General features: G+C 73.0%; 46 protein-coding genes (2 of these 46 cut by a window edge). 27 read left to right on the top strand and 19 right to left on the bottom strand.

Annotated elements, in window-relative coordinates; genetic code table 11:
- The 4 genes from treS to AB0O01_RS11600 form a co-directional block, all read left to right on the top strand.
- Positions 1-234: the 3' portion of a maltose alpha-D-glucosyltransferase gene (gene treS, locus AB0O01_RS11615; protein WP_365312403.1), read on the top strand. It extends 1,485 nt beyond the left edge of the window; only the last 234 of its 1,719 coding nucleotides appear in the window; its start codon lies beyond the left edge, outside the window; the stop codon is at positions 232-234.
- 28 nt (positions 235-262) lie between these two features.
- Positions 263-1,663: a maltokinase gene (locus AB0O01_RS11610; RefSeq protein WP_365312402.1), complete on the top strand. Its 1,401-nt coding sequence runs from the start codon at positions 263-265 to the stop codon at positions 1,661-1,663.
- 76 nt (positions 1,664-1,739) lie between these two features.
- Complete coding sequence (gene glgB, locus AB0O01_RS11605) at positions 1,740-4,193, top strand: 1,4-alpha-glucan branching enzyme (protein WP_365312475.1); 2,454 nt, start codon at positions 1,740-1,742, stop codon at positions 4,191-4,193.
- Positions 4,194-4,348: 155 nt separating this feature from the next.
- Positions 4,349-6,253, top strand: a complete 1,905-nt coding sequence (locus AB0O01_RS11600) for an AMP-dependent synthetase/ligase (RefSeq protein WP_365312400.1) — start codon at positions 4,349-4,351, stop codon at positions 6,251-6,253.
- Between the two features lie 15 nt (positions 6,254-6,268).
- On the opposite strand, the gene AB0O01_RS11595 is transcribed toward AB0O01_RS11600, so the two are convergent.
- Positions 6,269-6,985, bottom strand: coding sequence for a fibronectin type III domain-containing protein (locus AB0O01_RS11595; protein WP_365312398.1), 717 nt, complete (start codon positions 6,983-6,985; stop codon positions 6,269-6,271).
- Between the two features lie 8 nt (positions 6,986-6,993).
- On the bottom strand, positions 6,994-7,605 hold the full coding sequence (locus AB0O01_RS11590; protein WP_365312396.1) for a hypothetical protein: 612 nt from the start codon (positions 7,603-7,605) through the stop codon (positions 6,994-6,996).
- A 373-nt stretch (positions 7,606-7,978) separates the two neighbouring features.
- Here AB0O01_RS11590 and AB0O01_RS11585 point away from each other — a divergent pair, with 373 nt between their 5' ends.
- The gene (locus tag AB0O01_RS11585) at positions 7,979-9,391 is read left to right on the top strand and encodes an FAD-dependent oxidoreductase (RefSeq protein WP_365312394.1); all 1,413 of its coding nucleotides are present in this window, start codon (positions 7,979-7,981) and stop codon (positions 9,389-9,391) included.
- A 275-nt stretch (positions 9,392-9,666) separates the two neighbouring features.
- Positions 9,667-10,119, top strand: coding sequence for a cyclic nucleotide-binding domain-containing protein (locus AB0O01_RS11580; protein WP_365312392.1), 453 nt, complete (start codon positions 9,667-9,669; stop codon positions 10,117-10,119).
- A gap of 153 nt (positions 10,120-10,272) precedes the next feature.
- On the opposite strand, the gene AB0O01_RS11575 is transcribed toward AB0O01_RS11580, so the two are convergent.
- The gene (locus tag AB0O01_RS11575) at positions 10,273-11,568 is read right to left on the bottom strand and encodes an MFS transporter (RefSeq protein WP_365312391.1); all 1,296 of its coding nucleotides are present in this window, start codon (positions 11,566-11,568) and stop codon (positions 10,273-10,275) included.
- Positions 11,569-11,672: 104 nt separating this feature from the next.
- Positions 11,673-12,299 (bottom strand): LysE/ArgO family amino acid transporter, encoded by a 627-nt coding sequence (locus AB0O01_RS11570; protein WP_365312389.1) that lies wholly within the window; start codon positions 12,297-12,299, stop codon positions 11,673-11,675.
- 96 nt (positions 12,300-12,395) lie between these two features.
- On the opposite strand from AB0O01_RS11570, the gene AB0O01_RS11565 reads away from it, so the two are divergent.
- Together AB0O01_RS11565 and AB0O01_RS11560 are read left to right on the top strand one after the other, a co-directional pair.
- On the top strand, positions 12,396-13,370 hold the full coding sequence (locus tag AB0O01_RS11565; RefSeq protein ID WP_365312387.1) for a LysR family transcriptional regulator ArgP: 975 nt from the start codon (positions 12,396-12,398) through the stop codon (positions 13,368-13,370).
- A 160-nt stretch (positions 13,371-13,530) separates the two neighbouring features.
- Positions 13,531-13,881, top strand: a complete 351-nt coding sequence (locus AB0O01_RS11560; RefSeq protein WP_365312385.1) for a DUF488 family protein — start codon at positions 13,531-13,533, stop codon at positions 13,879-13,881.
- A 24-nt stretch (positions 13,882-13,905) separates the two neighbouring features.
- Here AB0O01_RS11560 and AB0O01_RS11555 read toward each other — a convergent pair whose 3' ends face one another.
- Together AB0O01_RS11555 and AB0O01_RS11550 are read right to left on the bottom strand one after the other, a co-directional pair.
- A complete protein-coding gene (locus AB0O01_RS11555) occupies positions 13,906-15,597 on the bottom strand; it encodes an FAD-binding dehydrogenase (protein ID WP_365312383.1) in 1,692 nt (563 codons plus the stop codon).
- Between the two features lie 14 nt (positions 15,598-15,611).
- Positions 15,612-16,331 (bottom strand): TetR/AcrR family transcriptional regulator, encoded by a 720-nt coding sequence (locus AB0O01_RS11550; RefSeq protein ID WP_365312381.1) that lies wholly within the window; start codon positions 16,329-16,331, stop codon positions 15,612-15,614.
- Between the two features lie 173 nt (positions 16,332-16,504).
- Between AB0O01_RS11550 and AB0O01_RS11545 the strand changes: the two genes are divergently transcribed.
- The 4 genes from AB0O01_RS11545 to AB0O01_RS11530 all read left to right on the top strand — a co-directional run bounded on the left by AB0O01_RS11545 (position 16,505) and on the right by AB0O01_RS11530 (position 20,581).
- Entirely contained in the window at positions 16,505-17,131 is a 627-nt protein-coding gene (locus AB0O01_RS11545; RefSeq protein ID WP_365312380.1) for an alpha-ketoglutarate-dependent dioxygenase AlkB, read from the top strand.
- A gap of 73 nt (positions 17,132-17,204) precedes the next feature.
- Positions 17,205-18,371: an acyltransferase gene (locus AB0O01_RS11540; protein WP_365312379.1), complete on the top strand. Its 1,167-nt coding sequence runs from the start codon at positions 17,205-17,207 to the stop codon at positions 18,369-18,371.
- 63 nt (positions 18,372-18,434) lie between these two features.
- A complete protein-coding gene (locus AB0O01_RS11535) occupies positions 18,435-19,181 on the top strand; it encodes an MBL fold metallo-hydrolase (protein WP_365312473.1) in 747 nt (248 codons plus the stop codon).
- Positions 19,182-19,342: 161 nt separating this feature from the next.
- Positions 19,343-20,581 carry a DUF4032 domain-containing protein gene (locus tag AB0O01_RS11530; RefSeq protein ID WP_365312378.1) on the top strand — a complete coding sequence of 413 codons (1,239 nt, stop codon included), beginning with the start codon at positions 19,343-19,345 and terminating at the stop codon, positions 20,579-20,581.
- 34 nt (positions 20,582-20,615) lie between these two features.
- Here the strand turns inward: AB0O01_RS11530 and AB0O01_RS11525 are convergent, their stop codons facing one another.
- Positions 20,616-21,485: a universal stress protein gene (locus tag AB0O01_RS11525; RefSeq protein ID WP_365312377.1), complete on the bottom strand. Its 870-nt coding sequence runs from the start codon at positions 21,483-21,485 to the stop codon at positions 20,616-20,618.
- 370 nt (positions 21,486-21,855) lie between these two features.
- Between AB0O01_RS11525 and AB0O01_RS11520 the strand changes: the two genes are divergently transcribed.
- From AB0O01_RS11520 to AB0O01_RS11500, 5 genes are all read left to right on the top strand, one after another.
- Positions 21,856-23,532, top strand: coding sequence for an FAD-dependent oxidoreductase (locus AB0O01_RS11520; protein WP_365312376.1), 1,677 nt, complete (start codon positions 21,856-21,858; stop codon positions 23,530-23,532).
- A 34-nt stretch (positions 23,533-23,566) separates the two neighbouring features.
- A complete protein-coding gene (locus AB0O01_RS11515; protein ID WP_365312374.1) occupies positions 23,567-25,102 on the top strand; it encodes an ATP-binding protein in 1,536 nt (511 codons plus the stop codon).
- Positions 25,099-25,455 (top strand): UBP-type zinc finger domain-containing protein, encoded by a 357-nt coding sequence (locus AB0O01_RS11510; RefSeq protein ID WP_365312372.1) that lies wholly within the window; start codon positions 25,099-25,101, stop codon positions 25,453-25,455. Before AB0O01_RS11515 ends, AB0O01_RS11510 begins: the two co-directional genes overlap by 4 nt.
- Positions 25,456-25,597: 142 nt before the next feature.
- Positions 25,598-26,140: a hypothetical protein gene (locus AB0O01_RS11505; RefSeq protein ID WP_365312471.1), complete on the top strand. Its 543-nt coding sequence runs from the start codon at positions 25,598-25,600 to the stop codon at positions 26,138-26,140.
- Between the two features lie 870 nt (positions 26,141-27,010).
- Positions 27,011-29,998 carry an AAA family ATPase gene (locus AB0O01_RS11500; protein ID WP_365312371.1) on the top strand — a complete coding sequence of 996 codons (2,988 nt, stop codon included), beginning with the start codon at positions 27,011-27,013 and terminating at the stop codon, positions 29,996-29,998.
- 15 nt (positions 29,999-30,013) lie between these two features.
- On the opposite strand, the gene AB0O01_RS11495 is transcribed toward AB0O01_RS11500, so the two are convergent.
- The 7 genes from AB0O01_RS11495 to AB0O01_RS11465 form a co-directional block, all read right to left on the bottom strand.
- On the bottom strand, positions 30,014-31,285 hold the full coding sequence (locus tag AB0O01_RS11495) for an SGNH/GDSL hydrolase family protein (RefSeq protein ID WP_365312369.1): 1,272 nt from the start codon (positions 31,283-31,285) through the stop codon (positions 30,014-30,016).
- Positions 31,282-33,660, bottom strand: coding sequence for a glycoside hydrolase N-terminal domain-containing protein (locus tag AB0O01_RS11490; RefSeq protein WP_365312368.1), 2,379 nt, complete (start codon positions 33,658-33,660; stop codon positions 31,282-31,284). The genes AB0O01_RS11495 and AB0O01_RS11490 overlap by 4 nt, the downstream gene beginning before the upstream one ends.
- Positions 33,661-33,788: 128 nt before the next feature.
- Positions 33,789-35,630 carry a CBM35 domain-containing protein gene (locus tag AB0O01_RS11485; RefSeq protein WP_365312366.1) on the bottom strand — a complete coding sequence of 614 codons (1,842 nt, stop codon included), beginning with the start codon at positions 35,628-35,630 and terminating at the stop codon, positions 33,789-33,791.
- Positions 35,631-35,687: 57 nt separating this feature from the next.
- Positions 35,688-36,614, bottom strand: a complete 927-nt coding sequence (locus AB0O01_RS11480) for a carbohydrate ABC transporter permease (protein WP_365312364.1) — start codon at positions 36,612-36,614, stop codon at positions 35,688-35,690.
- On the bottom strand, positions 36,611-37,522 hold the full coding sequence (locus AB0O01_RS11475) for a sugar ABC transporter permease (protein ID WP_365312362.1): 912 nt from the start codon (positions 37,520-37,522) through the stop codon (positions 36,611-36,613). The genes AB0O01_RS11480 and AB0O01_RS11475 overlap by 4 nt, the downstream gene beginning before the upstream one ends.
- 22 nt (positions 37,523-37,544) lie before the next feature.
- Positions 37,545-38,858 (bottom strand): ABC transporter substrate-binding protein, encoded by a 1,314-nt coding sequence (locus tag AB0O01_RS11470; RefSeq protein WP_365312361.1) that lies wholly within the window; start codon positions 38,856-38,858, stop codon positions 37,545-37,547.
- A gap of 15 nt (positions 38,859-38,873) precedes the next feature.
- Complete coding sequence (locus AB0O01_RS11465; protein WP_365312359.1) at positions 38,874-40,265, bottom strand: ROK family transcriptional regulator; 1,392 nt, start codon at positions 40,263-40,265, stop codon at positions 38,874-38,876.
- A 178-nt stretch (positions 40,266-40,443) separates the two neighbouring features.
- On the opposite strand from AB0O01_RS11465, the gene AB0O01_RS11460 reads away from it, so the two are divergent.
- The 6 genes from AB0O01_RS11460 (at position 40,444) to AB0O01_RS11435 (ending at position 48,933) form a co-directional block, all read left to right on the top strand.
- Positions 40,444-42,564, top strand: a complete 2,121-nt coding sequence (locus AB0O01_RS11460) for an alpha-galactosidase (protein WP_365312357.1) — start codon at positions 40,444-40,446, stop codon at positions 42,562-42,564.
- A gap of 296 nt (positions 42,565-42,860) precedes the next feature.
- Entirely contained in the window at positions 42,861-44,198 is a 1,338-nt protein-coding gene (locus tag AB0O01_RS11455) for a CAP domain-containing protein (protein ID WP_365312355.1), read from the top strand.
- A gap of 61 nt (positions 44,199-44,259) precedes the next feature.
- Positions 44,260-44,940 (top strand): AIM24 family protein, encoded by a 681-nt coding sequence (locus tag AB0O01_RS11450; protein ID WP_365312353.1) that lies wholly within the window; start codon positions 44,260-44,262, stop codon positions 44,938-44,940.
- A gap of 32 nt (positions 44,941-44,972) precedes the next feature.
- Positions 44,973-45,932 (top strand): threonine/serine dehydratase, encoded by a 960-nt coding sequence (locus tag AB0O01_RS11445; protein ID WP_365312469.1) that lies wholly within the window; start codon positions 44,973-44,975, stop codon positions 45,930-45,932.
- A 207-nt stretch (positions 45,933-46,139) separates the two neighbouring features.
- A complete protein-coding gene (locus tag AB0O01_RS11440) occupies positions 46,140-47,714 on the top strand; it encodes a serine/threonine-protein kinase (RefSeq protein ID WP_365312351.1) in 1,575 nt (524 codons plus the stop codon).
- A 130-nt stretch (positions 47,715-47,844) separates the two neighbouring features.
- Positions 47,845-48,933, top strand: a complete 1,089-nt coding sequence (locus AB0O01_RS11435; protein ID WP_365312349.1) for a hypothetical protein — start codon at positions 47,845-47,847, stop codon at positions 48,931-48,933.
- Between the two features lie 32 nt (positions 48,934-48,965).
- On the opposite strand, the gene AB0O01_RS11430 is transcribed toward AB0O01_RS11435, so the two are convergent.
- The 3 genes from AB0O01_RS11430 to AB0O01_RS11420 all read right to left on the bottom strand — a co-directional run bounded on the left by AB0O01_RS11430 (position 48,966) and on the right by AB0O01_RS11420 (position 51,857).
- Positions 48,966-50,177, bottom strand: a complete 1,212-nt coding sequence (locus AB0O01_RS11430; RefSeq protein WP_365312348.1) for an FAD-dependent monooxygenase — start codon at positions 50,175-50,177, stop codon at positions 48,966-48,968.
- Positions 50,178-50,301: 124 nt separating this feature from the next.
- Positions 50,302-50,982, bottom strand: a complete 681-nt coding sequence (locus AB0O01_RS11425) for a ribonuclease H (protein ID WP_365312347.1) — start codon at positions 50,980-50,982, stop codon at positions 50,302-50,304.
- Positions 50,983-51,056: 74 nt separating this feature from the next.
- Positions 51,057-51,857 carry a VOC family protein gene (locus AB0O01_RS11420; RefSeq protein WP_365312345.1) on the bottom strand — a complete coding sequence of 267 codons (801 nt, stop codon included), beginning with the start codon at positions 51,855-51,857 and terminating at the stop codon, positions 51,057-51,059.
- A gap of 158 nt (positions 51,858-52,015) precedes the next feature.
- Between AB0O01_RS11420 and AB0O01_RS11415 the strand changes: the two genes are divergently transcribed.
- Entirely contained in the window at positions 52,016-53,017 is a 1,002-nt protein-coding gene (locus tag AB0O01_RS11415; protein ID WP_365312467.1) for a zinc-binding alcohol dehydrogenase family protein, read from the top strand.
- A gap of 59 nt (positions 53,018-53,076) precedes the next feature.
- Here the strand turns inward: AB0O01_RS11415 and AB0O01_RS11410 are convergent, their stop codons facing one another.
- On the bottom strand, positions 53,077-54,276 hold the full coding sequence (locus AB0O01_RS11410) for an esterase-like activity of phytase family protein (RefSeq protein WP_365312344.1): 1,200 nt from the start codon (positions 54,274-54,276) through the stop codon (positions 53,077-53,079).
- 250 nt (positions 54,277-54,526) lie between these two features.
- On the opposite strand from AB0O01_RS11410, the gene AB0O01_RS11405 reads away from it, so the two are divergent.
- Positions 54,527-55,471: an SGNH/GDSL hydrolase family protein gene (locus AB0O01_RS11405; RefSeq protein ID WP_365312343.1), complete on the top strand. Its 945-nt coding sequence runs from the start codon at positions 54,527-54,529 to the stop codon at positions 55,469-55,471.
- A 56-nt stretch (positions 55,472-55,527) separates the two neighbouring features.
- Here AB0O01_RS11405 and AB0O01_RS11400 read toward each other — a convergent pair whose 3' ends face one another.
- A complete protein-coding gene (locus AB0O01_RS11400; protein ID WP_365312342.1) occupies positions 55,528-56,010 on the bottom strand; it encodes a VOC family protein in 483 nt (160 codons plus the stop codon).
- A gap of 191 nt (positions 56,011-56,201) precedes the next feature.
- Between AB0O01_RS11400 and AB0O01_RS11395 the strand changes: the two genes are divergently transcribed.
- The gene (locus AB0O01_RS11395) at positions 56,202-56,855 is read left to right on the top strand and encodes an ATP-dependent Clp protease proteolytic subunit (protein ID WP_365312465.1); all 654 of its coding nucleotides are present in this window, start codon (positions 56,202-56,204) and stop codon (positions 56,853-56,855) included.
- 2 nt (positions 56,856-56,857) lie between these two features.
- A protein-coding gene (locus AB0O01_RS11390; RefSeq protein ID WP_365312463.1) for an ATP-dependent Clp protease proteolytic subunit crosses the window boundary here: on the top strand, positions 56,858-57,245 show its 5' portion. It continues 215 nt past the right edge of the window; only the first 388 of its 603 coding nucleotides appear in the window; its start codon is at positions 56,858-56,860; its stop codon lies off the right edge, out of view.

Genomic DNA, 57,245 nt, shown 5'->3' with positions numbered 1-57,245 from the left:
TTCCTGCGGGAGTACGAGGACGACCTGGTGCTGTGCGTGCACAACTTCTCCCGGTTCGCCCAGCCCACCGAGCTGGATCTGCGGGAGTTCGACGGACGCCATCCGGTGGAACTCTTCGGCGGGGTGCGCTTCCCGGCCATCGGTGAGCTGCCGTATCTGCTCACCCTGGGGGGTCATGGCTTCTACTGGTTCCGGCTCACCCGGGTGGCACCGGGTATCGGCCGTCGCGTGTGAGCGTGCCCCGGCGAAAGGACGCGTCACCATGGCGAAGACCGCTTTTCCGCACACCACGGCGAGCGGGCTCGCCGGGCCCATGGCCTCGCTCGACGGGCTGCTGCGCGACTGGCTGCCGCGCCAGCGCTGGTTCGCGGGCAAGGACCGGCCCGTCACCGAGCTGCGCCTGCTGTCGCTGACCGAGCTGTTCCCGGGCTGTCTGCATCTGCTGGTGCACGCCGGTCACGCGGGCGGCGGCCACGGCGCCGGACACGCCGGGGTGCCCTCGCCCGGCGGCACCCCGCCGCCCGGCGACTGCTACCAGGTGCTGCTCGGCGTCCAGGAGCAGCTCTCGCCCCGGCTGGGCCGGGCCCTGATCGGCCGGACCCGGACCGGCCCGCTGGCCGGGCTCGTGGTGTACGACGCCCTCCAGGACCCGCGTTCGGCGCATCTGCTGCAGGAGCGGCTGCGGCAGCCGGGCACCGCCGGTCCGCTGCGGTTCGAGGCGGACCCGGCGGTGCGGATCCCGCCCGCGCTGCCGCCCCGGCTGCTGGACGCCGAGCAGTCCAACACCTCGGTGGTGTACGGGGACGCGTTCATCCTCAAGGTGTTCCGGCGGATCCAGCCGGGGGTCAACCCCGATCTGGAGGTGTCCGGCGCACTGGCCCGGCAGGGCTGCCGCCGGGTACCGGCACCGGCGGCGTGGTTCCGTACCGTCCAGCCGTTCGGGGCCACCCTCGGTGTGGTGCAGCCGTATCTGCGGGACGCCTCCGACGGCTGGACCCTCGCCCTGGACGCGCTCGCGGGCGGGCAGGACTTCGCCGGCCGGGCCGGGGAACTGGGCCGGGCGATGGCGGAGGTGCATCTGGCGCTGGCGGCGGCCTTCCCGGCGGACGGGGCCGACGCGGCGGCGGGCGAGGGCGGCCATACGGCGGCGGCGATGGCCGAGCGGCTGGACGCCGCCGCGCGCAGTGTGCCCGCGCTGCGGCCCCATGTGCCGGGGCTGCGGTCCGCGTTCGCCGCGCTGGCCGGCGGTGCCGCCGGGCCGCCCGTCCAGCGGATCCACGGTGATCTGCATCTGGGGCAGGTGCTGCGGGCGGGCCGGGAGTGGTTCGTCATCGACTTCGAGGGTGAGCCGTCCCGGCCGCTGGCCGAGCGGCGCAGCCCGCACTCCCCCGTCCGGGACATCGCGGGCATGCTGCGGTCGTTCGACTACGCGGCCCGTCAGCGCCGTCCGTGGCGACCGGAGTGGGCCCGCCGCTGCCGGGAGGCGTTCTGCGCGGGGTATGCCTCCGGGTCCGGCTGGGACCCTCGTCACCAGCACGCGCTGCTGCGTGCCTATGAGACCGACCGTGCTGTGTACGAAGTGCTGTACGAGGCCCGGCACCGCCCGGACTGGCTGGCCGTGCCGATGGCGGCCATCGAGCGGCTCGCCGTGAGAGGAGACTGAGAGCGTGGCATTGCGTGACACGTCCCTGCCGGAGCCGTCCGGCCCGGCCGATCCGACCGGGACGCGCAAGGAGGCCGTGCCGACGACCGGGACGCCCAAGCCGACCGGGACGGCGACCGGGACGGCGAAGCCGGCCAAGGCGCCCAAGGCGGCGCGGGCAGGCAAGGCAGCGAAGGCGGGCAAGGCAGCGCCCGAGGCAGGCGGGGCGGCGAAGGCCCCGAAGGCGGCCGGGGAATCCACGGCGGCCACTGCGGGCACTGGGGCCCCGGCGGGCACGGGATCTCCGGCGGCCCTGAAGCCCCCGGGGCCCGCGCCCTCCCCGGGGGTCCCCGCCGCCGCCCCCGCCCCCACCCCCGTCCCGGCCCCCGCCACCCCCGTCCGCGCCGCCCCCGCGCTCTCCCCCGGGGACCGGGAGCGGCTGCTGTCCGGCGCGCATCACGACCCGCACGCGCTGCTGGGCGCGCATCCGGTGCCGGGCGGAGTGGTGTTCCGGGCGCTGCGCCCGTTCGCCCGTGCGGTGAGCGTGCGGATCGGGGAGCGGCGGTACGCGCTGGCGTCGGAGGGCGAGGGGCTGTTCTCGGGGGTCGTGCCGCTGCCCCAGGCCCCGGCGTACACGCTGGTGGTGGCGTACGACGGGGAGGAGCGGGAGTGCCATGACCCGTACCGGTTCCTGCCCGCGCTCGGGGAGCTGGATCTGCATCTGATCCGCGAGGGACGGCACGAGCAGCTCTGGAAGGCGCTCGGCGCGGAACCGATGACCCACCAGGGCGTCACCGGCACCCGCTTCACCGTCTGGGCGCCCCACGCGCGGGGTGTGCGGGTGGCCGGGGACTTCTGCTTCTGGGACGGCACGGCCCATCCGATGCGCTCGCTGGGGGCGTCCGGGGTGTGGGAGCTGTTCCTGCCCGGCATCGGGGAGGGCGCGCGCTACAAGTTCGAGATCACCGCGCGGTCCGGGGACCGGTTCCTCAAGGCCGACCCGATGGCCCGCCGCTGCGAGGTGCCGCCGGACACGGCGTCGATCGTGCACACCTCGCACTACACGTGGGGCGACGAGGACTGGCTCGCCCACCGGGACGACCTGCCGGTGCACGAGGCGCCGTTCTCGGTGTACGAGGTGCATCTGCCGTCCTGGCGCCCGGGGCTGACCTACCGCGAGCTGGCCGAGCAACTCCCGGCTTATGTAAGGGACTTGGGGTTCACCCATGTCGAGCTGATGCCGATCGCCGAGCATCCCTTCGGCGGCTCCTGGGGCTATCAGGTCACCGGCTGCTACGCGCCGACCTCGCGGCTGGGCACACCGGACGACTTCAAGTTCCTGGTCGACGCGCTGCACCGGGCCGGGATCGGGGTGATCCTGGACTGGGTTCCGGCGCACTTCCCCAAGGACGACTGGGCACTGGCCCGCTTCGACGGGGAGCCGCTGTACGAGCCGGGGGACGCCCGGCGGGCGGAGCACCCGGACTGGGGGACGCTGGAGTTCGACTTCGGCCGGGTGGAGGTGCGCAACTTCCTGGTGGCCAACGCCGTGTACTGGTGCGAGGAGTTCCATCTCGACGGGCTGCGGGTGGACGCCGTCGCCTCGATGCTCTACCTGGACTACTCGCGGGACTCGGGTCAGTGGACGCCGAATGTGTTCGGCGGCCGGGAGGATCTGGACGCGGTGGCGTTCCTCCAGGAGATGAACGCGACGGTGTACCGGCGGGTGCCCGGGGTGGTCACCATCGCGGAGGAGTCGACGGCCTGGGACGGGGTCACCCGGCCCACGGACAGCGGCGGGCTGGGCTTCGGGCTGAAGTGGAACATGGGCTGGATGCACGACTCGCTCCAGTACATGGCCCATGAGCCGGTCCACCGCACCTACCACCACCACGAGATGACGTTCTCGATGGTGTACGCGTACAGCGAGAACTACGTCCTGCCGATCTCGCACGACGAGGTGGTGCACGGCAAGCGGTCGCTGGTGTCGAAGATGCCCGGCGACTGGTGGCAGCAGCGGGCCAGCCATCGGGCCTATCTGGCGTTCATGTGGGCCCACCCGGGCAAGCAACTCCTCTTCATGGGGCAGGAGTTCGCCCAGGGCGCCGAGTGGTCGGAGGCCACCGGCCCGGACTGGTGGCTGCTGGAGCGGGGGTACGGGGCCGAGGCCGATCACCGGGGGGTGCGGGATCTGGTGCGGGATCTCAACTCCGTGTACCGGTCGGCGCCGTCGCTGTGGGAGCGGGACACCGATCCGGCCGGGTTCGAGTGGCTGCTGGGGGACGCGGCCGAGGACAATGTCTTCGCGTTCGTCCGCCGGGCGGCCGACGGCACCCCGCTGATCTCGGTCAGCAACTTCTCCCCGGTGGTGCGGCACGGCTACCGGCTGCCGGTGCGGGACGGCGTGGCCGCGTGGACGGAGGCACTCAACACCGACGCCGCCCGATACGGCGGTGGCGCGGTGGTCAACGCGGGGCCGCTGACGACGGAAGGGGGTGGCCTCACCCTGACCCTTCCGCCGCTGGCGACGGTGTGGCTGCGGCCGGTCTGAGGGGCGCCCGGGGGCCGCCGGGTACGGGCAGATCACAACCGACTCTCAGTTGGGACATCCACTCACGCTCCGGTCGGGAAACGGCTAGATTCCGACCACCGGTGCTCACCGAGCCCGTCGGCGCCGTCACCCCCCGTACACCTCTGGAGCAGCGCATGCGCGACAGGGCCCTCGCTCCGTCGGCCGGACCGCCCCTCACCGCCGGCCTCGCCGACAGCGTCTTCCTCGCCGCCGACCGGCACCCCGGCCTCCCGGTCCTCGCCCGCCGTCCCGACCCGGCGGTGCAGATCTGGGAGGAGGTGACGGCGGGGGAGCTGCGCGATCAGGTGCTGGCGCTGGCGAAGGGGCTGGTGGCCTGCGGGATCACCCCGGGACAGCGGGTCGCGGTGATGTCCCGCAACCGCTATGAGTGGACGGTGTTCTGCTATGCCCTGTGGTCGGTGGGCGCCGAGATCGTGCCGGTCCATCCGGCGTCCTCGCGCGACCAGATCGAGTGGATCCTGCGGGACGCGCTCTGCTCGGCGGTGCTGGTGGAGGACGAGCACGGGGTGATGACGATCGGCTCGGTGTGCGCGGCGCTGCCGGGGCTGCGGCATGTGTGGCAGATGGACGCGGGCGCGCTGGAGCAGATCGTGGAGCGGGGCGCGCTGATACCGGTCACCACCGTGGACTCGCTGCGCCGGATCGTGCACCCGGACTCCACCGCCGTCATCGCCTACACCTCGGGCACCAGCGGCCGTCCGCTGGGGTGCGCGGTCAGCCACCGGGGTCTGGCCCACCCCTGCGACGCGCTGCTCGACGGCTGGGGCGCCTCGGGGGCGCTGCCCGGTGAGCAGGCCCGGGTGCTGGCGTTCCTGCCGTTCTCCCATGTCTACGGGCTGATGGTGCAGTGTCTGTGTGTCCGGGGCGGGGTGCTGATGGGGCATGAGCCGGAGCTGACCCAGGCGGCGCTGTCCGCGGCGCTGCGGTCGTTCCGGCCGACCTATCTGTATCTGGTGCCGTCGGTGCTGGAGAAGATCTACAAGGGTTTTCTGCGGGTGGCCCAGGAGGCGGGGCGGGGCGCGCTGTTCGAGCGGGCGGCGGAGACGGCCCGTGCGTTCGCGGCGGCGGCCGAGCGGCAGCGGCTGGGCCGGGGGTCGGGTCCGGGGCTGGATCTGCGGCTCCAGCACGCTTTGTACGAGCGGACGGTGTACCGGCGGCTGCGGGCGGCGCTCGGCGGGCGGGTGCTGCGGGGCGGCTCGGGCGGCAGTCCCCTCAACCGTGATCTCGCCCTGTTCTACGAGGGGATCGGGATCTATCTGGCCGACGCCTACGGGCTGAGCGAGACCAGCGGCGGGGTCACCATGCAGCCGCTGGGCCGGGAGAAGTCGGGCACGGTCGGCCGGGCGCTGCCGGGGGTGGAGCTGGCGGTGGCGGCGGACGGGGAGATCCTGGTGCGCGGCCCGTCGGTGTTCCACGGGTATGTCAACGACGAGGCGGCGACCCGGGCGGTGCTGCGCGGCGGCTGGCTGGCGACCGGGGATCTGGGGCTGCTGGACTCCGACGGCTATCTGACGATCACCGGCCGCAAGAAGGACGTCCTCATCACCAGCGGTGGGACGAGTGTGTCGCCGTCGGCGCTGGAGCACCGGATGCGGGTGCATCCGCTGATCCATCAGGCGGTGGTGGTCGGCGACGGACGGCCCTGCGTGGGCGCGCTGATCACCCTGGACCCGGACTTCCTGGCGCACTGGCGCTCCGCGCTGCTGTGGCGGGGCGCCGGGCCGGGGCAGGAGGACCGGGAGGAGAACGCGCTGCGCGAGGAGGTGGGCCGGGCGGTGGCGGCGGCCAACAGCGCGGTGTCGCGGGCGGAGTCGATCCGGGTGTTCCGGGTGCTGCCGCGGCCGTTCGCGGTGGAGGACGGGCTGCTGACCCCGTCGATGAAGCTGCGCCGGGACGCGATCGTGCGGCACTACGCCGCGGAGATCGAGGCGATGTACCTGGCCCGCTCGCGCCCGCCGCGGACGGTGTCCCGGGAGGACCCGCTGGCCTGGGACGACACGGACAACGTGTTCCGCTGACACTTCCTTCGCGGGTCACTCCCCCGTCGTCAGCCGTACGGTGTCCGAGCGTTCGCCCAGGACGAAGGCGCGGACGCGGTAGTCGGCGTGCTGCTCGCCGGGCAGGGTGATGAGTCCGGTGGCGTCGGTGTCCGGGTCCAGTACGGCGACGGGTTCGAAGGCGGCGTCGGGGGTGCGGCGGATCTCCAGCAGGAAGCCGTCCTCGTCGCGGGAGTTGTCGGTCCAGGTGAAGGCGATGCCGCCGGCGTCCCGGGGGGTGCCGGTGAGGGCGGTGGGGGCCGTGCCGTCCTCGCCGTCGCGCAGGGAGCGCTGATGGCCCGCTCCGGCGTCCGGGCGGTCGCGGGGGGTGAGCCACTCCTGCCCGGAGACGTCCTGCGCCGTGTCCCGGTCGGGGAGGTCGACGGTGACCGGGCGGGAGGCGGGGCCCCGGTAGCTGACCAGCCGGTAGTGGAAGGTGGTGCGGGGCATGAGGTCGGGGTGGCGGTAGCGGGTCGTCCGGGGGGAGAGATAGCCGAGGGCGGTGTAGGGGCCGCCGGGTTCGGTGGCGAACTCCAGGACATGGCCCGCGACCGAGGGCCGGTCGTCGCGCCAGCTCAGGTCGATGTCGGTGGGCGTGGTGAGGGTGGCCCGCAGCGGCCCCCGGGCGTCGGTCGCGGGCCCGGGGGACGCGGTGCAGGCCGGCAGCGCGAGGAGCAGCGCCACCGGCACCGCGGCGATCGTCGTGGGGCGCACGGGCGGGGTTACTTCCGCCAGAAGCGGATGCCGCTCCACTCGACGGTGGCGGGGCCGTTGCCGCTGTTGGTGCGGTAGGCGCCGAACTTGTCGTAGAAGCTGCCGCCGGGGCTGGCGTAGGTGTGCTGGAGGGAGCCGTTGATGTAGGTGCGGTGCTGGCTGCCGACGACATGGACGGTGTTGACGCGGACCTGGGCGCCGACCGTACCGGCGTTGGAGAGGGTGGCGCCGCCGTGCACGGCGTAGAGCCGGCCGCCGCGTTCGGCGGCGAGCATGAAGAAGGGGCCGGCGGCGGACTCGTTGAACGTCTGCTTGAGGCTGATGCGGGTTCCGCTGAGGCTCGTGATGCGGAAGTAGCCCTCGAACTGACGGGTGCCGCCGGTGTAGGTGGCGTAGCGGCGTTCAGCCCGCTGGTCGCCACTCGCGGTGGAGCAGGTGAGCCGGAAGGTGAGGCCGTCGATCTGGCCGCAGCCGCGTTCCTGTTCGGTGAAGGTGGGTGACACCGAGGTCCAGCCGCCGGGTTCGACCTCGGCCGCCGCCGGGGGCGCGACCAGCAGGGACGAGCCGCCGATCGCGCCGATCGCGGCGGCCACCGCGAGCATCCGGGTCCGTGGGGGCATTCTGTCTCCTTGAGGCGTGGGGGGTGGCCGTCGTACACCGGCGCCGCCGAGAGCGGCTGTTCAGATCAGTGAACGACAGCCCCAAGGGTGAACATGTGATCGGACCATAGGACCGGACCAAGTCGCCGTCAAGACAGTGCGCACACCCCCGTCCCGGGCGGCGGGCGGCCCGCGCGCGCCCCTCAGTTGCGCCGCGCCCGGCGCACAACGCCCCTTGTACGTGCATGCTGGTCGGTGAACACCAAGAACACGAAAAACAAGACACGAAAGACAAGACACCGAAGACAAGAGCAGGAAAGACAAGAAGCAAGAAAGAAGAACAGGAAGAAGCAACAGAAGGAGTCCCCCTGTACCCGCGGAAGGGAAGGACACCGTGACACGACCCAGGATCCTGGTCGTCGGCGCAGGCTTCGCCGGTGTCGGCTGTGTACGCCGGCTGGAGCGCCGGCTCCGGCCCGACGAGGCCGACCTCACCCTGGTGACCCCGTTCTCCTACCAGCTCTATCTGCCGCTGCTGCCCCAGGTCGCCTCCGGGGTGCTCACCCCGCAGTCGATCGCGGTGTCGCTGCGGCGCTCCAGCAAGTACCGGACCCGCATCATCCCGGGCGGCGCCATCGGGGTGGATCTGCGCTCCAAGGTGTGTGTGATCCGTACGATCACCGACCGGATCGTGGACGAGTCGTACGACTACATCGTGCTGGCCCCCGGCAGTGTCACCCGCACCTTCGACATCCCGGGGCTGGTGGACAACGCCTTCGGGATGAAGACGCTCGCCGAGGCGGCCTACATCCGCGACCATGTGATCGCCCAGCTCGATCTGGCCGACGCCAGCCAGGACCCCGACGAGCGGGCCTCGCGGCTCCAGTTCGTGGTGGTGGGCGGCGGTTACGCGGGAACCGAGACGGCGGCCTGTCTCCAGTTGCTGACCAGCAACGCCGTCAAGCGCTACCCCCGGCTCGACCCGAAGCTGATCAAGTGGCATCTGATCGACATCGCGCCGCGGCTGATGCCGGAGCTGGGCGACAAGCTGGGCCGCAGCGCGCAGGAGATGCTGCGGCGGCGCGGGGTGGAGATCTCGCTCGGGGTCTCCATCGCGAAGGCCGGTCCCCGGGAGGTCGTCTTCACCGACGGCCGGGTGGTGCCCACCCGCACCCTGATCTGGACGGCCGGGGTGGTGGCCAGCCCGCTGATCGCGACCCTGGACGCGGAGACCGTGCGCGGCCGGCTCGCGGTGAACGCCGGGATGGATCTGCCGGGGCACGACGGGGTGTTCGCGCTCGGGGACGCGGCGGCGGTGCCGGACCTGGTCAACGGCGGGGACGCGGTGTGCCCGCCGAGCGCGCAGCACGCCATGCGGCAGGGCCGTACGGTCGCCGACAATGTGATCGCCGCCCTGCGCGGTGAGCCGCAGCGGGTGTACCGGCACCGGGATCTGGGGCTGGTGGTGGATCTCGGGGGGCGGGACGCGGTGTCCAAGCCGCTCGGCGTGGAGCTGCACGGCATCGCCGCGCAGACGGTGGCCCGGGGCTATCACTGGTCGGCGCTGCGCACCAATGTGGCCAAGACCCGGGTGCTGACCAACTGGATGCTCAACGCGGTCGCGGGCGACGATTTCGTGCGCACCGGGTTCCAGAGCCGCAAACCGGCCAAGCTCAGCGACTTCGAGTACGTGCACGCGTACCTCACTCCGGAGCAGGTACGGGAGCGGGTGGAGGAGCGGGGAGAGGAGGCCGCCGTCGACACCGGGGACGGCGGGGGCACCGGGGAGGGCGGGGGGCCTGGATGAGTCCGGGTGAGTCCGGGTGAGTCCGGTCACCTCGGGGGTGCCCGCGTTGCGTGAAGCTCAGGGGGATGGTTTATCGTTCACGCATACGTGGTCTCGGGGTCGACCGGAACCGTCCCCCCTGTGCCGCGAAGGACTGCCCTGGCTGGCTTCCCCCGTCCAGCCAGGGCTTTCTGCTGCCCGCCGACGGGCGTCGAGGTGCCCCGGGCGCCGGGAGCGGCTGAAATGGGCATAGGGAAAGCACCCGAACCGATCGCCCCGGCGAGGAGCCCCGCGCCATGACCAAAGCGACGAAGCTGCTGACCGCCCTCCCCCCGCCCCAGCGCACCCGGCTGATGGACCTCGCGCACGAGGTGTCCTTCGCCGAGGACACCCGGATCTTCGAGGCGGGCGGCAACGCCGACCGCTTCTGGGTGCTGCGCTCGGGTGCCGTCTCGCTCACCCAGCAGGTGACCTCCCACCAGCGGGTGACCGTCGCCAGTCTGGGCGCCGGTGATCTGCTCGGCTGGTCCTGGCTCTTCCCGCCGTACCGGTGGGACTTCGGCGCGGAGGCCTTCAGCCCGGTCCGGGCGTACGAGTTCGAGGCCGGGGCGGTGCTGGTGCTGTGCGAGGAGGACCCGGAACTCGGGATGACCCTGATCCGCAATGTCGCCGAGATCCTCGCCCACCGGCTGGAGCTGACCCGGGGGCGCCTGATGGAGGCGTACGCGCTGCATCGGCGCACCTACTGACCGGGTCCGGACGGGGACGCGATCTCCTTCACCGGCCGGAGCCGCCCACGCCGCCGCAGGGGTGACTCCCGGAAAGGGGCGGGACGGAACAGGGCGGAACGGGGCGGTGGTGCTGCCCGGAGGGCCTCCCCGGCCGGTGCGGGGTGCCCGCCTTCAGATGCGATAGCGCCGCAGTGCCGGTACCGCTGCCGCCAGGGCCAGCATCGCCGCCACCACCAGCAGCCCGCCCCCCACCACCGCCGTCCGGGGGCCGAAAGCGGAACCCGCCGTGCCGTGCAGGACGTCGGCGAGGCGGGGGCCGCCCGCGACGACCACCGTGAAGACGCCCTGCATCCGGCCGCGCATCTCGTCGGTCGCCGCCGACAGCAGGATCGCGCCCCGGAACACCATGGACACCATGTCGGCGACCCCGGCGACGACCAGGAACGCCACGGCGACCCAGAGACTGGCGCTCAGCCCGAACCCCGCGATGGCCAGCCCCCACGCCACCACCGCCCCGATCACCATCCAGCCGTGCCGCCGGGCCCGGGAGAACGTGCCCGAGAACAGCCCCCCGGCCACCGCCCCGACCGGGATCGCCGCGAACAGCAGCCCCAGGGCGAGTCCCTCGCCGTAGGAGCCGTAGGTCTCGGCGGCGAGTTGCGGGAACAGGGCGCGGGGCATGCCCAGCACCATGGCGATGACATCGGCGAGGAAGGACAGCAGCAGCACCTTGTGCAGGGCGATGTACCGGAACCCCTCGGCGATCTCCCGTACGCCCGCGCGCCGCTTGGCGGCCCCGGTCAGCGGGGGCAGCGACGGCAGCCGCACGACGGCCCAGACGGCGACGCACAGGGCGACGGCGTCGAGAAGATACAGCTCGGCCAGCCCGATCACCGGGATCAGCGCCCCGGCCATCAGGGGCCCGGCGACCAGACCGATCTGCATCACCGTCGAGCCCAGGGCGTTGGCGGCGGCGAGCTCGTGCTCGGGGACCAGCCGGGCGATGGAGGCGTTGCGGGCGGGCGCGTTGAGCCCGAAGAACGCCTGCTGGACGGCGAGCAGCACCATCAGCACGGCGACCGAGTCCAGCCCGGCGAACGCCTGGACCCAGAACAGCACCGACGTGACCGCTATCCCGGCGTTGGTGACCAGGAGCAGGGTGCGGCGGTCGACGGCGTCGGCGATGGCACCGCCCCACAGCGCGAACACCACCATGGGCAGCAGCCCCGCGATACTGGCATAGCCGACCCAGGCGGAGGACCCGGTGAGGTCGTAGACCTGCTTGGGTACGGCGACGGCGGTGAGCTGGCTGCCGACGGCCGTGACGATGGTGGACGCCCAGAGCCTGCGGAAGGCGGGGCGGCGCAGCGGGCGGGTGTCCATCGCCCAGCGGCGCCGGGGTCGGGACGGCTGCCCCTCACCGGGGTCGGCCGCCGGTTCCTCCGTACTGCGTTCGCTGCTGTCCACACGCGTCCCGGTCGCTCGTTGCCTGTTACATCGTTCGAACCAGGGGTCACTATCGCAGCCGTCGGCGGGGCGCGGCGGGCCGTCTCGTTCTGCGGTGGGGCGGCTCACGCTCCGGTGATCAGGAGCACGCCCAGGGTGATCATCGTCGCGGCGACGAAACCGTCCAGGATCCGCCAGGCGGCGGGCCGGGTGAGCCAGCGGCCGAGCAGCCGGGCGCCGAAGCCGAGCGCGGCGAACCAGACCAGGCTGGCGACGACCGCGCCGAGACCGAAGACCCAGCGCTGCGGGCCCCGGTCGGCGGCGACCGAGCCGAGCAGGAAGACCGTGTCGAGGTAGACATGGGGGTTGAGCCAGGTCAGGGCCAGACAGGTGAGGACGGCCCGGCGGCGTGACCCGCCCGCCGCCGCTCCGCCGTCCTCGGTGCGCAGGGCGTCCCCGGCGGGCCGGAGCACCCGGCGGGCGGCGAGCGCCCCGTAGCCGAGGAGGAAGGCGCCGCCGATCCAGGCGACGACGGTGAGCGCCTGCGGCCAGGCCACGACGACCGCGCCGACCCCGGCGACCCCGAGCGCGATGAGCAGGGCGTCGGACAGGGCGCAGATGCCGACCACCGCGAGAACCGCGTCCCGCCGGACGCCCTGGCGCAGGACGAAGGCGTTCTGGGCGCCGATGGCGACGATCAGGGACAGGCCGGTACCGAAGCCGGCCGCGGCGGCGGCGAGTGCGGGGGTCATACCGGGCACGCTACGGAGACGATCAGTTCAGGTACAGCTAAAGATTCTTACGTATCCTTAGCGCGAGTAATGGAGGGGGAGGAGAGGTGGTCGCGGATGGTGCGGGACGCCGGGCTGTCGGATCTGCCGCTGGACCAGGTGCGGACGCTGCTCGCGGTGGTGGACGAGGGCACCTTCGACGCGGCGGCGCTGGCGCTGCATGTGACGCCGTCGGCGGTCAGCCAGCGGGTGAAGGCGCTGGAGCAGCGGACCGGGCGGGTGCTGCTGATGCGGACCAAGCCGGTGCGGCCCACCGAGTCCGGTGAGGTGCTGGTGCGGATGGCCCGGCAGATGGCCCGGCTGGAGCGGGACGCGTTCGCCGAGCTGGGGCTGACGGCGGACGGCGCACCGGCCCGGGTGTCGGTCGCGGTGAACGCGGACTCGCTGGCCACCTGGTTCCTGGACGCGCTGACCCAACTGCCGCGGGAGTCGGGGCCCGCGCTGGAGCTGCGCCGCGAGGACGAGGACCATACGGCGGCCCTGCTGCGGGAGGGCGTGGTGATGGCGGCGGTGACCTCGTCCCCGGACGCGGTGCCGGGCTGCTCGGTCCGGCCGCTGGGCCGGATGCGGTACCTCCCGGTGGCCGCCCCGGAGTTCGTCGTCCGGTATCTGCGCGGGCGCGAGCTGCGGGAGGCGCTGGCCGAGGCCCCGGTGATCGCCTTCGACCGGCGCGACGACTTCCAGGACGACTTCGTACGGCAGTTGGGCGGTGGTCCTGCCGGGGCGGGCGGTCCCGGCGGGGCGAGCGGTCCCGGCGGGGCGAGCGGTCCCGGCGGGGCGAGCGCGCGGCGTCACTTCGTGCCGGCGAGTGAGGGGTTCCTCGGCTGTGTCCTGGCCGGGCTGGGGTGGGGGCTGGTGCCGGAGGCGCAGGCGGAGCCGCTGGTGCGGGCCGGGCAACTGGAGCATCTGGCGGCGGCGGGACGGCCGGTCGACATGCCGCTGTACTGGCAGCAGTGGAAGCTGGACTCCCCCGCGCTGTCCGCGGTCGCGGGGGCGGTGCTGAAGGCCGCGGCGAAGAGCCTGCGTCCCTGACGACCGACCCGGCGATCGGCCCGGCGATCGGCCTGGCGAGCAGCCTCACGACCGACCTGACGATCGGCCTGCATGACCGCCCGGTGACCGACCCGGTGACCGACCTGACGACCGACCCGGTGACCACCCGGTCACCGACCTGATGACCGAAGGGGCCTCCATGAGTGTCCGTGTCCGCCGTGTCTACGAGGCCGCCGAACCCGGTGACGGCCTGCGCGTCCTAGTCGACCGGCTGTGGCCGCGCGGCCTGTCCAAGGAGGCGGCGAAGGTGGACGAGTGGCCCAGGGCCCTCACCCCCTCGGCCGAACTGCGCCGCTGGTACCACTCCGGGGCGGGCTCCTACGAGGAGTTCGGGCGCCGCTACGAAGCCGAGCTGACCGCGCCCGGAGCGGCACAGTCGCTGGCCGGGCTGCGGGCGTGGGCGGACGCGGGCCCGGTGACCCTGCTGACGGCGGCGAAGGAGCCGGAGCACAGCCACACGGCCGTACTGCTCCGGCTCCTCGGCGCGTAGGGCGGCGCACCGGCGCCCTCGCGCTCAGCCGACCTGCCCCGCCGCCGCCCGCCCCGCCGCGCGCCCCGAGAACAGACAGCCGCCGAGGAACGTCCCCTCCAGCGCGTTGTACCCGTGCACCCCGCCGCCGCCGAACCCGGCGACCTCGCCCGCCGCGTAGAGCCCCTCGATGGGGGTGCCGTCGGCGCCGAGGGCGCGGGAGTCCAGGTCGGTCTGGATGCCGCCGAGGGTCTTGCGGGTCAGGATGTGCAGCTTGACGCCGACCAGCGGACCGGCCCCCGGGTCCAGCAGCCGGTGCGGGGTGGCGACCCGGCCGAGACGGTCGCCGATGTAGCGGCGGGCGTTGCGGATGCCCTGCACCTGGGCGTCCTTGCTGTACGGGTTGGCGAACTGGCGGTCGCGGGCCTCGATCTGGCGGCGCAGCACGGCGGCGTCCAGGAGCGGTGTGTCCGTGAGGCCGTTCATCCGGTCGGCCAACTGCTCCAGGGTGGGCGCGGTGACGAAGTCGGCGCCGCTGCGCAGGAACGCCTGGACCGGGCCGGGCGCGCCCTTGCCGAGGAGCCGGTCGCGCAGCACGGCCCCCCGGTCCTTGGCGGTGATGTCGGGGTTCTGCTCGGAGCCGGAGAGGGCGAACTCCTTCTCGATGATCTTCCGGGTGAGGATGAACCAGGAGTGGTCGTGGGCGGCGAGGTCCTCGGTGGTGCGCAGATGGCGCAGGGTGGAGAGGGTGTCGTAGCCGGGCAGGCAGGGCTCGGGGAGGCGGCGGCCGAGGGCGTCGAACCACATCGAGGAGGGGCCGGGCAGGATGCGGATGCCGTGGCCGGGCCAGATGGGGTCCCAGTTGCGGACGCCCTCGGTGTAGTGCCACATTCGGTCGCGGTTGACCAGGCGGACTCCGGCCTCGGCGCTGATGTCGAGCATCCGGCCGTCGACGTAGGCGGGGACACCGGTGATCATCCGGGCGGGCGGGGTGCCGAGCCGGGCGGGCCAGTGGCGGCGGACGATGTCGTGGTCGGCGCCGATGCCGCCGGAGGTGACGATGACGGCCTGGGCGGTGAACGCGAACTCGCCGGCCGTCTCGCGGCCGGAGGGGACCCCGCGCGGGGCGTCGTCCGGGGCGAGGAGGGTGCCGCGCACCCCGCGCGCGGTGCCGTTCTCGGTGATCAGGGCGTCGACGCGGTGGCGGTGGTGGAAGGTGAGCAGTCCGTCGGCGGCGGCCTGCCGGGCGTACGCGACGAAGGGTTCGACGACTCCGGTGCCGGTGCCCCAGGCGATGTGGAAGCGGGGTACGGAGTTGCCGTGGCCGTCGGCGCGCAGGTCGCCGCGCTCGGCCCAGCCGACGGTGGGCAGCAGTTTGATGCCGTGGCCGTCGAGCCAGGAGCGCTTCTCGCCCGCCGCGAACTCGACGTAGGCGCGGGCCCAGCGCACCGCCCAGGAGTCCTCGTCGTCCTGCCGGTCGAACTGCGCGCTGCCCTGCCAGTCGGTCCAGGCCAGGTCGAAGGAGTCCCTGATCTTCAGCCTGCGCTGCTCGGGCGAGTCGACCAGGAAGAGCCCCCCGAAGGACCAGAACGCCTGGCCGCCGAGGTTGGCGGCGTTCTCCTGGTCGAGCAGGGCGACCCGGCGGCCCCGGCTGGTGAGTTCGTGCGCGGCGACCAGGCCCGCGAGGCCCGCTCCGACGACGATGACGTCCGCGACATCCGCGGTCTCCGCGTTCATGGGTGGCGTTCCCTTCATCCGGGGTGTTCGGCGGGCTGTGGGTGTTCCGAGGGCTCGGTGTGCTGGGAGGGCTCGGTGTGTTCGGGGGGCTCGGGGGTGGTGGCGTCCGTGAGCAGCGCGGTGAGCAGTTGCTTCAGCCAGGCGCGGGCGGCGGTGAGGTCCTGGTCGAGGAGGAGCTGCACGGTGACGCCGTCGTAGGCGGCGACGACCGCGCGGGCGGCCCCGTCGGTGTCGCCGAGGACGGCGGGCAGGGCGGTGTGGCCCCGGGCGCGGCGCAGCCGGTCGGCGATGGCGGCGCGCAGCTTGGCCCGGTGGGCGAGGAGAGTGGCGGCGACGGCGGGGGCGCGGGCGGCGTGCACCAGGAAGTCGGTCTTCACCAGCAGCCAGTCGCGGTCCAGGAGCAGTACCCCGGTGACCCGGTCGACGGCGGCCGGTACGTCCAGCGCGGGCCCGCCGTCCCGGGCGAGGGCGTCGGCGACCTGCCCGGCGATCAGTTCGGCGCGGTCCCGGTAGAGGGCGAAGAACAGTTCGTCCAGGCTGGCGAAGTTGGAGTAGAAGGCGCCCCGGCTGAATCCGGCGGCCTCGCACACCTCCTCGATGGAGACCCGGCCGAACCCCTTCGCGGCGAACACGGTGAACGCGGCGTCGAGCAGCCGGGCCCGGGTCCGCTCCCGGCGCCTGGTCACCCGGCCGCCCGCCGCGCCCGTCCCGTCCCTGTCCACCGTCGCCGCCATCCCGTCGCCTCCGTCCGATACGCGAATGTATCGGATACGCAAATGTATTGGATACATGAATGTATCGGGTACAGCAATGCATCGGGTACAGGAATGTATCCACAGCCCTCCGACACCCCTCATGAATCGAACACTCGATCGATTCTGAAGCGATTCCGGAGTACCCTGACCCCATGACCACGCACCTCCAGGGCTCCCTCTTCGACCAGAGCGACCGGGTGCGGCTGGGCCCGCTCGACGGGATCCGCCGGACGGCGCTCGCCGCAGGTGCCTGGATCGACGTCCTGCCCGGCTGGCTGACCGGCGCCGACACCCTCTTCGAGCGGCTGGCGCACGAGGTCCCCTGGCGGGCCGAGCGCCGGGCGATGTACGACCAGGTGGTGGACGTACCGCGGCTGCTGGCGTTCTACCGGCGGGGCGAGGCGCTGCCCGACCCAGTGCTGGCCGAGGCCCGGGACGCGCTGTCCGCGCACTACGCGGGCGAGCTGCGGGAGCCGTTCACGACGGCGGGGCTGTGTCTGTACCGGGACGGCCGGGACAGTGTGGCCTGGCACGGCGACCGGATCGGGCGGGGTGCCCGGGAGGACACCATGGTCGCCATCCTGTCCGTGGGCGCCCCTCGCGATCTGCTGTTGCGCCCGGTGCGCGGCGGCGACTCGGTACGGCGTCCGCTGGGGCACGGCGATCTGATCGTGATGGGCGGTTCGTGCCAGCGGACCTGGGAGCACTGCGTACCGAAGAGCACCCGGGCGGCGGGGCCGCGGATCAGTGTGCAGTTCCGGCCGGAGGGCGTGCGGTAGCCACCGGCGCCGGAAGCCTGTCGTCCGTCCGCCCCCGTCCCCCACACTGGGCGCACTTCGGGAGGGGGGCGGGATGGGCACGGGCACGGAACGGCGTACGGAACTGGACACCCTGCGCGTCGCCGTGGTCCTCGGCCTGGTCTTCTTCCACGCCGCCCTGGTCTTCTCCCCCGACGACGACTTCTACGTCAAGAACGGGCGGACCACCGAGGCCGTGACCGTGCTGTCCGGTCTCGGGGTGGTCTGGGCGATGCCGGTGCTGTTCCTGGCGGCCGGGCTCGGTGCCCGGCACTCGCTGCGGCGGCGCGGCGCGGGCGGCTTCGCGCGCGAGCGGCTGCTGCGGCTGGGTGTCCCGCTGGTGGCGGCGACGCTGCTGCTGCTCCCGCTCCCCCAGTGGCTGCGGCTGCGCGCGGCCGACCCCGGCTATCACGAGTCGTACCCGGCCTTCTGGCCGCGCTTCCTGACCGTGCGCCCGGAGCCGTCGGACTTCCCCTTCGTGCTCGACGGGGAGTACTTCGAGACCGGGCATCTGTGGTTCGTGGTGCTGCTGCTGACGTTCGGTCTGCTGCTCGCGCCGGTCGCGGCACCGCTCGCCCGCGCCGCCGGGCCCCTGGCCCACGCCGTGGCCCGGCACCCCGCGCTGCTGTTCCTGCCCGCCCTCCCGCTCGCCGCGCTCAACGCGCTGCTGCTGATGGAGGAGGGCTTCGCGGGCTGGAACCGGTGGGCCTACCTGGTGTTCTTCCTGCACGGGTACGCCCTCGCCGACGACGAGCGGGTGCGGGCGGCGACCCGGCGCCTGGCGTGGCCGGCCGCGGTCCTGGGCGTGGCGCTGTTCACGGCGACGGCACCGGGGTTCATGTCCCTGGACGACCCGTTCACCGACCGGTCGGGGTTCGCGGTGCTGACCCGGGCGCTGTTCGGGGCGGCCGGGTGGTGCTGGGTCCTGGCGATCGTGGGGCTGCTGGACCGGCCCCGCGCGCGCCCGGTCCGGGGTGCCCGGGTGCGGGCGTATCTGGCGGGCGCCGCGCTCCCCGTGTACGTCCTCCATCAGCCGGTCGTCGTGGCCTTCGCCTACGGGGTGGTGGGCTGGGCGGCGCCCATGGGGGTGAAGTACGCGGCGATCGTCACGGGTTCGCTGGTCGTGGTGTTCGGGGTGTACGAGTTCGGGATCCGGCGGGCGCGGGCGGTCCGGTTCCTGTTCGGGATGCGCGCCGGGGCCTCACCCGCGCCCGCCCCTTGATCTGCTTGTCTGGTCCCGTACGGAGGGTCCCGTACGGCTGCGGACGGGAACGTGGGGCGGATCATGCGGGTGGAGGCGCGGCAGGTCGCGGACGGGGTGCATCTGGTGCACGGGGCGCGGACGAACTGGGTGATCGTGCGGGACGGGGACGCGCTGACCCTCGTGGACACCGGGTACCCGGCCGACCGGGAGCGGCTGCTCGCCTCCCTCGCCGAGGTGGGCGGCTCCCCGGGCGCGGTCACCGCCGTGCTCCTGACCCACGCGCACAACGACCATCTCGGGTCCGCCGAGTTCCTGCGCACCGAGTACGGCACCCCGGTGCTGTGCCATCCGGCGGAGGCCGGGCACGCGCGGCGGGAGTTCCTGCACCAGGCGGACGTGGCGGATGTGCTGCCCCATGTGTGGCGGCCCGGGGTGCTGCCCTGGTCGGTGCACGCGCTGCGGGCCGGGGGCAGGAAGCATGTCCCGGTCGCCGAGCCGACGGTGGTCACGCCCGGGGAGGCGCTGGATCTGCCGGGCGCCCCGGTCCCGGTGCCGACGCCCGGTCACACCCTCGGCCACTGCGCCTTCGCACTGCCCGGCGCCGGGGTGGTGATCTCCGGGGACGCCCTGGTCACCGGCCATCCCACCTCCCGGTTGCGGGGGCCGCAACTGCTGCCGGGGATGTTCCACCACGACCGGGCGGCGGCGCTCGCCTCGCTGGAGCGGTTCACGGAACTGGACGGGGACCTGCTGCTGCCCGGTCACGGCCCGGCGCACCGGGGCCCGATCGCCGAGACGGCGGCACGGGCCCACAGGGCGGCGTTCTGATCCCGGCCGACGCCGGGGGGCCTCGGCCTGCCGCGTGCACGCACGGGACCGGACACCTCTCCCGCCCGCACACCGATACCCGTCCGTACACCGATACGGCCTCCCGTCCGCACACCGATACGGCCGCGCATCCGTTCGACGCGGCGCTCTAAGGTCGGGCCATGGCTTTGCAGATCAGTGCCACCAATCCGGAGCATCCGGCTCTGCTCCTCGCGCTCCCCTGGGACGTGCCCCTGGAGAACTGGCCGGAGGAGCACCTCGTGCCGCTGCCGCGCGGCATCTCCCGGCACGTGGTGCGCTACGCGCACGCCGGGGACGAGGTGATCGCCGTCAAGGAACTGGCCGAGCGGCCCGCGCTGCGCGAGTACGGGCTGCTGCGCGATCTGGACCGGCTCGGCATCCCGGCGGTCGACGCCCTCGCCGTGGTCACCGGGCGCACCGACGCGGCCGGGCAGCCGCTGGAACCGGTGCTGGTGACCCGGCACCTCGGGGGCTCGCTGCCGTACCGGTCGATGTTCGAGACGACGATGCGGCCGGCGACCATGCACCGGCTGATGGACGCGCTGGCGGTGCTGCTGGTCCGGCTGCATCTGGCCGGGTTCGCGTGGGGCGACTGCTCGCTGTCGAACACCCTGTTCCGGCGGGACGCGGGCGCCTACGCCGCCTATCTGGTGGACGCCGAGACCGGCGATCTGCACCCCCGGCTGAGCGACGGGCAGCGGGACTACGACCTCGATCTCGCGCGGGTCAACATCAGCGGCGAACTGCTCGACCTGGAGGCGTCCGGGGCGCTGCACCCGTCGGTGGACCCGATCGAGTTCGGCACCGAGATCTGCGCCCGCTACCGGGGTCTGTGGGAGGAGCTGACCCGGGTGTCGGTGTATCCGGCGGGCAAGCACCACTACATGGAGCGCCGGATACGCCGCCTGAACGACCTCGGTTTCGACGTGGCCGAGATGCAGATCGAGCACTCCCCCACCGGCGACACGGTGACCTTCGTGCCGAAGGTGGTGGACGCGGGCCACCACCAGCGCCAGTTGCTGCGGCTGACCGGCCTGGACACCGAGGAGAACCAGGCGCGGCGGCTGCTGAACGACCTGGAGGCGTGGATGGCCACCCAGGACGACTACGCGCCGGGCGACCCCCTCGCCGCCCGGCCCGAGGTGCTGGCCCACCGGTGGGTGCGCGATGTGTTCCGGCCCACCGTGCGCGCGGTCCCGCTGGAACTGCGCGGCACGATGGACGCGGCGGAGATCTACCACCAGTTGCTGGAGCACCGCTGGTACCTGGCCGAGCGGGCCCAGCACGACATCGGCATCGACGCGGTCGTCAAGGACTACATCGCCCACATCCTGCCGAAGGCCCGGGAACTGCCGGGGCTGCCCTGCGACGTCGACTGAGCCGCCTGAGCCGGCCGAGCCGGGCGGCGGCGGTTCAGGCGGGCGGTACCACCGCCACCGGGCACGGGGCGTGGTGCAGCACCCCGTGGGCGACCGAGCCGATCCGGGCGCCCACGGCGGTCCGGCGGGCCCGGCGTCCGACGACCACGAGCTGGGCGCCCGGGGCGACGGACAGCAGGACCTGCCCGGCGCTGCCCATCTCGACATGCTCGATCACATGCACCCCGGGGTGGCGCTCGCGCCAGGGCCGCAGGGCGTCGGCCAGGGCCCGCCGCTCGTAGGGCTCGGGGCCGCCGGCCTCGTCGAGGATCTTCATGGCGGCCGGGCTGTAGGAGTACACCGGCGGCAGCGCCCAGGCGCGGACCGCGCGGATGCTGGCGCCACGGGCGGCGGCCGTGCGGAAGGCGAACTCCAGCACGGCGGCGCTGTCCTCGGGCTCGCCCTCCTGGCCGACGACGATCTCGTGCCCGGCGACCTCGGTGGACGCCTTGTCACCGGCCCGGACGAGGACGACGGGCCGTGCGGCCCCGGCGATCACCTGCTGGCCGACCGAGCCGAGCAGGAACCCGACCACCTGGCCGTGTCCGCGCGAGCCGAGGACCAGCAGCTCGGCGTCCGCGCAGGCCGCGATCAGGGTCTGCGCCGGGGCGCCCTCGGTGATCTCGGTCGTCACCGCGAGCCCCGGGTGGCGCCCGGCGAGGGCCCGTACCGCGCCCTCGACCGCCTCCCGCGCCCACCGCTCCTGGGCGGCGCGGTCGCCGTCGACGGCCTCGTGGTCCTCGGACCGCCAGGCGTGCACCACCCGCAGCACTCGGTCCCGCCGAACGGCCTCCCGCGCCGCCCAGGCCAGCGCCGCCAGGCTCTCGTCCGATCCGTCCACCCCTGCCGTGACCGGGCGCGTCATCCCGCCGCCTCCTTCAGTCGTGATCACATGTGCGCCCCCAGTCTTCCCTACCCTGACCTCATGACCTTGCGGTGGGAGCAGGTGGTGATCGACTGTGCCGGTCCGGTGACCCTCGGACGCCGGTGGGCGGCGGACCAACTGCCGGTGCTGGGCGCCCGCCCCGCGGACGTGGGGCAGAGCGGCGAGGAGAGCAGGGTGGTGCTCCAGGACCCCGGGGGCAGCGAGTGCTGCGTCCTCAGCTCTCGGCGGAACCGACGGCCCGGCCGTACCCGCGCGAAGCGGGACGATCGAACATACGATGGGCGGGAAGCGGCGCGGACGGACGGGATCCGCCGGGCCGCGGCACTGATCCGCTCGGGGTGGGAGAGGTATGGCACAGGCCGCCGACACGGCGCGGACCGTCATCATGACCGTCGACGACGATCCGGGGGTGTCGCGTGCCGTCGCGCGCGACCTCAGGCGGCGCTACGGCGCCTCGTACCGGATCGTGCGGGCGGAGTCCGGCGAGTCGGCCCTCGGGGCGCTGCGCGAGCTGAAGCTCCGCGGTGACCTGGTGGCCGTGATCCTCGCGGACTACCGGATGCCGCAGATGAACGGCATCGAGTTCCTGGAACAGGCCCTGGACGTGTATCCAGGGGCGCGGCGGGTGCTGCTGACCGCGTACGCGGACACCAACGCCGCGATCGACGCGATCAACGTGGTCGATCTGGACCACTATCTGCTCAAGCCCTGGGACCCGCCGGAGGAGAAGCTCTACCCGGTCCTGGACGATCTGCTCTCCGCGTGGCGGGCCAGCGACTTCAGGCCGGTACCGAGCACCAAGGTCGTCGGGCACCGCTTCTCGGCGCCCTCCTCGGAGGTCCGGGAGTTCCTGGCCCGCAACCAGGTGCCCTACCGCTGGTACTCGGCGGACGAGCCGGAGGGGCAGCGGCTGCTGGCGGCGGCGGGCGCGGACGGGCGGCGGCTGCCGCTGGTGATCACGCCCGACGGCGAGACGATGATCGAGCCCGAGGCCCCGGAGCTGGCCGCCCGGGTGGGGCTCGCCACGACCCCGGCGTCCGACTTCTACGACCTGGTGGTGATCGGCGGCGGCCCGGCCGGGCTGGGCGCGGCGGTGTACGGGGCGTCGGAGGGCCTGCGGACGGTGCTGGTGGAGCGGGAGGCGACCGGCGGACAGGCCGGGCAGTCGTCCCGCATCGAGAACTACCTGGGCTTCCCCGACGGGGTGTCGGGCGCGCAGCTCACCGACCGGGCGCGCCGGCAGGCGGCGAAGTTCGGCGCCGAGATCCTCACCGCGCGGGAGGTGACCGGCCTGGAGGTCAACGGCTCCGCCCGCACGGTCCGGTTCGCCGACGGTACGGCCATCGCGGCGCACGCGGTGATCCTGGCGACCGGCGTGTCCTACCGCCAGCTCGCCGCGCCGGGGCTGCCGGACCTGACCGGCTGCGGGGTGTTCTACGGCTCCGCCCTCACCGAGGCGGCGGCCTGCCAGGGCCACGACGTGTACATCGTGGGCGGCGCCAACTCGGCCGGGCAGGCGGCGATGTATCTGGCGCGGGGCGCGAAGTCGGTGACGCTGCTGGTGCGCGGCCCGGATCTGTCGGCGTCGATGTCGCACTATCTGATTCAGCAGGTCAACGACGCGCCGAACATCTCGGTCCGCTGCAACACGGTGGTGGAGTCGGCGCACGGCGGCGAGGAGCTGGAGCAGCTCACGCTGCGCGATGTGGCGACCGGGGGCAGTGAACTGGTCGACGCGAAGTGGCTGTTCGTGTTCATCGGCGCCGCCCCGCTGACGGACTGGCTGGCGGGGGCGGTCGAGCGCGACGGACGGGGGTTCATCCTGGCCGGGCCCGACCTCACGCCCGACGGACGGCCCCCGGCGGGCTGGGAGCTGGACCGGCCGCCGTACCACCTGGAGACGAACATCCCGGGGGTGTTCGTGGCGGGCGACGCGCGCGCGGAGTCCGCCAAGCGGGTCGCGTCGGCGGTCGGTGAGGGGGCGATGGCCGTGATGCTCGTCCACCGCTATCTGGAGCAGTCATGAACGAGAACGTCGTCCCCGGCCCCGGGGAGCCGTCATGAGCGGGATTCCGCAGCCGTGCAGCCCGGAGGAGATCAGCGCGCTGTTCCTGTTCGAGAAGCTCGCGCCCGAGCAGCTCGGGCGGCTGTGCAGCGAGGGGCGGGTGGAGCTGTTCGAGCCGGGCCCGGTCTACACCGAGGGCGAGCCGGCGACCTGCTTCTACGTGATGATCGAGGGCACGGTCGTACTGTCCCGCAAGGTCGGCGGCGACGAGGTGGAGGTGGTCCGCACCTCCCAGCGCGGGGTGTACGCGGGCGCCATGCAGGCGTACATCGGCGACGAGCGGGTGCGGCAGGTCTACAACAACACGATGCGGGTGACCGAGCCGACCCGGTTCTTCGTGCTGCCCGCCGAGACCTTCGCCGAGGTGATGCGCGAGTGGTTCCCGATGGCCGTGCATCTGCTGGAGGGCCTGTTCTTCGGTTCGAAGAACAGCCAGCGGGTCATCGGCCAGCGTGAGCGGCTGCTGGCGCTGGGCTCCCTGTCCGCCGGGCTCACCCATGAGCTGAACAATCCGGCGGCGGCGGCCGTCCGGGCCACCTCCACCCTGCGCGAGCGGGTCGCCAAGATGCGGCACAAGCTCGCGGTGATCGCCGCCGGGGCGTACACGCCGGAGGCGCTCACCGGACTGATCGAGATCCAGGAGCGCACGGCGGAGCGGGTCGCGAAGGCCCCGGTGCTGAGCCCGCTGGAGGCGGCGGACCGCGAGGACGAGATCACCGACTGGCTCGACGACCACGGCATCGAGGACGGCTGGCGGCTGGCCCCGACCTTCGTCCAGGCCGGGCTGGACACGGACTGGCTCGACCGGGTGCAGACGGCCGTCGTCCCGGAGATCCTCTCGGGCGCGATCGGCTGGCTCAACTACACGGTCGAGACCGAGCTGCTGATGTGCGAGATCGAGGACTCCACCAACCGCATCTCGCACCTGGTCGACGCGGCCAAGCAGTACTCGCAGCTCGACCGGGCGCCCTACCGGATGGCCGACGTCCATGAACTGCTGGACAGCACCCTGGTGATGCTCAGCGGCAAGATCGGCCAGCGGATCAAGGTGGTCAAGGAGTATGACCGTACGCTGCCCGCGGTGCCCGCCTACCCGGCGGAGCTGAACCAGGTGTGGACCAACCTCATCGACAACGCGGTCGCGGCGATCGGCTCCGCCGGCGGGGACGGGACACTGACCGTGCGCACCGCCAAGGACGGGGACCGGCTGCTGGTCGAGTTCCAGGACACCGGGCCCGGGGTGGCGCCGGAGATCAAGGACCGGATCTTCGATCCCTTCTTCACCACCAAACCGGTCGGCGAGGGCACCGGGCTCGGCCTCGACATCTCCTGGCGGATCGTGGTCAACAAGCACCACGGGAGTCTGCTGGTCGAGTCGGTACCGGGCGACACCCGGTTCCGCGTCCTGCTGCCGCTCACGGCGGACGAGACCGACGAGCACGGCGAGACCGACGAGCACAACGAGCATGGCGAGCACGACCAGAACCACCAGAACGACCAGAACGACGAGAGACCGGAGGAATCGGGATGAGCGGGACTGTTCCCGGAGTTGACCCGAGCGTGCCGCCCAGCGGGGACGGCTGCGTGGAGTGCGACGAGGCCGGCGGGTGGTGGTTCCATCTGCGGCGCTGCGCCCAGTGCGGCCACGTGGGGTGCTGCGACTCCTCACCCGCCCAGCACGCCACCGCCCACTTCAAGGCGACCGGCCACCCGGTGGTGCAGACGTACGAGCCGGGCGAGGGCTGGTTCTGGAGCTACGAGACGGGCGAACTGTACGAGTCCGGACCGGAGTTGGCGGCCCCGGCGAGCCACCCGGAGAGCCAGCCCGTCCCGGGGCCGTCGGGGCGGGTTCCGGAGGATTGGGTGGGCTCGCTGCATCGGTGAGGCGGCCGGTCCGGGGGTGGTTCGGGGCGCGTGGGATTCGTTCCCGTCCCGCCGGGTCCTGGTGGATGCCGGGGAGCCGGTGGAGTCGCTGAACGGCTGAGGCCCGTTCCGGGGCCGTAAGGGGGTGGGGGCGGTGCGTCCCGTGCTGCTGGTGGATGTCGACGGGCCGCTGAATCCGTATGCCGCCAAGCCGCACCGGCGGCCCGAGGGGTACGGGACGCACCGGATCCTCACCCCCCGCTGGGAGGCCGCCCAGCGGCGGCGGCTGGCCGAACGGGGGATGCCCGACCGGCCGGTGAGACCCCTGCGGGTGTGGCTCGACCCGTCGCACGGCCCTGCCCTGCGGGCGCTCCCCTTCGACCTGGTATGGGCGACGACCTGGGAGGACGAGGCCAACACCTACATCGGGCCGGTACTGGGGCTGCCCGAACTGCCCTTCATCCGGTGGGCCGAGGTGCGTGCCGAGCCCGGGGACGGGGTGTTCTGGAAGACACCGGAGGTGGTGGCGTGGGCGCGGGGCCGGGCCCTCGCCTGGGTCGACGACGAAGTCACCGACGCGGACCGGGACTGGGTCCGGAACCACCACACCGGACCCGCCCTCCTGCACCGGGTCGACCCGCGACAGGGCCTGACCGACGACGACTTCACGACGCTGGCGCGCTGGGGGGCGCTCCGCGCTGGGTAGGCGCTCCGCGCTGGGGAGGCGGTCCGCGCTGGGTGGGAGGCGCTCATCGCCGGGTGGAGGGCTTGGCTGGGCGGGGTTGGGCGGGGTTGGGCGGGGGCTGCGGTGGGTCGGGTGGTGGTCTGTACTGGGCCGGCGACGGCCTGCGCCGAGCGGGATCCGGTCTCCACCCGGCTGGTGCACCTGCACTGGGGCGGGCAGGCGGCCTCTACTCGGCCGGCGACGGCCTGCGCCGAATGGGACCCACCCTCCACCCGGCTGGGGTGCCTGCACCGGGGCAGGCACGCGGCCCGCACTCGGCCAGCAGCAGCCTGCACCGAGCGGGACCCACCGTCCACCCGGCTGGGGCGCCTGCACCGGGGCAGGCGGCCTGCGTTGGGCCGGGGGGACCGTTTCGGGCCGGGGTGGAGCGGGCTGAGGAAGCTCACTCTTCACTGGGCCGACGCGGACTGGGCCGAGGAGGCCCACCCTCCACCAGGCCGAGGCGGACTGGGCCGAGCAGGGCTCACCCTCCCACCTGGCCGACGTGGACTGGGCCGAGCAGGGCTCACCCTCCACCGGTCCAGGGCGCCCCGCGCCGAGCCAGAGCCCGCCTGCGCCGGGCCGGGTGCACGCGGCCATGCCGAGCCTGGGCGCCCCGCGCCGGGCCGAGGCCGGTCCGCGTGGAGCCGGGACGCCCGCCCCCAGACCGGGAGGCGCCCGGCGCCGAGCCTGGGGCCCCCGGCCCGGACGGGGCGGCCTCCCGCGCCGGGCCGGGCCGGGGCGGCGCGCGGCGGGCCGGGGGCCTGCCGGGCCCAGCCCTCCACCCCCACCGAACCGAACCGAGCCGAGGGCACGGAAACCCCCGCGGCGTTGTCAGTGGGCAATGGCAGGATGGATCACATGGTGTATGGCGCTTTCACGGCCGGACCCCTGGTGGGCAGGGGCGATGAGGTGGCCCGGCTGTCGGGGGCGCTGCGGCGTGCCCGGGACGGGGAGGGGCGGGCGGTGCTCGTCGCCGGGGACGCCGGGGTGGGCAAGACCCGGCTGCTGGAGGAGATAGCGGGGCGGGCCGCGGGGGACGGGATGACCGTACTGACCGGGCACTGCGTGGATCTGGGGGACGCCGGGCTGCCCTATCTGCCGTTCACGGAGATGCTGGGCGCGCTCGCGGCCGACGAGCGGTTCGCGCCCGTGCTGGCGGCACATCCGGCGGCCGAGCGGCTGCTCGGGGCAGGAGGGGCGGAGGAGCCGGACGCGGCGGAGCGGTCGGGGGGCGGGCGGCTGCGGCTGTTCGAGGGGATGGCGGCGCTGCTGGCCGAGGTCGCCGGGCGGGCGCCGCTGCTGCTGGTGCTGGAGGATCTGCACTGGGCCGACCAGTCGTCGCGGGACCTGCTGCGGTTCCTGCTGAGCCGGGGTGTGCTCCAGCGGGCGGCGGGCGGCGCCCCCACCCACCGGCTGGCGCTGCTGGCCTCGTACCGGGCGGACGATCTGCACCGGCGGCATCCGCTGCGCCCGCTGCTCGCCGAGCTGGTGCGGCTGCCGTCGGTGGAGCGGCTGGAGCTGCGGCCCATGCCGGACACCGATGTCGCCGCACTGGTGCGGGGGCTGCGCGAGACCCCGCTGCCGGAGGCCACGGTGCGCCGGATCGTGGAGCGGGCGGAGGGCAACGCGTTCTACGCGGAGGAGCTGCTCGCGGCCACCGGCACCGGGGACGGCGGAGTGCCCGCCGGTCTCGCGGACGTTCTGCTGATCCGGTTCGAGCAGCTCTCGGACATCGCGCAGCAGGTGCTGCGGACCGCGGCGGTGGCGGGGCGCCGGGTGGCGCACGAGATCCTGCGGGAGGCGGTCGGGCTGCCCGACGACGCGTTGGAGGACGCGCTGCGCGAGGCCGTCGGCCGGCAGTTGCTGCTCCCCGGCGACGACGGCACGTACCGGTTCCGGCACGCGCTGGCCCGGGAGGCGGTCTACGCCGATCTGCTGCCCGGCGAGCGGTCCCGGCTGCACGGGGCGTACGCCCGGCTGCTGGCCGCGCGCGGCCCCGCCCCCGAGACGGCGGCGGAGCGCGCCCACCACTACCGCGAGAGCCATGATCTGGCCGAGGCGCTGACCGCGTCGCTGGAGGCCGCCGATCACGCCCGTCGGGTGGGCGCGCCCGCCGAGGAGCTGTGGCATCTGGAGACCGCGCTGGAGCTGTGGTCGGTGGTGGCCCCGGCGGCCCGGCCCGACGGTGTCGAGCGGATCGCGCTCACCCTGCGCGCGGCGGGCGCCGCCGCCCACGCCGGTCAGGGGCACCGGGCGGTGGCGCTGAACCGCAGCGCGCTGGCCGATGTCGGCGCGGACACGGACTCGGAGCTGGCGGCGCGGGTGCGCTACGCGCTGGCGGGGAACCTGCTGCGCGTCGACAGCCAGACGGCGGCGTTCGCGTACAGCAGCGAGGCGCTGGAGCTGATCCCGGCCGACCCGCCGTCGCCGACGTGGGTGTGGGCGGCGGCCACGCATGTGCTGGCGGCCTGGATGACGGGCGACAGCCGGACGGCGCTGGAGGTGGGGCGCCGGGCGCTGCCGGTCGCGGAGCGGCTGGGCATTCTGGACGCCCAGGCGGATCTGCTGATCTCGCTGGTCGCGTTCGAGAGCGGCGGTCGGCGGACACCGGAGGGCCGGGAGCGGCTCCAGGAGGCCCGGGAGCTGGCGCGCGGGGCGGGCAACGCGCCGGTGGAGATGCGGGCCCTGTTCAATCTGGCGGTGGGCTGCTTCGAGGGCGGGGACCTGGAGGAGTGCCTGTCGTGGGTGGCGGAGGGGCTGGACCGGGCGCGCCGGGCGGGTCTGCTGTCGTCGCCGTACGCGCTGGAGCTGCGGTATCTGCGGCTGCTGGCGCTCTACACGCTGGGCCGGTGGGACGCGTGTGTGGCGGCGGCCCGGGAGGACACCGAGGTACTGCCCGCGGCGGGCGGGTTCACGGCGGGTCCGGCGCTGTATGTGCGGCTGGCGCGCGGGGAGACGGCGGCCGTGGAGGCGGCGGCGGAGGTCCTAATGTCGGGGCCGTTCGACTGGATGGCGCATCTGGTGGCGGCGATCGTGCTGGTCGACGCGGCGGCGCTGCGCGGGGACGCGGAGGGCGCGGTCGACCGGCTGCGGACCCTGGTGCGGAAGCTGACGGACGAGGCGGGGACGCCACCGGATGTCGCGGTCCGGCTGGTGGCGCTGGCGCTGTCCGCGGTCGCCGACCGGGCCGCCGCGCTGCGGCTGAGCGGGGACACGGCCGGTGCCGCCCGCTGGGCGGAGACGGCCGAGGAGTTCGTCGGGCTGGCGCGGACGGTGGCCCGGTACGGCCAGACCGGCACCCCGCAGGGCCCGGAGGGCATGGCGTGGCTGGCCCGCGCGGAGGCCGAGCTGGTGCGGACGGTCACCGGGCCCGATCCGGCGGTCTGGGAGCGGGCGGTCGCCGCGTTCGCGTTCGGCGACCGGTACGAGGGGGCCCGCTGCCGGCTGCGGCTGGCGGAGGCGCTGCTGGTCGCCGAGCGGCGCGAGGAGGCGGCGGCCGAGGCCCGCGAGGTCCGGGAGACGGCGCGGGCGCTGGGGGCGTCGGTGCTGCTGGAGCGGGTGGACGCGCTGATCCGGCGGGGTCGGCTCGGGGACGGGGTGCCGGACGGACCGGCGGTGCCGTCCCCGCTGACGGCCCGGGAGCGGGATGTGCTGCGGCTGCTCACCCTGGGCCGCAGCAACCGGCAGATCGGCGAGGAGCTGTTCATCACCGGGAAGACGGCGAGTGTGCATGTGTCGAACATCCTGGCCAAGCTGGGCGCGGCGAGCCGGACGGAGGCGGTGGCCATCGCCTATCAGCGGGAGCTGATCGGCCCGGACCGCACCGCCTCCGGCTGAGGCCGCCGGGGAGCCTCAGGCGCAGTCGAGGCTCGCCGGGTCGACCGCGTCGGCCATGGCCTGCATCCCCTTGTCGTTGGGGTGCACATGGTCGCCGTTGTCGAGGAAGGGCAGCATCCGCTGCTGGTCGTACGGGCTGCGCAGGGCCCGGTCGAAGTCGGCGACGGCGTCGAACGCACCGCTGGTGCGGATGAACGCGTTGACCTCCTGCCGTACGGCCTCACCGGCCTCGTCCCATTCGTACCAGCCCTTGTAGGGGCCGACGGTGGCGCCGACGACGCACTTTCCGGCGGCGTGCGCCCGGTCGATGATCTCCCGGTATCCGGCGATCAGATCGTCGGCGGTGACCCCGGTGTGGGCCTTGATGTCGTTGATGCCCTGGAAGAGGAAGACCGTGCGGACACCCGGGTGGGACAGCACATCGCGGTCGAGGCGGTTCAGGGCGCTGACTCCGGCGCCGTCGGCGAGGACCTTGTTGCCGGAGATGCCCTCGTTGGCGACGCCCTCGACGGTGGTGGCGGTGGAGGTGCTCAGGCGCCGGGCGAGATAGTCGGGCCAGCGGCGGTTGAGGTCGGTGGAGGACTGCCAGCCGTCGGTGATGGAGTCGCCGAGGGTGACGACCGCGCCGATCGAGGAGCTGGTGCGGACGGTGACGGCGTCCAGGTAGAACCATGAGCCGGTGCGGCCCGCCCAGTGCGTGGCGGACTCCTCGGCGGTGTGGTCGCCCTCGGTGTAGTAGGAGGTCTGCATGGCCATGCCGTGGCCGGTCATGGGTCCGGCGGCGTCGGGGCTGTGGACGCTGACGACGAGGTTGGTCCCGGCGGGCAGTTTCCCGGGCAGCGGGTCGCTGTAGACCCACTCCCCGGCCGGGACGGTGACCGAGCGGGCGCCGTCGAAGGTCAGGGGGCGGTTGCTGCCCCGGACGAGTTCCGCGCCCGTCTTCTGCCGCCCGGCCCAGACCTGGTCGAAGGTCACGGGGCGGTCGCCGAAGGCGTTGGAGAGCCGGACGCGGAGATTGTCGCCGCCGGCGCTGGTGCGGACGACGAGCCGGAAGGCGCGGTCGGCGACTCCGGTGCCGACGTGCTGGGCACTGGCACCCCAGGTGACGACCTCGTGCCGGGCGGGGGCCCCGGCGACGGCGGCTCCGGCTGTGACGGGGGCGGCTTCGGCGAGCGCGGCTTCGGCTACCGGGGCTCCGGCGGAGGCGGCCACCGCCTGTCCCCCCGGCGCCATCAGCGCGCAGAGCAGTGCGAGGGCCCCGCCCAGCGCGGCGGTCCGGGCCCTCATCGGGCGAAGTCCCGCAGCGTGACGGACTGCCCGGGGGCGAGGGTGACCGTGCGGGTGCGGCCGGCGAACTCGACGGTGGTGCTGCGTCCGCCCACGCTGCGGATCTTCGCGGAGGTGGGGGTGCCGTCCTTCCACACGAGGTCGACGACGAAGCCGCCGCGCGCGGCGACGCCCTTGAGGTGCCCGGCGGCGGCCCAGGCCGCGGGCAGGGCGGGGAGGAGTTCGAGGTGCCCGGGGCGGGAGTAGAGCAGCATCTCGGTCATCGCGGCCGGGGTGCCGAAGTTGGCGTCGATCTGGAAGATGCCCCGGCCGCGCTCCACCTCGTAGATGTCGAAGAGGTTGAGGGCGCTGCCGTTGCTGCCGTTGGTGGAGGGGCGGAGGTTGCTGACGATGAGCTGATACGCCTTCTCGGCGTTCTTGAGGCGGGCCCAGCACAGGCTGCGCCAGGCGTTGGCCCAGCCGAAGCTGTTCATGCCGCGGGCGGTGAGCTGGGCGGTGGCGCCGTCGACGATCGCCTTCGGGGTGGAGCCGTCGGGGCGGATGCGGTCGCCGGGGAAGAGGCCGACGAGGCCGGAGAGATGGCGGTGGGTGGTCTCGCCGAGGTTGTCGGGGGACATCCACTCCTGGAGCCAGCCGGTGGTGGGGCTGACCTCGGGGAGATAGAGCCGTTTGCGCAGTCCGGCGATGGTGGCGGCGTACGCGGTGTCCTTCTTGAGCAGGGCGCAGGCGGCGGCGTAGTTGCCGAACAGGGCCCAGACGAGTTCCTGGGCGTAGGTGATGCCCTTGGCGTCGAGCGGGCCGTGCTCGGGGGACCAGTCGCTGTCGGCGATCAGGACCTCCCGGGTGGTGCCGGGCAGGGTGTGGGTGAGCAGCCGGGACTCCCAGAACTCGCAGGCACCCTTGAGGAGGGGATAGATCCTGGCGAGGTAGGCGCGGGACTGGGTGTACTCGTAGTGCTCGTACAGGCTGTTGCAGAGCCAGGCGTTGCCCGCCGGGTGCCACCACCAGCCGCCTCCGCCGTAGGGGTTGGTGGAGATGGCGACGGTCCAGCCGGCGATCTTGCCGGTGGAGTTGCGGTAGCGGTTGCGGGGGTCGTTGAAGAGGCGCCGGGTGGTGTCGGTCCAGGAGGGGAGCTGGGCGAGGCAGTAGTCGGTGTAGGCGTCGAAGCAGGGGGAGAGTCCGGTGCGGTCGGCCATCCAGTAGTTCATCTGGATGTTGATGTCGGTGTGGTAGTCGCCCATCCAGTCCGGGTCGTTGCCGTCCAGCCACAGGCCCTGGAGGTTGAGGGGGAGGCTGTCGCGGGAGCCGGTGATCATCAGATAGCGGCCGAAGTGGAAGTAGGCGGCCTCCAGCTCGGGGTCGGGGTCGAGTCCGGCGTGGCGGGCCTGGAGCCGCTCCCAGGTGTCCAGGGCGCGCTGGTCGGCGCCGGAGGTGCCGAGGGAGAGGCCGAGCCGGCCGAACAGGGCGCGGTAGTCGGCGATGTGGGTGCGGCGCAGGGCGTCGTAGGACTCCCCGATCGCGGCGGCGGCCTTGGTGCGGGCGAGACGGCGGGGGTCGAGGGCGGGATCGCGGAACCCGGCGGCGGCGTCGGGCGCGTAGTTCGTCCCGGCGCTGACCACGACCGTGAGGTCCTTGCAGTCGCTGAAGTCGATACGGGTGCCGGTGACGGTGACCCTGCCGCCGCTGCCCCGGGCCTTGACGGCGGCCCCGTAGCGCAGTCCGTTGGGGAGGGCGGCGCCGAAGGACTCGGCGTCGGTGATGGTCTCGCCGTGGGTGCCGGTGAGGGTGATGCTGCCGGTGTAGCGCCCGCCGCCGCTCTGGGTGAAGCGGAGCACGATCGCGTCGTCGGGGTGGCTGGCGAACATCTCGCGCCGGTAGGTGACTCCGGAGCGGATGTAGGAGGCGCCGACGAGGCCCTGGGCGAGGTCGAGGGTGCGGCGGTAGGTGTGGACGGAGCCGAGGTCGTGGTCGGGGAGGTCGACGGTGAGGCGGGCGAGGAGGGTGAAGGAGCCGAAATCGGTCCGGCCGTAGGGGAACTGGCCGTCGTTGTCGAGGGTGTCGTTGAGACCGCCGGTCCACAGGGTGGCGTCGGTGATCAGCAGGAGTTCCTTGCCGGGGTCGTTGCTCGCGAGGGCGCCGATCCGGCCGTTGCCGACGGGCAGGCCCTGTTCGACGAGGGAGCCCTCGTCGCCGGGCGACTGCCACCAGAGCTGCTCGGCGGGTGAGCCGGAGGGGGCGGCGTCGGTGGCGGGGCGGTCGGGGGCGGCGGAGGCGGTGAAGACGGGCAGGGTGGCCAGCGCGGCGGTGAGGCCCACCGTGGAGGCGGCGGACAGCACGGATCGTCTGCTCGGCTGGTGCGGGTCGGCGGTGTGCATGGCGGCTCCGGGTGCGGTGCGTCGGGGCCGGGGGCCCGGTGGGGTGCCGGGCCCCCGCGTGGGAGGGAGGGCGGTGGGCTGCTTCTGGACCCCGATGGGTCGGCTGCTTCTGGACCCCGATGGGTCGGCTACTTCTGGACCTCGATGCGGTCGATGTCCGGGGCGTAGCCGTCGCTGCCGCTGTCGAAGGTGATGGTGTTGGCTCCGGCCTTCAGCTTCACCGGCACATGGACGGTGTTCACGGTCCCCCAGTTGGCGGTGGCGGCGAACTGATGGGAGGTGGCGCCACCGCCGTTGGCGGAGACCAGGGCGGGGCGGGGGTCGCCGCTGATGTAGGAGACCTTGATCTGGTAGGTGCCTGCCCTGGCGACGGTGATGTCGTTGAAGGTGAGCTTGCCGCCGCCGTAGAGGTTGCCGGTCTTCTTGCCGCCGGAGCAGGCGGAGCAGTCGGCGATGGAGGCGTTGCCGCCGAGGGTGTTGGCGGGGGACTCGGCCTCGGTGGCGGTGTAGGAGAGGGCGGTGCCGCGCGGGGTGACGGTGAAGAGGCGGGAGCCGTGGGCGGGCAGCGCCTGGGTCACCTTGTCGGTGTAGGTGCCGAGGTTCTCCTTGTTCCACACGTCCCGCACGGACGCCTTGCCGGTGAAGCCGAGGGTGGACCAGTCGGCGGTGACCTGGGCAGGGGCGTCGGCGAGGTTGAACAGGGCGACGGTGTAGCTGCCGTCGGGGTTCTGCGCGGCCCACACCTGCTGCGGGTTGGACGCGGTCACCGGCTCGGCGGGCCGGGCGTTGTTCTGGTTGATCGCGATGACCTCGCGGTTGGTCAGCAGCGACAGACCGTAGGAGTCGAGCTTGGTGACATCGTCGCCGAGGTAGAGCGGTGACTTGGCGATGGCCCACAGGGTGGCGTAGGTCTGCCGCTCGGCCTTGTTGATGCCGTCCATCTCACCGTTGCCGACATTGAGCGAGTCGAGGTCGTTCCAGCCGCCGGGACCGGCGAAGTCGGTCCACTTGGGGGCGTCGTCGAAGCGGTCGTCGACCGAGTTCTCCCAGGTGACCAGGGTGTTGCAGTAGCACTCCACATCGGTGTCGATACGCCAGCCGTTGGTGTACTTCTTCCAGTCGGCGACATAGGCGATGTCCAGCGACCAGGAGATCTCCAGATGGATGGGGCGGCCGGAGGCGGCGATGGCCTTGTTCCAGGCGGCCACGTCGGCGACGTTGTTGTACTGGTCGCCGGACTTGAAGGAGCCGGGGCCGACCCCGTCGAGCTTGAGGTAGTCGTACCCCCAGTCGGCGAACATCTGGGCCTGGGAGTCGATGTACTTCTGCGCGCAGGGCCGTTCGAAGTCCAGCTTGTACGAGCTGTCCCAGCCGTTGGTGACGCGCAGATCGCTGTAGACGATGTCGGCGGTCGTACAGCCGGGGGCGTTGTGGATGGGGGTCTCGCCGTTGTTGTACGCCTCTTTCTGGAGGCCGACGGGGAGGTAGATGCCGGCCTTGAGGCCCTTGGAGTGGATGCGGTCGGCGACCGCCTTCATTCCGCTGGGGAAGCGCTCGGCGTCGGCCTTCTGCCGCCCGTACTCATCGAACTGGGGGGTCCACTTCCAGTCCATCCACCAGCCGGCGTCGATGTTGATGTACTCGTAGCCGTACTTCTTGAGCTTGCTCGCGAGGGCGTCGGTCTGCTTGGTGATGTTCTCCTCGGAGAGGTAGCTGTAGTCGCCCTTGGGGTTGAGGCCCGGGTACTTGGACGACTGCATGCTCCAGCTCGTCCAGCCCATGAAGGGCTTGGCGGCGACTGTGGTGGCGGCGGCCGTGGTCGTTTCGGGCGTGGTGGTCTCGGCCTGGGCTGCCGGGACGGCGGTGGTGAGTCCGGCGGCGAGGGCCAGGACGAGGGCGGCTCTGAGTCGGCGGCCGGGCGGGCGTCCGGTCCGGCGTCCGGGCAGGGTGAAGTACGAGGATGACCGCATGGGTCGGGCCTCCTGTGTTCGGTGCGGGGCGGGGGGCGGCTCGGGGGGCGGGGCGGCTCAGCCCTTGCTGGAACCGATGGTGAGTCCGCTGATGAACTGGCGCTGGAGCGCGAAGTAGATCAGCAGGGTGGGGATCGCGGTCATCAGGGCACCGGCCGCGACCAGGTTGGGGTTGGTGAAGTAGGCGCCCTGGAGATTGGCGAGCGCGGAGGTGATGGGCCGTTTGTCGCCGGTGTCGACGAGGACGAGGGGCCAGAAGAAGTCGTTGTAGATCCAGATGGATTCCAGCGTGGCCAGCGCGGCGAAGGCGGGGCGGCACAGCGGCAGCACGATCTGGAAGAACTGGCGCCAGACGGGGGCGCCGTCGACCTGGGCGGCCTCGGTGATCTCCCTCGGAATCGTCTTCATGTAGTTGCTGAGGACGAAGGTGCAGAAGCCGCACTGGTAGGCGATGTGGATGACGATGATGCCCCAGAGCGAGTCGTAGAACAGCAGCGAGTCACTCATCCACCAGGGCAGCGGCAGATTGAGGTACAGCCGGTACAGCGGGGTGATGATCACCTGGGCGGGGAGCAGATTGCCCGCGGTGAACAGCATCAGCAGGGCGAGGTTGAAGCGGAAGGAGAAGCGGGAGACGAAGAAGGCGACCGCGGCGGAGAACAGCAGGGTGCCGAGGACGGCGGGAACGGTGATGAGGACCGAGTTCCAGAAGAAGTGCGGCATCCCTGACTGGGTCCAGGCGTCGCCGAAGTTGGCGAGGCTCAGTCCGCTCGGCCAGGAGAAGTAGCCGTTGCTCGCGGTGTCCTCGTAGGACCTGAGGGAGGTGTAGACGGCCCAGAGCAGCGGGACCAGCCACAGGACGGCGACGGAGCCGAGGAGGAGATGGCGGCCGAGGTCGCGCGGGGGTCGGGGGGTGCGGGGGGCCGGGGGTTTCCGGTCGTCGGAGCGGGGGCGGGAGGCGGGCCGCCCCACGGTGGTGGTCACCGGTCCTCCTTCCGGAAGGTCTGGACGAGGAAGGTGCCGATGGCGGCGAGGGAGACGAGGAGCAGGATCACGGCGAGCGCGGAGCCGTAGCCGATGTGTCCGGCCTCGCCGACGATGTTGTCGGTGATGAGCAGGGAGAGGAGTTCCATGCCGGGTTTGCTGCCGGTGCCGCCGCCGAGGACGTACACGATGTCGAAGGCGCGCAGGGACTCCATGACCGTCACCACCAGGATGATGACGTTGACGGGTTTGAGGGCCGGGAAGACGACCCGGAAGAAGGTCTGGCGGCCGTTGGCGCCGTCGAGTGCGGCGGCCTCCCGCAGGGCCGGGTCGACGCTCTTCAGTCCGGCCAGGTAGAGGATCATGATGTAGCCGGTGTGCCGCCAGGCGGAGGCGACGAGGACGGCCCAGAGGTTGAGGTCGGGGTTGCCGAGCCAGTCGATGTCGCCGCTCGCCCCGGCCGCGCCGAGGACGCTGTTGAGGAGGCCGGTGTCGGGGTTGTAGATGATCTCCCAGATGAATCCGACGACCGCCAGGGACAGCACCATCGGGAGGAAGATCGCGGTCTGGTAGAACTTCGTGAACCGGATCCTCTTGTCGAGCTGGACGGCGAGGAACATCCCGAACGGGGTGGGCAGCAGCGCCGTGAACAGCAGCCAGATCACGTTGTGCTGGACGGCCGGCCAGAACGGCGGGTAGTTGGTGAAGATCTGGGTGTAGTTCTCGGTGCCCGTCCAGGTGATGTCGGCCAGGTCGATGCCGTCCCAGGTGGTGAAGGACAGGGCGACCGAGGCGAGGGCGGGCAGCCAGACGAAGACGAGCAGGGCGAGCAGCGGCAGGCCGATGACGAGCGCCAGGAAGAGACGGTCGCCCCGGCTCAGCCGCCCGGGGGAGGTCGCGGAGGACACGGCGGAGCCTTTCCGGTCCGGGTCAGTCCGTGAAGAAGCGGGAGCGCTGGGACTCGATCTTCTTCAGGGTGGCGGTGCCGTCGTCGGGGTGGCCGAGCCATTCGACCAGGCCGGGCAGGACGACGGTGGAGATGAACCCGGGGTCGCTGTCCCGGTCGGCGAACTGGCTGATGTGCCGGGCGGCGCCGATGAGTTCGGCCGACTTGGTCTGGAGCGCGTGGTACGAGTCGGTCTTGGCCTGGCTGTTGACGGCGAGGTTGCTGGGGTCGACGCCCATGTACAGCTCCTCGGCGCGGGCACCGCCCAGGAACTCCAGGAACTTCTTGGCACCGTCGGCGTTCTTCGGCTTGCGGCTCAGCATGAAGCCGTCGGTGGGGGCCTCGACGGCGGTGGTGCCGACGGCGCTGTCGATCTCGGGGAAGGCGAAGAAGTCGAGGTCGTCGCGGACGGCCTCGTCGGTGATCTGCTGGCCGATGAAGAGGCCGATGACGGCCATGCCGGACTTCTTGTCGATCAGTGACTGGGCGGCGTCCTGCCAGGACCGGCCGCCGCCGCCCGACTGGTAGTAGGGGGCCAGCTCGCGCCAGAGGTCAAAGATCCGCACGGCCCGCTTGTCGGTCCAGGAGACCTCGCCGCGCATGAGCTGCATATGGAAGTCGTAGCCGTTGGCGCGCAGATCGAGGTAGTCGAAGGCGCCGAGGATGGACCAACTGTCGCCGCCGCCGTAGCCGGCGGTGACCGGGGCGAGGCCGTCCTGCTTCATCTTCTTGGCGAGCGCGATGAACTCGTCCCACTTGGTGGGGACGGTGTAGCCGCGCTCGGCGAAGACGGACTTCCGGTAGAACACCGCCCAGGGGTAGTTGTAGAGCGGGACGAAGTAGTACTTGCCGTCCACACCGCGGCTGAGCTGCTTGGCGGCGTCGCTGAAGCCGCCGCCTATCACGTCCCAGACGTCGTCGATGGGGCTGGCGAGGCCCTTCTTGGCGAAGTACTGCATGCGGTACCCGGCGAACCAGGTGAAGACATCGTCCGGGGTGCCCTGGAGGTAGCTGGTGATGGAGGTCTGGAAGGTGTCGTGGTCGACGGTGTTGGTCTTCACCGTCAGCCCGGAGTCGTCGGAGAACGCCTTGCTGACGGCCGCGTACGCCTTCTTCGGGGTGGCGTCGGCGCCGTTGGAGCCGAAGGTGACCGTGTCGGTGGCGGTGCCCGGACCTCCGCCGCAGGCGGTGAGGACCGGCGTGGCCAGCGCGGCGGCGGACAGCCCGAACAGTCCGCCGACGACTCTGCGCCGGCCGGGGCCCTGCGCAGCCAGGGGTGTGCGGCTCTGCTGCGTCATTGGTCGCTCCTCGTACTAGTTCGCGTGCTGGGGGCGCGGGACAGCGCCGTTGGCGCGCTGCCGGGGGGTGTCTGTGCTGGTGGCCGATCGCTGCTGGGGGCCGGTGTCCGAGTTGATGGCCGATCCCTTCCGAAGGCCGGTGTCCGAACTGGTGCCCGATCGCTGCTGCGGGCCGGTGCCGGACCGGGTGTCGGCCCGGATGAAGCTCTGGATGGCGGTGGCGGCGGCCCCCCGCGCCCACTCCTCGAAGGGCAGCGGGCGGGTCTGGACGTCGCAGCGGGCGGCGGAGCCGAAGGCGTAGGCGGCGAAGGTGTCGCGGATCTGCTCGGCGAACAGGTCGTAGGCGGCCAGCCCCTCGCCGGAGATGATCACCCGCTCGGGTCCGAAGAGGTTGGCGACGGTGGCGATGCCCCGGCCGATGGCGGTCCCGGCGTCGGCGTACACCTCGCGCACCCCGGGGTGGCCGGAGTGGGCGAGGGCGACGGCCTCGGCGGTGTCGGCGATGTGCGCGCCGGTGGTCTCGCGGATCCGGGCGAGGATGGCGGTGTCGGCGGCGATGGCCTCGACACAGCCGCGGTTGCCGCAGTGGCACAGCGGGCCGGCCGGGTCGATGGCGACATGCCCGATCTCGCCCGCCACCCCGTGCGCCCCGGCGACGACCCGCCCGTGCACCACCAGTCCGCAGCCGATCCCGGCGCCGACGGTGACCACGGCGAAGTCGTTGAGGCCCACCCCCGCCCCGAACCACTGCTCGGCGACGGTCAGCGCGCGGACATCGTTCTCGACGGTGACGGGCAGTCCCGTGGTCATGGTGGCGAGTTCGGCGAGGGCCACGTCCCGCCACTCCAGGAAGGGCGAGTAGCGGACGACGCCCTCGGCGCGGTCGACATCGCCGGACAGGGCGAGTCCGAGGCCGAGGACCGGGACGCCGAACCCCTCGGCCTCGGTGAGCAGTTCCCGGACGAGTTCGGAGAGGGCGGCGAGCACCGGGCCCGGTGCCGGGTCGGCGAGCGGCACATGGCGGGCGACCCGGATCCGGCAGCACAGGTCGGTGAGGACGCCGATGAGTTCGTCGCCGGTGGCCTTGACCCCGATGAAGAGCGCGCGCCCGGCGTCCACCCGGACCGGGTTGGCGGGGCGGCCCAGCGCGCGGGGGGTGCCGTCGGTGTCCTCCACGAGATACCCGGCCTCGATCAGGGGCCGTACCGCCTTGGTGACCGCGGCGGCTGACAGCCCGGTGCGCTCGGCCACCGCGGAACGGGTGAGGGGGCCGTGGGAGAGCACCGTGGTGAAGATCTGGGCGACGGCCGGCGTCTGCGCCGGGAACGCCTCGGGGGGGCCGGGAGGACCGGGCGGTCCGGAGGGCCCGGGGGCCCCGGGGGGCCCGAAGGGAGGGGTCGACTGCATGGCCGGGAACCTAGATCCCTTATTTTCCGCTGTCAATGAAAGAAACAGGATCTGTTGAAACTGCGTTTGTTCCCTGTGTCAACCATGCAATATCGCTATGACACCGGCCCGTTGACAGGTGATCGAAGGTCGCGTTCTCTAGGGTTCAGCATCTGCCCGGCTCGAAACGTGAGGCCCCATGCCGCTGATCTCCCGCTCACCCGCCTCCGGGGTGTGGCTGCTGACCACCCCGCGCACGTCGTACGCCCTGCGCATCGACGAGACCGGCGCGCCCGGTCATCTCGCGTGGGGGCCCCGGCTGAGCCCGGCCGAGGCGGACGGTCTCGCCGCGCCGGCCGGGGAGCCGCACAGCAGCTTCGAGGGCCGGCGCGCGGTGGGTGAGGAACTGCCCGCGGACGACGGCATCCACTACGGCCCGCCCGCCCTCCAGGTCCGGTACGCCGACGGCACCCGCGGCTTCACCTGGCTCGCGACCGGCCACGAGGTCCTCACCCCGGCCCCCGGCACCGAGGAACTGGTGCTGCGTTTCCGCGACCGCCGCTACCCGCTCCAGGTGGCGCTGCACTACCGGGTGCGCGCGGACAGCGATGTCATCGAGCGGCGCACGGTGCTGCGCAACGCCGGGCCCGAGCGGGTCGAGGTGGAGCGCGCCGACTCCGCCGCCTGGACCCTGCCGCCGCTGCCCGGCTACCGGATCAGCCATGTCACCGGGCAGTGGTCCGCCGAGACCCAGTTGCGCCGCGAGCCGCTGCCGTACGGCGAGACGACGCTGACCAGCCGGCGCGGGGTGACCAGCCACCACGCCAACCCCTGGCTGATGGTGGACCCGGGTGACACCACCGAGGAGCACGGCCGGGTGTGGAGCGCGGCGCTCGCCTGGAGCGGCAGTTGGCGCCTCACCGCCCAGCGCACCCCCGACGACCTGGCCGGATTCAGCGGCGGCAGCGGGTACGCGGGCGTGCGGGTACCGCTCGCGCCGGGCGAGGAGCACACCACCCCGGTGTTCGCGGGGCTCTTCACCGACGGCGGCTTCGGCGAGGCCAGCCGCACCTGGCACCGCCATATCCGCGACCATGTCCTGCCCCGGCCGGACGAGACCGCGCCGGTCCTCTACAACTCCTGGGAGGCCACCGGCTGGGACGTCGACGAGACCAGCCAGAAGGCACTCGCCGAACGCGCCGCCGAACTGGGTGTGGAGCTGTACGTGGTGGACGACGGCTGGTTCGGCGCCCGCCGCGACGACCGCGCGGGGCTCGGCGACTGGACGCCGTCCCCCGGCGGCTTCCCCGCCGGTCTCGGCCCGCTCGCCCGTACCGTGCACGGGCTCGGTATGAAGTTCGGCATCTGGGTCGAGCCGGAGAACGTCAACCCGGACAGCGATCTGTACCGCGCCCACCCCGACTGGGTGCTGCACGTCCCGGGCCGCGACCGCACCGAGATGCGCAACGAACTGGTGCTGAACTTCGCCCGCGACGACGTGGCCGACTGGGCGTACGGCTGGCTGACCCGGCTGGTCGGCGACCATGGCGTGGACTTCCTGAAGTGGGACATGAACCGCGCCTTCGGCGAGGCGTCCTGGCCCGGCGAACCCGACGGCGCGGACCGGCTGTGGACGCGCTATGTGACCCGTCTCTACGGCGTCCTGGACAAGCTGCGCGCGGACCATCCGGGGCTGCTGATCGAGGCGTGCGCGGGTGGTGGCGGCCGGGTCGACCTGGGGGTGCTGGCCCGCACCGACCAGGCGTGGACCTCCGACAACACCGACGCCGAGGACCGGATCGCGATCCAGCACGGCTTCGCCCAGGTGTATCCGGCGCGGGTGATGTCGGCCTGGGTGACGGACGCGCCGAACCAGCTCACCGGGCGGTCGGTGCCACTGTCGTTCCGGTTCCATGTGGCGATGGCGGGCCTGCTGGGCATCGGCGGCGACCTGTCGACCTGGTCGGAGGGCGAGCTGCGCGAGGCGGCCGGGCTGATCGCCTTCTACAAGGAGGTGCGGCACCTGGTCCAGCGCGGCGACCTGCACCGGCTGCGCGGCCCGGCCCCCGAGGGCCCCACGGTGGTGCAGTACGCCGCCCCGGACGGCGCCGAGACCCTGGTCCTGGCCTGGCAGCGCGGCGCCCGGCACGGCGCCCCGCACCCCCCGGTGCGGCTGCGGGCCCTGACCCCGGGCGCCCACTACCGCGACACCGACACCGGGACGGTCCACCACGCGACGGTGCTCATGGAGTACGGGCTGGACCTGGGGGTGATCCGCGCGGACTGGGGCAGCCGGGCGCTCCGGCTGGAGCGACTGTAGGCGCAGGAGCGCAGGCAGGCGCTGAGGCCCTGGAGGCCCTGGAGCAGTAGGGCTCGGGGCGGCCGGGACGGCTATCCGGGGCGCCGGTACCGGCTAGGACGGCTGCCCCGGGGCCCCCGTACCGGCCGGGACTGATGCCCGGGAGCGGCCGGGAACCCGGGCTGTGCGCGGGCCGTTGTCCGGGAAAGATCCGGTTCGTGAACCGGGTCCGTGAACGGGAATCGTGGACCGGTTCACGATCCGATTTCATGACCCGGTTCGTGAACGGGTTCGGGCGACGGTGTGAGGGCGGTGGCATGAGCGATCTGGTGCCTGGGGGAAACGTGGCGCTGCCCGCCGGTCCGCTGGTCCTGCGGGTGTCCGGCCCGTTCGATGTCTCCGCGCTGGTCACGGGGGACGACGGCCGGGTCCGCGGGGACGCCGACTTCGTCTTCTTCAACCAGCCCGCCGCCCCCGGCGCCCGCCTCGCCGGGGACACCCTGACCGTCGACCCGGCCGCGCTGCGCCCCGGCGCCACCCGGGTCACGGTGGTGGTGACCGCCGCCGAGACCGGAATGCCGCTGGGGCGCCTGCCCACCCCCGTCCTCCGGGTCACCGGCCCCGGTGGACGCCCCCTGGCCCGCTTCACCCCGCCCCCGCCCCGGCAGGAGACGGTCCTGCTGCTCGCCGAGCTGTACCGGCGCGGCGACACCTGGAAACTCCGGGCGCTCGGACAGGGGTACGGCGACGGACTCGCCGGGCTCGCCCGGGACTTCGGCGTGGAGGTGGCGGCGGACCCGGCGCCGCCGCAGCCCTTCATCCCGGCCCAGCGCGTCCCCGGCGCCCCTCCCCCGCCGGACCGGCCCCCGCTGCCCGCCGACCCGGACGGCTATCTCGGGCTGGTCAACGCGGCCCGCTCCCGGGCCGGAGCACCCCCGGTCGCCCTGGACGTCCGGCTGTCGTCGGCCGCGCGGGCGCACGCCGCGGCGATGGCGTCCGCCGGGCGGCTCGGCATCGAGGGCGGGGACGGAGTCGCGGTGTACCAGCGGGTGACCGGCGCCGGGTTCGCCTATGTCACCATCGGCGAGCACCTGGTCTCGGGCCCGCGCACCCCGGGCGAGTTCGTGACGTACCTCCAGCGCGGCGAGCAGCCCCGGCGGACGCTGTACGACGCGGTGTTCACCCACGCCGGGCTGGGATACGCGACGGAGCGCCGCAGCGGTGACATGTACTGGACGGCGCTGTGGGCCCGTCCGTTCACCCCCGCCGACCTGGCCCGTACGGCGGCGGAGGTGACGGAGCTGACCAACCGGGAGCGGGTGCGCGCGGGGCTGCGTCCGCTGGCGCCGGACGGGGTGCTCGCGGCGGCGGCGCAGGCGCACAGCGCCGACATGGTCGCCCGGGACTTCTACTCGCACACCGCGCCGGACGGCAGCAAGCCCTGGGACCGGGCCGCCGCCGCGGGCTCCCGGCACCGCGCCATCGGGGAGAACATCGCCTGCGGTCAGCGCTCGGCGGCCGAGGTGGTCACGGGCTGGATGAACAGCCCCGGTCACCGCGCCAATATCCTCAAGCCCGATTTCACCCATATCGGGATAGGTTTCGCGGGTGGCGGCCGGTCGGGCACGTACTGGACCCAGCTCTTCGGGGCGTGACGCGCCGGGCGGGGCGGGGGGCGCGTTGCCGGAAGGATCGCGTCCGGGACACGATGCCTCCATGAAGGGTGACCTCTTTTCCAGTGAGCACATGGTCCAGCCGGCCTCCGCGCCCGGGATGACGATCGAGAACGCCAAATGCATCCGGTACACCGTCAACGGCGAGATGCTGGCCCGGCAGGGCGCGATGGTGGCGTACCGGGGCGGTCTCCAGTTCGAGCGCAAGGGCCAGGGCGGGGTCGGCGGGATGCTCAAGCGGGCGGTCACCGGTGAGGGGCTGCCGCTGATGTCGGTCCGGGGCCAGGGCGAAGCGTGGTTCGCGCAGGAGGCGCAGAACTGCTTCATCGTGGAGGTCGAGCAGGGCGACGAATTCACCGTGAACGGCCGCAACGTCCTCTGTTTCGACCCCACGCTCTCCTACCGGATCGCGACCGTGAAGGGCTCCGGCATCACCGGCGGCGGCCTCTTCAACAGCGTCTTCACCGGGTACGGGCGGCTGGGGCTGGTGTGCGAGGGCACCCCGCTGGTGATCCCGGTCGCCCCGCAGTGGCCGGTGTACGTGGACACGGACGCGGTGGTGGGCTGGACGGCGGGCCTCCAGACGTCCCTGCACCGCTCGCAGTCGGTGGGGTCGATGCTGAGGGGCGGCTCGGGCGAGGCGGTGCAGCTCATGCTCCAGGGGCAGGGCTATGTCGTCGTCCGGCCGAGCGAGGCGCCCGCGACCAAGCCACAGCAGCACTGAGCACGGCGGAAGGATCGATGACCTTGAGTACCTTGATCGGAATCCCGGAGATCGAAGCGGCGGCCGGGCGGATCGCCGGGCATGTGGTGCGCACCCCGACCGTGCCGAGCCCGGGGCTGTCCGCCCTGCTCGGCGTGGAGGTGACCGCCAAGCTGGAGCTGTTGCAGCGCACCGGTTCGTTCAAGTCGCGCGGCGCGACGGCCAGGCTGCTGTCGCTGACAGAGGCGGAGCGGGCGGCCGGGGTGGTGGCGGTCAGCGGCGGCAACCACGGTGTCGCGCTGGCGGTGATGGCCGCCGCGCTGGAGGTGAAGGCGACCGTGGTCATGCCCCGGTCGGCACCCGCCCGGTCGGTGGAGCTGGCCCGGGACGCGGGCGCGACGGTCCGGCTGACGGACGGGATGGCCGCGGCGTTCGACCTGGTCGGCCGGTTGCGGGACGAGGGGCTGACCCTCGTCCACCCGTTCGACGACCCGGTGGTGATCGCGGCGCAGGGCACGGTCGGCCTGGAGTTCGCGGACGACGCCGGGGAGCTGACCGACGTCCTGGTGAGCATCGGGGGCGGCGGGCTGATCGCCGGGGTCGCGGCGGCCCTGCGGGCCCGGCGCCCGGGGCTGCGGATCTGGGGGGTGGAGACGGAGGGCGCGCAGGCCATGTCGGAGGCGCTGGCGGCGGGCGGCCCGGTCTCCATCACCCCGTCGTCGATCGTCACCACGCTCTCCGCCCCGACGGTCTCGCAGCTCACCTACGACCATGTGGCGGAGCTGGTCACCGAGGTCCTGGTGATCCCGGACCGGGACGCCGTGCGCGGCTGCCTGGAGTTCGCCGAACACGCCAAGCTGTGGGTGGAACCGGCGGCGGGCTGTCTCCTCCCGGCGGCCCGCCGGGTCCTGGAGCGGACCGGCCCGGACACCCGCCTCGGCCTGGTGGTCTGCGGCGGCAACACGACCCCGGCGGAGCTGGCGACCTGGACGACCCGCTTCGGACTGCTCTGACCCGGGCGCCCAGGCCCCGCAGGCACGTCCGGCACCCCGGGGCGCCCGGGGCCCTGAGGATCACGCACCCCCTCAGGGCCCCACTCCCCCTGCCTCCCCTCCCCTCCCTCCCCCCGAAAGATCTGCGCCAGATTCCCGCCCCCGTTGAACACCCGGTGTCACCGGGCGCGTACCACTGGGAAACGTGGGAGCGGGGTCCAGCGAGGGATGACCATGGCCGAGGCGCATGTCTTCGCACACGAGCTGATCGCCGGGCGCTACCGGCTGCTCGACGCGGTGCACCGGGAGACCAACCGCGCCGCCTGGTGCGGCGAGGACCGGGAGGCCGGGCACCCCTGTCTGCTGACCCGCGTCGGGCTGCCGCCCGGCAGCGGTGACGGCACCGCGTACCGCGCGACCGGGCGGATCATCCGCACGGCGGACGCGATGGGCGAGCTGCGCCCCGGCCGGGTACCTGCGGTGATCGACGCCTTCGCCGAGGACGGCATGCTGTGGACGGTCACCGAGGGGACCGGCGGCACCCCGCTCTCCCGGCTCCTCGCCGACGAGGGGCCCTTCACCCCCGTCCGCGCGGCCCGGCTCGGGCTGGAACTGCTCGATGTCCTGGACGCCGCGCACGGCGAGGGCATCACCCACGGCGAGCTGAGCCCCGGCCAGGTCTTCGTACCGGAGCGGGGCCCGGTCGTCGTCCACGGGTTCGGGCTCGCGGGCGCCACCCTCGCGCCCCGGCTCACCGCGCCCTCGTACGCCTCGCCGGAGCAGGCGCGGGACGAGCGGATCGGCCCGGCCGCGGATCTGTGGGCGCTGGGCGCGCTGCTCTACACGATGGTCGAGGGACGGCCGCCGTTCCGGGACCGGGACCGGCCCGAGGCCACCCTGCGGGGCGTCGACCGGCTCCCCCTGCGCGCCCCGCTGCGGGCCGGGCCGCTCGCCCAGGTGGTCACGGGCCTGCTGCGCAAGAACTCCCGGGAGCGGCTCACCCGGCCGGTGACCCGTGACGCCCTGGTCCGGGTGCTCGGCGCCGACCCGGACACCGCGCCGGTCCCCGGCCCGCGCCCCCGGCTGCATCACGCGTACGCCACCGCCGTGCACGCCGGTTCGCGCTGGGGCAGCCGGACGATGGTGCTCGGTACGGCGCTGGCGCTGGCCGTGGTGACGGTCGCCGTGGTGGCGGCGACCCGCCCGCCGTCCGGCGACGAGGGCCCCGTGTCGGCGGCACCGCCCGACACCGCCCCGCCCCGCCCGTCGGCCTCCGCCCCACCCGCAACCCCCTCCCCCACGCCCTCCCTCAAGCCCTCCCCCACCCGCTCCGGGCTCCCCGCGGGGTTCCGGACGTTCACCTCCCCCGAGGGTTTCTCCGTCGCCCTGCCGCAGGGGTGGACCGCCCTGAGCATCGACAAGGTGTCCGGCCTCGCCTACCGGGTGACGCTGGGCGCCGAGGGCGATCCGCGCACCCTCGCGGTGACCTACAGCGAGCGCGTCGGCCCCGACCCGGTCGCCGTCTGGCGGGACGACGTGGAACCGGGCCTGGAGCGCACCGAGGGCTACGAACGGATCGGCGCGATCGAGCCGACGACGTACCGGGGCCGTACGGCGGCGGACATCGAGTGGCTGGCCGAAGTGGACGGCACCCGGGTGCGGACCTTCGGGCGGGGGGTCTCGGCGGGCGACGGGCTCGGCTACTCGCTGCGCTGGACGACCCCGGCGGCGGACTGGGACGACCGGGCCAACCGGGCGGCGCTGGAGACCCTGTTGCGGACCTTCCGCCCACCCGTGGACTGAACGCCGCTTTCCGGCCGGGCGGCCGGACCGGAGTCACCGGATTGCGCAAACCCTTGCCAACAGGTGCATATAGGCTGCCTGTCTGCACATCCGCAGCAGCACTGTCCACCGCCCCACAGGAGTGTCCTCCGTGACCCTAGCGACCGAGCCGATCGAGGCGACGCCCGCCCCGGCCGACCCCGCGCCCGCCCCCATCGCGCCCACCGCTCTCTCGGATCTCGTCGCCCGGGACGCCCGGGAGTTCGGGGTCTACGCCCGTACCGGGGGCTGGGCGTTCGCGCTGCTGGTGGCGCGGAGCGTACGGCCCGGCGGGCAGGGCGTGGACGAGGTGCCGGCGGGCTCGGCGAAGGTGTCGGCGAAGGAGTTCGCCGGGCTGGCGGACTGCTCGCCGGAGCGGGTGATGCGCTACTACCGGGCCTGGGACCGGGCCGCCGACGACGGCATGGTGCCGCAGTTCGAGGCGCTGGAGCCGGGCCAGAACGTGGAGTTGCCGGACGCCGAGGTCTGGCCCGCCTACTACACCTCCCGCAACAGCGCCGGTTCCGAGCGCGGCACCGCCATCGCCGAGGCCGCCGAGGCGGAGGGCATCCGCCCGACCAAGGCGCTGGAGGTCGCCGAGAACCCGACCGCGCTGCGGGCCGCGATCCTCGCCGACCCGTCCACCGCGCAGGCCGCCCGCCGGGCCCTGCTGGACCGGGTGCGCGAGGACCCGGAACTCCAGGCCGAACTGGCCCGCGACGTGGTGCGCACGGACGATCTGAAGAAGGCGGTGGCGACCGAGAGCCGGGCCGCCGACCGGATCGGCTATGTCCGTCAGATCGCCGAGTCGGGGCAGATCAAGACCCCCGCCGGACAGACGGTGGACGCACCGGCCGGCGTACGGCACGAGGCGGAGCGGCATCTGTCGCTGATCGACGAGCTGGAGGAGCACGAGGACTCCGGCGAGTGGGCCACCGATGCCTACGACACCATGAAGAACATGGTCGCCGAGACCGTGCAGGCCGATCCCGAACTGCGGGTGAGCGAGCGCCGCACGAAGTTCTACAGCAGTCTCCAGAAGGCGACGAAGGCGTTCGAGGAGCTGACCTTCGACGATGCCGAGGACTTTCTCGAGGACGACATGGTGTCCCGCCTGGAGGATCTCCAGGAGGCCATCGCCTCCTGTCTGACGGCGCTGCGCACCGCCCGGCGGACGGGCGAGGGCGAGGACAGGTCCTAGGAGACGTTCCAGGACCCGGCCCAGGACAGGTCCTAGGACCCCAACGAACGGCCCTGCACCGTGCGGGCGATCCTCGGGCCGAGCCAGCGCTTGAGGCGGCGCAGGGTCTCCAGTCGTCCCGCCGCGCGGTCGAGCCGGTAGTAGAGATGCGGCGGGACATGGGGCAGCAGGGGTGAGTGGCGCTGGCCGAGCAGGGCGAACATCTGCTCGGGCGGCAGGCCGATGTACCGGGGCAGGTTCTCGTACCACTGGGCGCTGTAGCGGGCGGCGCTCTGCACCGGCAGCAGGGCCTGCTTGCGGTCGCGTTCGTAGGCGGCGAGGGCGCGGGGCAGGTCCCGCCGGTCGCGCAGGGCACCGGCCAGGGCCATGGCGTCCTCCAGGGCGAGGGTGGTGCCCGCGCCGATGGAGTAGTGGGTGGTGTGGGCGGCGTCACCGAGCAGGACGAGGTTGCCGTGGTGCCAGGTGCGGTTGGTCAGGGTGCGGAAGTTGAGCCACTGGGGGGCGCCGTCGGCCGAGGAGCGGCCGATGAGCCGATGGCCGTCGAGGGTGTCCACGAAGAGTTTCTCCAGCAGTTCGAGGCCCTCCTCCTCGCCCGCCCGGTCCAGGCCGAGGCCGGTCCAGGTCTCGGGGGCGCACTCCACCACGCAGGTGGAGCGGTCGGCGCCGAAGCCGTAGCCGTAGCACCAGATCCAGCCGTGCGGGGTCTCCTCGAAGGCGAAGGTGAAGGAGTCGAAGACCTTGGTGGTGCCGAGCCAGATGTAGTGGTTGCGGCCGGAGCGGACCTCGGTGCCGAAGGCGTCCGCGTGCCGGGTGCGCAGGGCGCTGCGGACGCCGTCGGCGGCGACCACCAGATCGGCGTCGGGCAGCCGGTCGGGGGTGATCTCGCTGCGGTGCTCGACCCGGACGCCCATCTCGCGGGCGCGGGCGGCGAGGATCTCCAGGAGGCGGTGGCGGCCGATGCCGAAGCCCTGGTCACCGCTGTGCCGGGTGGTGAGGCCGCGCACCTGGGCGGTCCCGTCGCTCCAGCGCACCGAGGCGGCGTCGACGGCGAGGGCGGACTCGGGGTCGTGGGCGTGCAGCCGGTCCAGGAGCCCGCGCCAGTAGGTGACGCCCCACCCGTAGGTGGAGCCCTCCGGGTCGCGTTCGTGGACGGTGATGTCGTGGGTGGGGTCCTGCCGCTTCAGCAGGATCGACAGATACAGGCCGGCGGGCCCGCCGCCGACGCAGACGACCTTCACAGACACCCCTGGAAGTCACTCAAAGCGGTCGATTGACAACGCAGAGTAGCAGTCGCGGGGCGTCACTCCGGGGCGCCCGGGCCACGCCACGAGCGCCGGGAGCGGGACGGCCGTACCGGTGGGGAGGGGGTCAGGAGGTGGCGCGGCACTCCGGGTGGCCCCAGCCCTGGTCGTTCTTGGCGATGGTCTCGCCGGCGGCGTAGGCACGGCCGCAGACCGGGCAGCGGCCGGAGTACTTCGCCTTGAGCGTGCGGGCGCCGCCGTCGCCGCTCTTGCGGGCGGCGGGCCTGCGGCGCGGGGCGGCGGCCTTCGGGGTGTCCGGGGAGGGCGGGGGCTCGGGGGAGCCGAGGTCACTGCCGGCGCCTTCCTGGACGACGGCGGCCTGACTGGCGGCCCGGTCGGCGAAGTCGTTGAGCGGGTCGCCGTCGACCTGGTGGGCGGGGACATAGCGGAACTCGACGCTGCGGCCGTCGAGGAGTTCGTCGATCCGCACCACCAGGTCCTGGTTGGCGACCGGCTTGCCCGAGGAGGTCTTCCAGCCGTTGCGCTTCCAGCCGGGCAGCCAGGTGGTGACCGCCTTCATGGCGTACTGGGAGTCCATCCGGATCTCCAGCGCCACCCCGGGGTCTACGGCGGTGAGCAGCCGCTCCAGGGCGGTGAGTTCGGCGACGTTGTTGGTGGCCCGGCCGAGCGGCCCGGCCTCCCAGCGGCTCGGGGCCTCCGTAGCGTCCGCGACCACCCACGCCCAGCCCGCCGGTCCGGGGTTTCCCTTCGAAGCCCCGTCGCACGCGGCCACCACTCGTTCAGACATGCGCCGATCATGCCATGGCCGCCCCCGGGCCCCCGCCCGCGGTCCGGATCTCCTGGGAGACGCCCGGGAGATGTCTAGGAGACGTCGGTCATGCCCGGGACGTCGCCGGTCAGCCGGGTGGTGTCCAGCACCGAGAAGTTCGCGCCGTAGGGGTCGCTGAGCGCGGCGAACCGGCCGAAGGGGCTGTCGACCGGGCCGAACCGCAGGACCCCGCCGAGCTTGACGGCCCTGGCCACGGTGTCGTCGCAGTCGGTGGTGTGGAAGTAGACATTGATGTACGGCGGCACCTCGGGCGGGAAGTCGTCGGTCATCCGCATCCGGCCGAGGACGGGCTCGCCCTGGACGCTGTAGATCCGGAAGTCCATCTCCGCGTCGTCCATCTGCTGGGCGGTGTACGGGAAGACGGCCGGGAAGAACGCGTCGGACTTCTCGGGGTCGCGGGTGAAGACCTCGGCCCAGCAGTAGGCGCCGGACTGCTCCTTCGACGCCTCGAAGCCCTGGTGCGTACCGGCCTGCCAGACGCCGAAGACGACTCCGCCGGGGTCGCTCACGAGGCACATCGAGCCGAGGTCGGCCACCTGCATGGGCTCCATCAGCACCTGCCCGCCGCCCGCCTTCACCGCGGCGGCGGTGGCCGCGACGTCCGGCGAGGCGAGATACAGACACCACTGCGAGGTGCCGCCCTGGCCGGGCCCCGTCGGCATGACGGCGGCCGTCGCCCTGCCGTCCGCGAGGGCCTGGGTGTAGTGGCCGAACTCGGCGGCGGCCTCGCCGAAGGTCCAGCCGAGGACCTCCGCGTAGAAGTTCTTCGCCCCTTCGACGTCCGTGAACATGGCGTCGGCCCAGACAGGTGTCCCCTGGGGTTGAACGGTCATGACGGCGCTCCCTCCGCTCGTCGGGATTGTCCCGGTATCTCACGCTAGCCACTCGGGGCGCCCGACGCGCGCCGAAATCGAATTTCTGTTCCAGAATGGAGGGATGGGCCGCTGCCCAGGGCTGGCCCGGCAGGGAGTGTGCGATGGCGGGCGCGACGATGCGGGCCTGGTCGGTGGCGGCCCCGGGACCGGTGGCGGGCGAGCCGCTGCACTGGACCGAACGGCCGGTGCCGGAGCCCGTCGGTGACGCGTTGCTGGTCCGGGTCCGGGCCTGCGGGGTGTGCCGGACCGATCTCCATGTCACCGAGGGCGATCTGCCGGTCCACCGCCCCGGTGTCACCCCGGGTCACGAGGTGGTCGGCGAGGTGACCGCGCTGGGCCCGGCCGCCCGGGACTTCAGCGTCGGGGACCGGGTGGGCGTCGCCTGGCTGCGGCACACCGACGGCACCTGCGGATACTGCCGCCGGGGCGCCGAGAACCTCTGCCCGGCCTCCCGCTACACCGGCTGGGACGCGGACGGCGGCTACGCCGGGTACACCACCGTCCCCGCCCCCTTCGCCCACCGCCTCCCCGACACCCTGGACGATGTGGCGGCGGCCCCGCTGCTGTGCGCCGGCATCATCGGCCACCGCGCCCTGAAACGGACCGCCCTGCCCGAGGGCGGCCGGCTCGGGCTGTACGGCTTCGGCGGCAGCGCCCATCTGTGCGCCCAGGTCGCGCTGGCCCAGGGCGCCCGGGTCCATGTGGTGACCCGGGGCGCGGCGGCCCGCAGGCTCGCCCTCGACCTCGGCGCGTCCTCGGCCCAGGACCTGGACACGGCGCCGCCCGAGCCGCTGGACGGCGCCATCCTGTTCGCCCCGGTCGGCGATCTCGTCCCGGTGGCGCTGCGGGCCCTGGACCGGGGCGGGATCCTGTCGGTCGCGGGCATCCACCTCAGCGACATCCCGCCGCTGCGCTACGAGACGGATCTCTTCTACGAGAAGGAGATCCGCAGCGTCACCGCCAACACCCGCGCGGACGCTCGGGAGTTCCTGGCGCTCGCCGCCCGGCACGGGATACGGGCGACGACACACACCTACGCGCTGCCGGACGCGCTCCGGGCGCTGCGGGACCTGAAGGCGGGGGCCTTCGACGGAGCGGCGGTGCTGGTCGGCGAGTGATCACCACTGATCATTACTGATCACCACTGATGGCCGGTCATGGCCGGTCATGGCCGCGCTCAGCGGAAGGCGCGCGGGTCGGCGTGGAGCCGCCGGTCGAGGCGGAGGGTGATGAACTCGTTGTTGTCGGCCTTGCCCGGGGTCCGGCCCGACGAGAAGGGGAAGTTGTTGTCGTTGAGGACGGCCACCGTTCGGTCGTCGAGCAGGACGACGTCCTCGATGGTGGTGAACGGGAAGCGGAACGTCTCGCCGAACCCGCCGAGCCTCCCGGGGTTGGCGATGTCCAGCAGATCGGCGACCAGCGTCTTGTCCAGCGCGCCGTCCTTGTTCCGGTCCCGGGTGTCCGCGAGGTACAGCCGCTTGAAGAGGGCTCCGTCGCCCTGTCCGCCGTCCCGCTCGATGACCAGGAAGCGGTTCCTGTCGACGGCGATGGCATCGCCGATGGCGTGGGCCGGGGACTCCAGTCGGTAGACGAAGGTCTTCCCGGTGTAGGCGCGGGTGCGCAGATCGAACTGGCTGAACCGCAGGTCGCCCGGGGTGTCGCCGGTGACCGTGCCCTCCAGCAGCGGGTAGAGGCTGCGGCCGTCGACCGAGCGGACGAGGCCCTCGAAGCCCTTGCTGCTGCCGAGGTTGGGCCCCTCGGCGCCGAGGTCCGGGTTCTCCGGCGCCTTGACGCCGGGCAGGGCGACCGGGGCGTCGAGGAGGGTGCCGGTGGCCGAGAAGTGCAGCAGCCAGGGGCCGAACTCGTCGCCGATCCAGTAGGTGCCGTCGGCGGCCCGGGTGATCGACTCGACATCGAAGTCGGCGCCGGTGAGGACCCGGTCGGCGCGGGTCAGCGCGAAGGGCACCTTGCGGTGCGGGTCGGTGAGGTGGAAGCCGCCGAGCACCCGGACCGTGCCGGTGCGGGTGTCGGGCTTGATCCGGTGCACCCGCAGCAGATAGTCGGCGCTGTTGGCCTTGTTGCCGTAGCCGTTGTCGGACAGCACGTCATAGGTGCCGTCGTGGCGGTCGACGACGCCGCTGAAGCCCTGGACGGGCTGGTCCCGGAAGGGGGCGGCGATGCCGTTGAACGGGCCCGTGCCGATGAGGGCGCCGGACGGCTCGCTGTCCGGGACGTAGGTCTCGGCGGGCAGGGAGGCGAAGCCGGTGAGGGTGGCGCGGCCGAAGTCGCCGCCCTGCTGGGGGCCCTTGGCGGCGGCGGGGGAGGCGAGCGCCACGGTGAGGACGACGGCGCCGAGCATGATCGAAGGTCTTCTCATGGCGCGCACCGTAGGGACGCCGGATGACCACCGGCCCAACTCCGGGCGACGAACCCGCGCATGCGTGCGGTCGGGGGATTTCCGTCCCGTGGACATCTTCCGCCACGTGGGGCGCTGTGCTTGCCTGAAGATCTTTCGGCAGTGGACGGCGGGCGGGGGCGGGATGCGGGGGCGGTGGCTCGGAGGCGGGGGCGGGATGCGGAGCCGGTGGCTCGGGGGCGGGATGCGGAGCCGGTGGCGCCGGGGCGGGATGCGGGGTCCGTGGCGCGGGAGCGTCCTCGGGGTGATGCTGCTGGTGCTGGTGGGGGCCTGCGGGGACCCGGAGTCCGCGCCGCAGCCGGTGCCGCCGCCCGCCCCTAGACCGATGGCCACCACCCACCAGAACGCCGCCCCCTCCCCCAGCCCCAGCACCTCCCCGGCCTCCTCCCCCTCCCCCAGCCCTTTCCCCACTCCCGCCCGGGACCTCTCCGTCGTCTACCTCGGCGACTCCCTCGCCATGGAGAACCAGACCGTCCTGGGCCAGGAACTGCGCCGGACCCTGGGCGCCGCCTACACCAGCGCCCCCTACTCCGGCACCACCCTCTGCGACTACCTGGAGGGCACGGGCGCGCGGTCCCTCGTCCCGGACGCGGACAAGGCGGCGGCGCTGGTGCGCCGGGAGCGGCCGGACGTGGTGGTGCTCCAGTTCTGGGGCAACGCCTGGGGCTACACCCCGTGCATGGACGGCATCACCTACGACGCCTCCCGGGAGCGCTATCTCGACCGGTACGCCGCCGACGCGGCCCGGCTCACCGAGCAGATCGCGGCGGCGGGCGGCGAGCGGCGGCCCCGGATCGTCTGGGTCCTCCAGGGACCGGACCCGATCACACCGGAACGCGTCGAACTGGTCAACGGCCTCTACCGCGCGCAGGCCGCCGCGACCGGCGACGCCCTCGCCGACGCGGGCCGGGTGGTGAGCGGCGCGGGCGCCCGCTACACCTGGGTCGGGCACCTGCCGTGCACCGACGACGAGCGGGCGGACCCCGCGTACTGCACGGACCCGGCGAAGGGCCTCACGGCCCTGCACCGGGACGACGACTATCTGCACTTCTGTCTGGCGCCGACCACCTCGACGCCCAGGCCGTGCCCGGTGCGCTCGCCCGGCGTCCTGCGGATGGCCCGGGAGATCACCCGGGCGGTGGGGGCGGTGCGCTGAACCGTCCCGGGCGGTGGCGCGGCCCCTCGCACGGTCCCGGTCCGCGGCCCCGGCTGTCAGGTCCCGTCGAACGCCCGCTCCAACTCGGCCAGGTCCAGCTTGCCCATCCGCATGAGGGCCTGACCCACCCGGGCCGCCCGCTCGGTGTCCGGGTCGCCGAGCATCGCGGGCAGTCGCTCCGGGACGACCTGCCAGGAGACCCCGTACCGGTCCTTGAGCCAGCCGCACGGGCCCGGCTGACCGCCGTCCCGCGTCAGCGCGGTCCAGTAGTGGTCGATCTCGTCCTGGTCGGCGCACGGGATCTGGAAGGAGATCGCCTCGGTGAAGGAGTACTGGGGTCCGCCGTTGAGGGCGACGAACCGCTGGCCGTTGAGGGTGAAGTCGGCCGTCAGTACGGTCCCTGCGGGGACGGGCGCTCCCTCGCCGTAGCGGGTGATCCCGCCGAGCGAGGCGTCCTTGAAGACGGACACGTAATAGTGCGCGGCGTCCTCGGCCTGGCCGTCGAACCAGAGGCACGTGGTGAATCCGTCGGTGCTCATGAGTACCTTCCCGTCCTGTCTGTCGGTCATCTGTACCGACCGGCGAACGGCCCGGAACTCATCGGTCCCGGCCGCTCTGCCGTCGGCGAATCTGCCACGGGCCGACAAACCCCCGGCGAGGCCCCGCATCGGCCGACAGTGGGGACACGGACACCATCCGTCCGCCCCTGCGACGAGGAGCCACCATGCCGTTGTCCCCGCTCACCGCCCGGCTCGGGCCGGACCGGACGCCCCGGGCCGAGGAGGGCGACACCCTCCCCACCCGGTTCGACGACCATCTCGCCGCCCAGTTGCTCGGGCAGCGGATCGTGCTGCTGGGCACCCAGGTCGACGAGGTCTCCGCCAACCGGGTCTGCGCCCAGTTGCTGCTGCTCTCCGCGGAGGACCCGCACACCGACATCAGCCTCTTCATCCACAGCCCCGGCGGCTCGGTCCACGCGGGCCTGGCCATCTACGACACGATGCGGCTGATCCCGAACGACGTGGCGACGCTCGCGATGGGCTTCGCGGCCAGCATGGGGCAGTTCCTGCTCTGTGTGGGCACCCCCGGCAAGCGGTTCTCGCTGCCGCACGCGCGGATCATGATGCACCAGCCGTCCGCCGGGATCGGCGGCACCACGGCGGACATCGAGATCCAGGCGGACAACCTGGACTTCACCAAGCGGACCATGGAGCGGATCACCGCGGAGCACACCGGGCGGAGCCCCGAGACCATCTCCCGCGACGGCGACCGCGACCGCTGGTTCACCCCCGAGCAGGCGATCGAGTACGGCATGGTGGACCGGATCGTGGAGTCGTTCGCCGACATCCGCCCGGCCGCCGCCCGACGACGGATGGGACTGTGACGATGGGCTCCTACACCATTCCGCACGTGGTCGAGAAGACCCCGCACGGCGAACGCTCCTACGACGTGTTCAGCCGGCTGCTGTCGGAGCGGATCATCTTCCTGGGCACCGAGATCGACGACGGTGTGGCCAATGTCGTCATCGCCCAACTGCTCCATCTGGAGTCGGCGGCGCCCGAGCAGGAGGTCGCGATCTACCTCAACTCCCCCGGCGGCTCCTTCACCTCGCTCATGGCGATCTACGACACCATGACGTTCGTCAAGGCCCCGATCTCCACGTTCTGTGTGGGACAGGCGGCCTCCACGGCGGCCGTGCTGCTGGCGGGCGGGGACCCGGGGCGCCGGTTCGTGCTGGAGCACGCGCGGGTGCTGCTCGGCCAGCCCGCGAGCG

It is taken from the genome of Streptomyces sp. NPDC093252, from assembly GCF_040683675.1.
Lineage (GTDB): Bacteria > Actinomycetota > Actinomycetes > Streptomycetales > Streptomycetaceae > Streptomyces.
Note: the sequence above shows the minus strand (reverse complement) of the source record. Positions and strands in the feature narration are given on the sequence as shown.

What these genes read in the sequence shown, in the direction of transcription:
- AB0O01_RS11610 (WP_365312402.1), top strand. Translation starts at nt 263, where the DNA reads ATGGCGAAGACCGCTTTTCCGCACACCACGGCGAGCGGGCTCGCCGGG.
- AB0O01_RS11600 (WP_365312400.1), top strand. Translation starts at nt 4,349, where the DNA reads ATGCGCGACAGGGCCCTCGCTCCGTCGGCCGGACCGCCCCTCACCGCC.
- AB0O01_RS11590 (WP_365312396.1), bottom strand. Translation starts at nt 7,605, where the DNA reads ATGCCCCCACGGACCCGGATGCTCGCGGTGGCCGCCGCGATCGGCGCG.
- AB0O01_RS11580 (WP_365312392.1), top strand. Translation starts at nt 9,667, where the DNA reads ATGACCAAAGCGACGAAGCTGCTGACCGCCCTCCCCCCGCCCCAGCGC.
- AB0O01_RS11570 (WP_365312389.1), bottom strand. Translation starts at nt 12,299, where the DNA reads ATGACCCCCGCACTCGCCGCCGCCGCGGCCGGCTTCGGTACCGGCCTG.
- AB0O01_RS11565 (WP_365312387.1), top strand. Translation starts at nt 12,396, where the DNA reads ATGGTGCGGGACGCCGGGCTGTCGGATCTGCCGCTGGACCAGGTGCGG.
- AB0O01_RS11560 (WP_365312385.1), top strand. Translation starts at nt 13,531, where the DNA reads ATGAGTGTCCGTGTCCGCCGTGTCTACGAGGCCGCCGAACCCGGTGAC.
- AB0O01_RS11555 (WP_365312383.1), bottom strand. Translation starts at nt 15,597, where the DNA reads ATGAACGCGGAGACCGCGGATGTCGCGGACGTCATCGTCGTCGGAGCG.
- AB0O01_RS11550 (WP_365312381.1), bottom strand. Translation starts at nt 16,331, where the DNA reads ATGGCGGCGACGGTGGACAGGGACGGGACGGGCGCGGCGGGCGGCCGG.
- AB0O01_RS11545 (WP_365312380.1), top strand. Translation starts at nt 16,505, where the DNA reads ATGACCACGCACCTCCAGGGCTCCCTCTTCGACCAGAGCGACCGGGTG.
- AB0O01_RS11540 (WP_365312379.1), top strand. Translation starts at nt 17,205, where the DNA reads ATGGGCACGGGCACGGAACGGCGTACGGAACTGGACACCCTGCGCGTC.
- AB0O01_RS11535 (WP_365312473.1), top strand. Translation starts at nt 18,435, where the DNA reads ATGCGGGTGGAGGCGCGGCAGGTCGCGGACGGGGTGCATCTGGTGCAC.
- AB0O01_RS11530 (WP_365312378.1), top strand. Translation starts at nt 19,343, where the DNA reads ATGGCTTTGCAGATCAGTGCCACCAATCCGGAGCATCCGGCTCTGCTC.
- AB0O01_RS11525 (WP_365312377.1), bottom strand. Translation starts at nt 21,485, where the DNA reads ATGACGCGCCCGGTCACGGCAGGGGTGGACGGATCGGACGAGAGCCTG.
- AB0O01_RS11520 (WP_365312376.1), top strand. Translation starts at nt 21,856, where the DNA reads ATGGCACAGGCCGCCGACACGGCGCGGACCGTCATCATGACCGTCGAC.
- AB0O01_RS11515 (WP_365312374.1), top strand. Translation starts at nt 23,567, where the DNA reads ATGAGCGGGATTCCGCAGCCGTGCAGCCCGGAGGAGATCAGCGCGCTG.
- AB0O01_RS11510 (WP_365312372.1), top strand. Translation starts at nt 25,099, where the DNA reads ATGAGCGGGACTGTTCCCGGAGTTGACCCGAGCGTGCCGCCCAGCGGG.
- AB0O01_RS11500 (WP_365312371.1), top strand. Translation starts at nt 27,011, where the DNA reads ATGGATCACATGGTGTATGGCGCTTTCACGGCCGGACCCCTGGTGGGC.
- AB0O01_RS11495 (WP_365312369.1), bottom strand. Translation starts at nt 31,285, where the DNA reads ATGAGGGCCCGGACCGCCGCGCTGGGCGGGGCCCTCGCACTGCTCTGC.
- AB0O01_RS11490 (WP_365312368.1), bottom strand. Translation starts at nt 33,660, where the DNA reads ATGCACACCGCCGACCCGCACCAGCCGAGCAGACGATCCGTGCTGTCC.
- AB0O01_RS11485 (WP_365312366.1), bottom strand. Translation starts at nt 35,630, where the DNA reads ATGCGGTCATCCTCGTACTTCACCCTGCCCGGACGCCGGACCGGACGC.
- AB0O01_RS11470 (WP_365312361.1), bottom strand. Translation starts at nt 38,858, where the DNA reads ATGACGCAGCAGAGCCGCACACCCCTGGCTGCGCAGGGCCCCGGCCGG.
- AB0O01_RS11465 (WP_365312359.1), bottom strand. Translation starts at nt 40,265, where the DNA reads ATGCAGTCGACCCCTCCCTTCGGGCCCCCCGGGGCCCCCGGGCCCTCC.
- AB0O01_RS11460 (WP_365312357.1), top strand. Translation starts at nt 40,444, where the DNA reads ATGCCGCTGATCTCCCGCTCACCCGCCTCCGGGGTGTGGCTGCTGACC.
- AB0O01_RS11455 (WP_365312355.1), top strand. Translation starts at nt 42,861, where the DNA reads ATGAGCGATCTGGTGCCTGGGGGAAACGTGGCGCTGCCCGCCGGTCCG.
- AB0O01_RS11450 (WP_365312353.1), top strand. Translation starts at nt 44,260, where the DNA reads ATGAAGGGTGACCTCTTTTCCAGTGAGCACATGGTCCAGCCGGCCTCC.
- AB0O01_RS11440 (WP_365312351.1), top strand. Translation starts at nt 46,140, where the DNA reads ATGACCATGGCCGAGGCGCATGTCTTCGCACACGAGCTGATCGCCGGG.
- AB0O01_RS11425 (WP_365312347.1), bottom strand. Translation starts at nt 50,982, where the DNA reads ATGTCTGAACGAGTGGTGGCCGCGTGCGACGGGGCTTCGAAGGGAAAC.
- AB0O01_RS11420 (WP_365312345.1), bottom strand. Translation starts at nt 51,857, where the DNA reads ATGACCGTTCAACCCCAGGGGACACCTGTCTGGGCCGACGCCATGTTC.
- AB0O01_RS11415 (WP_365312467.1), top strand. Translation starts at nt 52,016, where the DNA reads ATGCGGGCCTGGTCGGTGGCGGCCCCGGGACCGGTGGCGGGCGAGCCG.
- AB0O01_RS11410 (WP_365312344.1), bottom strand. Translation starts at nt 54,276, where the DNA reads ATGAGAAGACCTTCGATCATGCTCGGCGCCGTCGTCCTCACCGTGGCG.
- AB0O01_RS11405 (WP_365312343.1), top strand. Translation starts at nt 54,527, where the DNA reads ATGCGGGGTCCGTGGCGCGGGAGCGTCCTCGGGGTGATGCTGCTGGTG.
- AB0O01_RS11400 (WP_365312342.1), bottom strand. Translation starts at nt 56,010, where the DNA reads ATGAGCACCGACGGATTCACCACGTGCCTCTGGTTCGACGGCCAGGCC.